49 protein-coding genes (1 of these 49 running past the window's edge) are annotated in these 57,671 nt (G+C 63.5%); 15 read left to right on the top strand and 34 right to left on the bottom strand.

Annotation, left to right across the window (positions count from 1 at the left end; genetic code table 11):
- Together GTP69_RS09760 and GTP69_RS09755 are read right to left on the bottom strand one after the other, a co-directional pair.
- Window positions 1-149, bottom strand: the beginning of a protein-coding gene (locus GTP69_RS09760; RefSeq protein ID WP_161054706.1) for an MFS transporter. Its footprint begins 1,240 nt before the window's first position; the window shows 149 of its 1,389 coding nt (coding positions 1-149); its start codon is at window positions 147-149; the stop codon falls past the left edge of the window.
- 70 nt (window positions 150-219) lie between these two features.
- Entirely contained in the window at window positions 220-3,030 is a 2,811-nt protein-coding gene (locus GTP69_RS09755) for a hybrid sensor histidine kinase/response regulator (RefSeq protein ID WP_161054705.1), read from the bottom strand.
- Window positions 3,031-3,132: 102 nt separating this feature from the next.
- Here GTP69_RS09755 and GTP69_RS09750 point away from each other — a divergent pair, with 102 nt between their 5' ends.
- Window positions 3,133-3,762, top strand: a complete 630-nt coding sequence (locus tag GTP69_RS09750; protein WP_161054704.1) for a LysE family translocator — start codon at window positions 3,133-3,135, stop codon at window positions 3,760-3,762.
- Window positions 3,763-3,891: 129 nt separating this feature from the next.
- Here the strand turns inward: GTP69_RS09750 and GTP69_RS09745 are convergent, their stop codons facing one another.
- On the bottom strand, window positions 3,892-4,575 hold the full coding sequence (locus tag GTP69_RS09745) for a YceI family protein (protein WP_161054703.1): 684 nt from the start codon (window positions 4,573-4,575) through the stop codon (window positions 3,892-3,894).
- A 365-nt stretch (window positions 4,576-4,940) separates the two neighbouring features.
- Window positions 4,941-7,595, bottom strand: coding sequence for a M1 family metallopeptidase (locus tag GTP69_RS09740; protein ID WP_161054702.1), 2,655 nt, complete (start codon window positions 7,593-7,595; stop codon window positions 4,941-4,943).
- 120 nt (window positions 7,596-7,715) lie between these two features.
- On the opposite strand from GTP69_RS09740, the gene GTP69_RS09735 reads away from it, so the two are divergent.
- Complete coding sequence (locus GTP69_RS09735; RefSeq protein ID WP_161054701.1) at window positions 7,716-8,384, top strand: glutathione S-transferase family protein; 669 nt, start codon at window positions 7,716-7,718, stop codon at window positions 8,382-8,384.
- Entirely contained in the window at window positions 8,381-9,007 is a 627-nt protein-coding gene (locus GTP69_RS09730; protein WP_161054700.1) for a glutathione S-transferase family protein, read from the top strand. The genes GTP69_RS09735 and GTP69_RS09730 overlap by 4 nt, the downstream gene beginning before the upstream one ends.
- Window positions 9,008-9,012: 5 nt before the next feature.
- On the opposite strand, the gene GTP69_RS09725 is transcribed toward GTP69_RS09730, so the two are convergent.
- From GTP69_RS09725 to GTP69_RS09710, 4 genes are all read right to left on the bottom strand, one after another.
- Complete coding sequence (locus GTP69_RS09725) at window positions 9,013-9,849, bottom strand: CheR family methyltransferase (RefSeq protein WP_229260879.1); 837 nt, start codon at window positions 9,847-9,849, stop codon at window positions 9,013-9,015.
- Entirely contained in the window at window positions 9,849-14,744 is a 4,896-nt protein-coding gene (locus GTP69_RS09720; RefSeq protein ID WP_161054698.1) for a hybrid sensor histidine kinase/response regulator, read from the bottom strand. The genes GTP69_RS09725 and GTP69_RS09720 overlap by 1 nt, the downstream gene beginning before the upstream one ends.
- A gap of 3 nt (window positions 14,745-14,747) precedes the next feature.
- Window positions 14,748-16,631 carry a putative bifunctional diguanylate cyclase/phosphodiesterase gene (locus tag GTP69_RS31825; protein ID WP_161054697.1) on the bottom strand — a complete coding sequence of 628 codons (1,884 nt, stop codon included), beginning with the start codon at window positions 16,629-16,631 and terminating at the stop codon, window positions 14,748-14,750.
- Window positions 16,632-16,826: 195 nt separating this feature from the next.
- Window positions 16,827-18,308, bottom strand: coding sequence for a CehA/McbA family metallohydrolase (locus GTP69_RS09710; RefSeq protein ID WP_371867878.1), 1,482 nt, complete (start codon window positions 18,306-18,308; stop codon window positions 16,827-16,829).
- Window positions 18,309-18,631: 323 nt separating this feature from the next.
- On the opposite strand from GTP69_RS09710, the gene GTP69_RS09705 reads away from it, so the two are divergent.
- From GTP69_RS09705 to recD, 4 genes are read left to right on the top strand one after another with little or no spacing between them, the layout of a single operon-like run.
- A complete protein-coding gene (locus GTP69_RS09705) occupies window positions 18,632-21,652 on the top strand; it encodes a CHASE domain-containing hybrid sensor histidine kinase/response regulator family protein (RefSeq protein WP_229260877.1) in 3,021 nt (1,006 codons plus the stop codon).
- A gap of 36 nt (window positions 21,653-21,688) precedes the next feature.
- A complete protein-coding gene (gene recC, locus GTP69_RS09700; RefSeq protein ID WP_161054696.1) occupies window positions 21,689-25,114 on the top strand; it encodes an exodeoxyribonuclease V subunit gamma in 3,426 nt (1,141 codons plus the stop codon).
- Window positions 25,111-28,812 carry an exodeoxyribonuclease V subunit beta gene (gene recB / locus GTP69_RS09695; RefSeq protein WP_161054695.1) on the top strand — a complete coding sequence of 1,234 codons (3,702 nt, stop codon included), beginning with the start codon at window positions 25,111-25,113 and terminating at the stop codon, window positions 28,810-28,812. Before recC ends, recB begins: the two co-directional genes overlap by 4 nt.
- Window positions 28,805-30,730, top strand: coding sequence for an exodeoxyribonuclease V subunit alpha (gene recD / locus GTP69_RS09690; protein ID WP_161054694.1), 1,926 nt, complete (start codon window positions 28,805-28,807; stop codon window positions 30,728-30,730). Before recB ends, recD begins: the two co-directional genes overlap by 8 nt.
- A 133-nt stretch (window positions 30,731-30,863) precedes the next feature.
- Here recD and GTP69_RS09685 read toward each other — a convergent pair whose 3' ends face one another.
- The 3 genes from GTP69_RS09685 to GTP69_RS09675 all read right to left on the bottom strand — a co-directional run bounded on the left by GTP69_RS09685 (window position 30,864) and on the right by GTP69_RS09675 (window position 33,340).
- Window positions 30,864-31,742, bottom strand: a complete 879-nt coding sequence (locus tag GTP69_RS09685) for a serine hydrolase (protein WP_161054693.1) — start codon at window positions 31,740-31,742, stop codon at window positions 30,864-30,866.
- Window positions 31,743-32,006: 264 nt separating this feature from the next.
- On the bottom strand, window positions 32,007-32,228 hold the full coding sequence (locus GTP69_RS09680) for a TOBE domain-containing protein (protein ID WP_110849517.1): 222 nt from the start codon (window positions 32,226-32,228) through the stop codon (window positions 32,007-32,009).
- Window positions 32,229-32,323: 95 nt separating this feature from the next.
- Window positions 32,324-33,340 carry a sulfate ABC transporter substrate-binding protein gene (locus tag GTP69_RS09675; RefSeq protein WP_161050791.1) on the bottom strand — a complete coding sequence of 339 codons (1,017 nt, stop codon included), beginning with the start codon at window positions 33,338-33,340 and terminating at the stop codon, window positions 32,324-32,326.
- Between the two features lie 281 nt (window positions 33,341-33,621).
- On the opposite strand from GTP69_RS09675, the gene GTP69_RS09670 reads away from it, so the two are divergent.
- Complete coding sequence (locus GTP69_RS09670) at window positions 33,622-34,095, top strand: GNAT family N-acetyltransferase (RefSeq protein WP_229260876.1); 474 nt, start codon at window positions 33,622-33,624, stop codon at window positions 34,093-34,095.
- 48 nt (window positions 34,096-34,143) lie between these two features.
- Here GTP69_RS09670 and GTP69_RS09665 read toward each other — a convergent pair whose 3' ends face one another.
- On the bottom strand, window positions 34,144-34,950 hold the full coding sequence (locus GTP69_RS09665) for a class II glutamine amidotransferase (RefSeq protein ID WP_161054691.1): 807 nt from the start codon (window positions 34,948-34,950) through the stop codon (window positions 34,144-34,146).
- A gap of 155 nt (window positions 34,951-35,105) precedes the next feature.
- Here GTP69_RS09665 and GTP69_RS09660 point away from each other — a divergent pair, with 155 nt between their 5' ends.
- Window positions 35,106-35,927: an EAL domain-containing protein gene (locus tag GTP69_RS09660; RefSeq protein ID WP_161054690.1), complete on the top strand. Its 822-nt coding sequence runs from the start codon at window positions 35,106-35,108 to the stop codon at window positions 35,925-35,927.
- A 7-nt stretch (window positions 35,928-35,934) separates the two neighbouring features.
- Here the strand turns inward: GTP69_RS09660 and GTP69_RS09655 are convergent, their stop codons facing one another.
- On the bottom strand, window positions 35,935-36,276 hold the full coding sequence (locus tag GTP69_RS09655) for an energy transducer TonB (RefSeq protein ID WP_161054689.1): 342 nt from the start codon (window positions 36,274-36,276) through the stop codon (window positions 35,935-35,937).
- Window positions 36,277-36,532: 256 nt separating this feature from the next.
- Between GTP69_RS09655 and GTP69_RS09650 the strand changes: the two genes are divergently transcribed.
- The 5 genes from GTP69_RS09650 (at window position 36,533) to GTP69_RS09630 (ending at window position 41,425) form a co-directional block, all read left to right on the top strand.
- Complete coding sequence (locus tag GTP69_RS09650) at window positions 36,533-37,288, top strand: YcbK family protein (protein WP_443093252.1); 756 nt, start codon at window positions 36,533-36,535, stop codon at window positions 37,286-37,288.
- 45 nt (window positions 37,289-37,333) lie between these two features.
- Window positions 37,334-37,744 carry a hypothetical protein gene (locus GTP69_RS09645; RefSeq protein WP_110849637.1) on the top strand — a complete coding sequence of 137 codons (411 nt, stop codon included), beginning with the start codon at window positions 37,334-37,336 and terminating at the stop codon, window positions 37,742-37,744.
- Between the two features lie 23 nt (window positions 37,745-37,767).
- Window positions 37,768-38,550: a transporter substrate-binding domain-containing protein gene (locus GTP69_RS09640; protein WP_161054688.1), complete on the top strand. Its 783-nt coding sequence runs from the start codon at window positions 37,768-37,770 to the stop codon at window positions 38,548-38,550.
- 3 nt (window positions 38,551-38,553) lie between these two features.
- Window positions 38,554-39,216, top strand: coding sequence for an amino acid ABC transporter permease (locus GTP69_RS09635; protein WP_161054687.1), 663 nt, complete (start codon window positions 38,554-38,556; stop codon window positions 39,214-39,216).
- A gap of 73 nt (window positions 39,217-39,289) precedes the next feature.
- Window positions 39,290-41,425 carry a putative bifunctional diguanylate cyclase/phosphodiesterase gene (locus GTP69_RS09630; protein WP_229260875.1) on the top strand — a complete coding sequence of 712 codons (2,136 nt, stop codon included), beginning with the start codon at window positions 39,290-39,292 and terminating at the stop codon, window positions 41,423-41,425.
- A gap of 4 nt (window positions 41,426-41,429) precedes the next feature.
- Here the strand turns inward: GTP69_RS09630 and GTP69_RS09625 are convergent, their stop codons facing one another.
- The 13 genes from GTP69_RS09625 to GTP69_RS31065 form a co-directional block, all read right to left on the bottom strand.
- A complete protein-coding gene (locus GTP69_RS09625) occupies window positions 41,430-42,479 on the bottom strand; it encodes a hypothetical protein (protein ID WP_161054685.1) in 1,050 nt (349 codons plus the stop codon).
- Between the two features lie 19 nt (window positions 42,480-42,498).
- The gene (flgL, locus tag GTP69_RS09620; RefSeq protein ID WP_161054684.1) at window positions 42,499-43,410 is read right to left on the bottom strand and encodes a flagellar hook-associated protein FlgL; all 912 of its coding nucleotides are present in this window, start codon (window positions 43,408-43,410) and stop codon (window positions 42,499-42,501) included.
- 10 nt (window positions 43,411-43,420) lie between these two features.
- The gene (gene flgK, locus GTP69_RS09615; protein ID WP_161054683.1) at window positions 43,421-44,791 is read right to left on the bottom strand and encodes a flagellar hook-associated protein FlgK; all 1,371 of its coding nucleotides are present in this window, start codon (window positions 44,789-44,791) and stop codon (window positions 43,421-43,423) included.
- 93 nt (window positions 44,792-44,884) lie between these two features.
- Complete coding sequence (locus tag GTP69_RS09610) at window positions 44,885-45,328, bottom strand: hypothetical protein (protein ID WP_161054682.1); 444 nt, start codon at window positions 45,326-45,328, stop codon at window positions 44,885-44,887.
- Window positions 45,329-45,337: 9 nt separating this feature from the next.
- Window positions 45,338-46,450 carry a flagellar basal body P-ring protein FlgI gene (locus tag GTP69_RS09605; RefSeq protein ID WP_161054681.1) on the bottom strand — a complete coding sequence of 371 codons (1,113 nt, stop codon included), beginning with the start codon at window positions 46,448-46,450 and terminating at the stop codon, window positions 45,338-45,340.
- A 25-nt stretch (window positions 46,451-46,475) separates the two neighbouring features.
- Window positions 46,476-47,147 carry a flagellar basal body L-ring protein FlgH gene (gene flgH / locus GTP69_RS09600; RefSeq protein ID WP_161054680.1) on the bottom strand — a complete coding sequence of 224 codons (672 nt, stop codon included), beginning with the start codon at window positions 47,145-47,147 and terminating at the stop codon, window positions 46,476-46,478.
- Window positions 47,147-47,938: a flagellar basal-body rod protein FlgG gene (flgG, locus tag GTP69_RS09595; protein WP_202424361.1), complete on the bottom strand. Its 792-nt coding sequence runs from the start codon at window positions 47,936-47,938 to the stop codon at window positions 47,147-47,149. The genes flgH and flgG overlap by 1 nt, the downstream gene beginning before the upstream one ends.
- Before the next feature lie 23 nt (window positions 47,939-47,961).
- Window positions 47,962-48,693 (bottom strand): flagellar basal body rod protein FlgF, encoded by a 732-nt coding sequence (locus GTP69_RS09590; protein ID WP_161054679.1) that lies wholly within the window; start codon window positions 48,691-48,693, stop codon window positions 47,962-47,964.
- 10 nt (window positions 48,694-48,703) lie between these two features.
- Window positions 48,704-49,969: a flagellar hook protein FlgE gene (locus tag GTP69_RS09585; protein ID WP_161054678.1), complete on the bottom strand. Its 1,266-nt coding sequence runs from the start codon at window positions 49,967-49,969 to the stop codon at window positions 48,704-48,706.
- A 27-nt stretch (window positions 49,970-49,996) separates the two neighbouring features.
- Window positions 49,997-50,665, bottom strand: a complete 669-nt coding sequence (locus GTP69_RS09580; RefSeq protein ID WP_161054677.1) for a flagellar hook capping FlgD N-terminal domain-containing protein — start codon at window positions 50,663-50,665, stop codon at window positions 49,997-49,999.
- Window positions 50,666-50,668: 3 nt separating this feature from the next.
- Entirely contained in the window at window positions 50,669-51,091 is a 423-nt protein-coding gene (flgC, locus tag GTP69_RS09575) for a flagellar basal body rod protein FlgC (protein WP_161054676.1), read from the bottom strand.
- A gap of 24 nt (window positions 51,092-51,115) precedes the next feature.
- The gene (gene flgB, locus GTP69_RS09570; RefSeq protein WP_161054675.1) at window positions 51,116-51,478 is read right to left on the bottom strand and encodes a flagellar basal body rod protein FlgB; all 363 of its coding nucleotides are present in this window, start codon (window positions 51,476-51,478) and stop codon (window positions 51,116-51,118) included.
- Window positions 51,468-51,659: a hypothetical protein gene (locus GTP69_RS31065; RefSeq protein ID WP_202424382.1), complete on the bottom strand. Its 192-nt coding sequence runs from the start codon at window positions 51,657-51,659 to the stop codon at window positions 51,468-51,470. The genes flgB and GTP69_RS31065 overlap by 11 nt, the downstream gene beginning before the upstream one ends.
- A 34-nt stretch (window positions 51,660-51,693) precedes the next feature.
- Here GTP69_RS31065 and flgA point away from each other — a divergent pair, with 34 nt between their 5' ends.
- Window positions 51,694-52,356: a flagellar basal body P-ring formation chaperone FlgA gene (gene flgA, locus GTP69_RS09565; protein ID WP_371867876.1), complete on the top strand. Its 663-nt coding sequence runs from the start codon at window positions 51,694-51,696 to the stop codon at window positions 52,354-52,356.
- Here flgA and GTP69_RS09560 read toward each other — a convergent pair.
- The 8 genes from GTP69_RS09560 to GTP69_RS09525 form a co-directional block, all read right to left on the bottom strand.
- A complete protein-coding gene (locus GTP69_RS09560; protein ID WP_229260874.1) occupies window positions 52,337-53,083 on the bottom strand; it encodes a glucosaminidase domain-containing protein in 747 nt (248 codons plus the stop codon). The two genes, flgA and GTP69_RS09560, sit on opposite strands and share 20 nt — an antisense overlap.
- Before the next feature lie 16 nt (window positions 53,084-53,099).
- Window positions 53,100-53,534, bottom strand: coding sequence for a flagellar export chaperone FlgN (gene flgN / locus GTP69_RS09555; protein WP_371867875.1), 435 nt, complete (start codon window positions 53,532-53,534; stop codon window positions 53,100-53,102).
- Window positions 53,531-53,806, bottom strand: coding sequence for a flagellar biosynthesis anti-sigma factor FlgM (locus GTP69_RS09550; RefSeq protein ID WP_161054673.1), 276 nt, complete (start codon window positions 53,804-53,806; stop codon window positions 53,531-53,533). The genes flgN and GTP69_RS09550 overlap by 4 nt, the downstream gene beginning before the upstream one ends.
- A gap of 39 nt (window positions 53,807-53,845) precedes the next feature.
- The gene (locus GTP69_RS09545; RefSeq protein WP_161054672.1) at window positions 53,846-54,856 is read right to left on the bottom strand and encodes a flagellar motor protein MotB; all 1,011 of its coding nucleotides are present in this window, start codon (window positions 54,854-54,856) and stop codon (window positions 53,846-53,848) included.
- Window positions 54,840-55,754, bottom strand: a complete 915-nt coding sequence (gene motA / locus GTP69_RS09540; protein WP_110849547.1) for a flagellar motor stator protein MotA — start codon at window positions 55,752-55,754, stop codon at window positions 54,840-54,842. Before motA ends, GTP69_RS09545 begins: the two co-directional genes overlap by 17 nt.
- Before the next feature lie 58 nt (window positions 55,755-55,812).
- Entirely contained in the window at window positions 55,813-56,550 is a 738-nt protein-coding gene (locus GTP69_RS09535; RefSeq protein WP_161045282.1) for a FliA/WhiG family RNA polymerase sigma factor, read from the bottom strand.
- Between the two features lie 32 nt (window positions 56,551-56,582).
- On the bottom strand, window positions 56,583-57,071 hold the full coding sequence (locus tag GTP69_RS09530) for a flagellar basal body-associated FliL family protein (RefSeq protein ID WP_161054671.1): 489 nt from the start codon (window positions 57,069-57,071) through the stop codon (window positions 56,583-56,585).
- Between the two features lie 8 nt (window positions 57,072-57,079).
- On the bottom strand, window positions 57,080-57,671 hold a 592-nt coding region (locus GTP69_RS09525), incomplete at its 5' end, for a flagellar hook-length control protein FliK (protein ID WP_161054670.1).

Below are 57,671 nucleotides of genomic sequence, written 5' to 3'. Positions count from 1 at the left end.
TGGTCGGCGATGGCGGGAAGAGCGGTGTTGGCGATTGCCGTATCGAGCGCGGACATGCCGACGCCGATGGCAACCGACAGCATGGCGAGCCAGCGCGCATCGGGCGGCAGGCCGTCGCGCGCAGCCAGCGCGCTATCTTGAGGGTTCATGGAAAATCCGATGCAAGGTGAACTAAGCCTCTCATTGTCGCGGAAAACGCGAAACTTTGCTGGACCCCGCTCAGGTGCTGGCGCAGGCACCGCGCAGATCGGCGCAGGCTTTGTCCAGCGCCGCTTCGACGTCCGGTAGCATGTCGATGACTTCTACCAGGTCGCCGGCGCTGGCGGCGGCTTCCATTTCGTGGCACAGCGAGTGCAGGTGCGTGGAGTTGAGGTAGCCGGCGCTGCCTTTCAGCGCGTGGATGGCCGCCGCCGCCGCGTTGCTGTTGCCGGCGACGACCGCCGCCCGCGCCGTTTCCAGCCGGCGCGGCGCTTCGTCCAGGAAGGCCTGGGTGATGCGCTGCATGTGCTTGTGCGACAGGCCGGCCAACGGCATGATCTGCACCGTGTCCGGCGGGGCCTCCGCTTGCTCGATGCCAAACTGCTCGTCCAGCGATGCGGTGCGATCGGCCGCCAGTTGCATCGCATCGGTGGGGCGCAATGGCCGGCCGCGGCTCAGGTGCTGGGCGATGACTTTTTCCACCTGGTCGTACAGCAGGCGTTCGTCGACCGGTTTGCTGAGGAAGCCGTCCATGCCGCCGGCCAGGTAGCGCGCGCGGTCATGGTCGCTGGCGTTGGCTGTCAGCGCGATGATCGGGATGGCCGGATCGAGTACGCGATAGTCTTCGCTGCCGCCGGCGCGGATCAGGCGCGTGGCCTGTTCGCCGTCCATCATCGGCATGCGGCCGTCCATCAGCACCAGGTCGTAGGCGGCGGTGCTCAGTGCGTGCAGCGCTTGCAGGCCGTTTTCCACAATGCGGATATCGTGCCCCATGCCCTCCAGCAGTGTGCTGACGATGATCTGGTTGGTGCGCACGTCTTCCGCGCACAGTACGCGCAGGCGGTAGGCGTGGTGCTCCTTGCGCGGCAGCGCGGTGGCGTCGACGGCCGGCGCCGTACCCAGTGCCAGCGGCAGCGTGACGGTGAAGGTGGAGCCGGCGCCGACCCGGCTCTGGGCCATGATCGAACCGCCCATCAGTTCTACCAGTTCCTTGCAGATCGCCAGGCCAAGGCCGGTGCCGCCGTAGCGGCGCGTGGTCGAATGGTCGGCCTGCTCGAATTTCTGGAACAGGCGTGGCAACGTATCCGGCGGGATGCCGGGACCGGTGTCGCTGACGTCGAAACAGACGCTGGCGCGGCCGTCGGCCAGTTGCAGCGACGCGGCGTCCAGCCGCACTTCGCCGCGATCGGTGAACTTGATGGCGTTGCCCAGCAGATTAAGCAGGATCTGGCGCAGGCGCGTCGGGTCGCCGCGCACATAGCGCGGCAGGTCCAGCGCCAGGTCGGAGCGCAGCAACAGGCTTTTGGCGTCGGCCTGCTGTTGCAGGATGCCGAGGGCGTCGTCGATCAGCGCGATCAGGTCGAAGTCCACGGTTTCGATGGACAGGCGGCCGGCATCGATCTTGGAGAAGTCGAGGATGTCGTTGAGGATCGCCAGCAGCGATTCGCTGTTCTGCAAGCCGATGCGCAGATACTCTTCGGTCCTGCCGCGCACCGACTGGTCGCGCATGGCGAATTTGATCATGCCGATCACGCCGGCCAGCGGCGTGCGGATGTCATGGCTCATCGCCGACAGGAAGTCGATGCGGTGGCGGCTGACCACTTCTGCATGCTCCTTGGCCTCGGTCAGCTGTGCCGTGCGTTCGTTGACGCGCTGTTCCAGGTTGTTGCGCAGCAGGCGGATCTGGTCGGCCAGCGCAAACGCCAGCAGCACGCCGTCCAGCGTGCCGCCGAGGAGCGTGAACAGCTGCGCATTGCTGACCAGCGCCGGGATCAGGCCGACGTTGGCCGGCAGGATGAACAGGCCCGGCACCATCAGCGCGACGAAGCCGAACACGAAGAAGCGCGCCGGGTAGTAGCCGCTGCGCCAGACGATGATGCCGGTGGTGAGCGCCATCGTCATCCAGATGGTGATGACGATGGTGGCGATGGTGTGGGCGTAGCTCAGCGCCAGGAAGCAGCTTGGCAGCGTCACCAGCGGCAGGATGATGTTGATGCGGCTCAGCGCATACAGGCGCGGCGCCGTTTCCTTCAGCCGCAGGAAGGTGGTGTAGAACAGCGTGCTCAGTACCGGCAGCAGGAAGAAGGGCACGTAATGCCAGTGCAGGTTATGCCAGCCGAACAAATCGGCCGACATATGGAAGGTCATGCCCCACGCCACCGCGTAGCACAGCACATACAGCGAGTAATACAGCGACGAGCGGTCGCGCGTGATCGAGTAGATGAAGAAGTTGAACACGGTGAGCGCCAGCAGCGCACCCACGGCGCCGATGATCAGCACATTTTCCTTGGCCACCAGCTGCTGGTAGTCGGTGCGCGGCAGCACCGAGAACACCGGCGTGCGCGCGTAGTAAGGGCTGGAGAAGCGGATCAGCACCTTGTAGCGCTGGCCCGGTTGCAGGTCGATGTCCTTGCCGTAGTGAAGCAGGTAGGCATGCGGCTGGCGGTAGCCGGTCATCATCTGGTGGATGCTGCCGTCTTCGTTATAGATCTGGATGTCGACCAGGTCGATCAGCGTGTCATTTGGATCGATGACCCAGTGCTGCTGGCGGCTGTCGTTGCGCAGCTCTGCATACAGCCAATAGCCGCCGCCCAGCAGATTGACCTTGGACGCCGGCGTGAGCTTGGCCAGCATGGCCGGCAGGCCGGCGGCGGTGACGGGATAAGGTTCGCCATTGTCGGCATACAGCTGACCGGCCTTGGCCAGGTCGATGTTGGTGCTGGTCAGTGCGATGGGAGCGGCGGCGGCATGCGCGCACATCGCCAGCAGCAGGAGCAGGGCATAGCGACGCAGGTATGCGGTGAAGCTGTATATCTTGCTCGCTTTGCTCATTCGTGGTCCGTGCGCCGGCTGTCCATGGGTAGGTGGTAGCCCATTTTAAACGAGAACTTAGCGCTTTGGTATGATGGCGGCTTTGCTCTTCAGGACGATATCTTGCTTATTTCACCAGAACAGTTCATCGGATTCCTCGGCGCGGCGCTGCTGATCACCATTTCGCCGGGTCCGGACAACCTGATGGTGCTCAGCGTCGGCATGACGCGCGGCCGTCGCCAGGGCATGATGTTTGGCCTTGGCTGCGCGCTGGGATGCCTGAGCCATACGGTATTGGCCGCACTGGGCGTGAGCGCCTTGATCAAGGCGTCGCCGCTGGCGTTTGGCGCCTTGAAGCTGCTGGGTGGCGGCTATCTGATCTGGCTCGGCTATGGCGCCTTGCGCAGCCGTGGCGGCGCGCGGGTGGAAGGTGTCGGATTGCCCGATGAAAGTCTGCGCAAGCTGTTTACCAAGGGATTGTTCGCCAATATGATCAATCCGAAGGTGGTGTTGTTCTTTCTGTCGTTTTTGCCGCAGTTTGTGGTGGCCTCGCGCGGCGACGCGGCGTGGCAGACGGCACAACTTGGGCTGCTGTTCACGGCGCAGGCGGTGGTGCTGTTCGGATTGCTCGGCTATTTTTCCGGCGCGGTGGGGGCGTGGATCAATCGCACGCCGAGTGCCGGCAAGTGGATGGACCGGGTGGCCGGCGCGATTTTCGTCGGCCTTGGTTTGCGCCTGATTATCGCCCGCTGAAAAACTTTGATCGGGAAGGTGTGATGTCATCAGGGCGTCATGCATGGCTGAGATACTGGCTTTGCTCTTTCAAGTCTCTCCCGATTTGAAACTTTGGGCCCGCGCCTCGCGAAGTGCGCGGGCTTTTTTTTATCTGGCTGTCAGGTCAAAGCGCAGCTCCATCGAATCCAGCACGGACATGGCGCCGCCCATGACGGAAAACGGCGTCAGGCCGAAATCGGTTTGCTTCAGCTGGACCGTGCCTTTGACGTTGATGACGCCATTTTCTTCGCGCAGTTCGACCGGAATCGCCAGCGTGCGCGTGACGCCGTGCAGTGTGATGGCGACTTGCAGCGGCTGGCCGGCGGCGCGGCGTTCCACGTGCACGGTGACCAGCGGATAGCGGTCCGCGTCCAGCACCTTGGTCAGCATGTTGTGGCGCGTGCCTTCGATGGCATCGGCGGATGGCTGCTTTTCCAGGCCGGCGATGCGGCGCAGGTCTGCTTCATCTATTTTCATCTCATCGAGACGAAACTGGAAATCCGCTACATTGCGCGATGGCGAAACCGTGCCAGTCACCGTATGGCTTGCGACCACATGGTCATGACCGAGCCGCGCCAATATGCCGCCGCGTCGCACGGTGACGGCGATCAGCGATTGTGCGGTGTCGATATGCAGTAGCGGGCCGGCGTCCGGCAGCGCCGGTATTGTGGGCGGTGTTTCGACGGCAGCAGGTGCGCCTGCGGGGGCGGTCGCCGGCGGCGGCAACTGCGTGCAAGCGCTCAGCGCACACAGTGCTGCTAATACTATGTAAGTTAATTTAGTGTGCGTCATTTGGCCGTCATATTGTCCAATTATTATCGCTCCCGCTGATGATAGCTTGTTCCATCCGACCCCGTGCCCAAGATGGCGCGGATGCTCACGGTGCATGGCTCAGCAGGCTGGCCGGTGGCCTCAAACACCGGCACCATCCCCCCATCCTTTGTACCTTAATGAAGTTCTAAGCCTGCGCTTTGCGATCGGTGGCAAAGTAGAACCCATAGCGCGAGGTTAAGCCCAGCGCCAGGTTGCCGGACCTATAACGCCCGGCACAATTTTAGTCCAGACGACACCATAGTCGGCGGACCACCGGACATCCCCACGCTTTCGAGCGTTTTGCGACCAGCACCGTCTAACGACGATGCTGGTTTTTTTTGCCTTTAGCCAGCGTGCTGCTTCAGCCACGCGTCAATCTGCGGCAGACGCTTGGTACGCACCTTGATGCGGTACTCGATTGCCGCAATCGCCTGCTTGGTATCGCCTTGCGCATCGGCCGGCAGGTACTGCCTGGCGTAAGCCTGCAGTTTGCCGATCATTGCCGGATCAGCCGAACGTCCGCCCAGGCCAGGGAAGTAGCGGCTGCGCGAGGCGCCATCAACGATCTTGTCGATCTGGTCGCGGTGCGAGATAGCGAAGTCGAACGCCAGGTCTGGGTGGTTGCCCGCGACATGGCCGATGATCGACGCACCGGCAGTGGCGCCCGGTTCATCGGTCAGCGCCAGGTCTAGCGCGCGTTGCGCCTGTGCCTTGTCGCTGGCGGAGCCCAGCAGGTCATACATCTGCGCCTTGATCATGTTCGACTGCTCGGCCTTGGCGGCGGCGCGCATCTGGTCCCAGGTGGCGGCGTCCGCACTGGCGGCGATCACACTCAGGACCGGACGACGCAGCGCCGCCGGCATGGCCGACGGATCGCTGGCCGATGCGGCATAGCGGCGGCGAGCTTCGGCGATCACGCTTTCATCGCCCACTTCGCCCAGCACGCGGATCAGCGTGTCGCGCAGGTTGGCTACAGGTGCTGCTTCATCCTTGGCGGCGGCCCAGCCGATGCGGGCAAACACTGGCGCCAGGCGCGCACGCGCAAAGCGGTCCAGCGCCGCGCGCTGTTCCGGCTTGCCTTCGTAGCTGTCGTGCAGGCCGGCCAGTACGCCGGCGATCTTCTGCCACACTTGCGGCGCAGCGTCCACCGGCGCGCTGTTGGCCAGGTCGAGGAAGCTGGATGCCGGCATCAGGCCTGCCATGCCCAGCGCCCAGCTATCCGACAGCAGGCCAAGTTGGTCGATGGTCGGGATGGTGGCGAAGTCTTTCGCCAGCGCGCTGAAGGCCTTGTCGGTATACAGCGTGCGGTAGTAGCCACTCTGGCCGGCATTCACCAGCACCACGCCGCAACCCGGCAGCGTCATGCTGGCTTTGCCGCCGCTGACTACGGTGCGCACCGTGGTTCCGCCGATGGTCTGGGCGATCACCGGCACGCGCCAGCTCAATGGCTTCTTGTTTTCCTTGTCCTTGCTGAATTCACCTTGCGTCAGCTGGATGGTGGTCTTGCCGTTCTTGCAGACTGCATCGGCCACGCGGATCAGCGGCACGCCGGGTTGCAGCGTGAAGTCGTGGGCGATCGCGGTCACCGGCTTGTGCGCGGCTTTTTCCACCTCGCGCCACAGGTCGTCGGACACCGTGTTGCCATAGGCATGCTTGGCGATGTAGCTGCGCACGCCGGCGCGCCAGCCTTCTTCGCCCACATAGTTTTCCAGCATGCGGATCACCGATTCGCCTTTGCTGTAGGTGATGTTGTCGAACGCCTGGCTGGCCTGTTCGACGGTGGCGATGCGCTGCACGATCGGGTGGGTGGTGGCCAGTGCGTCCTGCTCCATCGCGCCTTCGCGGGTGCCGACTGCGCGCAGTTCCCAGTTCCACTCAGGGTGCAGGCGGGTGGTGGTGCGCGATTCCATCCACGAGGCGAAACCCTCGTTCAGCCACAGGTCGTCCCACCATGCCATGGTCACCAGGTCGCCGAACCACTGGTGCGCCATTTCGTGCGCGGCCACCAGGAAGGAACCTTCCTTGTCCGATTGCGTGGCGACGCGTGGATCGAGCAGGATCGAATTTTCAAAGGTAAAGATGGCGCCCCAGTTTTCCATGGCGCTGAAGAACTGGCTGCGGCCCGGCGCGGCGATGTTGTCCAGCTTAGGCAGCGGATATTTGACGCCGAAGTAGTCGTTGTACTCTTTCAGCACGTTGCGCGACGAGTCCAGCGCAAACTGCGCCTGACCCAGCGAACCCTTTTGCGTAATCACGCCCAGCTCCACGCCTTGCTCCATGGCGGTGGCGCGCTCAAATTCGCCCAGGCCGAAGAACAGCAGGTAGGTCGACATTTTTGGCGTGGTGGCAAAGCGCACCAGCTCACGGCCATCGGCCAGCCTAGTGGTGGAAGTCGCCGGCATGTTGGACACGGCCATCTGGCCGGCAGGGACGGTGGCTTCCACCGCGAAGGTGGCTTTGTAGAACGGCTCATCCCACGACGGGATCATGCGGCGCGCGTCGGAGTTTTCAAACTGGGTGTACAAGGCGCGTTTCTTGGCGCCGCCGTTGTCGTAGTCGAGCGAGAACAGGCCCGAGGCCTGGGTGCCGATCACGCCGGTGTAGTCCAGTTTGAGCTGGTAGCTGCCCGGTTTCAGGGTGTCGGCGAAATGGAAGGTGACGGTCTGCTTGTCGGCGTCGATGTCGGTCTTGCTGGCTTGCTGCGATTTGCCTGGGCCGGCGCTGATGGCGGCGGCGCTGAATTTCAGGTCGGCGGCGTTCAGGGTCAGGCTGCTGGTGGCTTGTTTGACATCGAGCGCAATGGTCACGCTGGCGCTAAAGCTGCTGTTGGCGGCATCGGGCGTCAGCGACACGGCGTAGTGCGTCGGGACGGCGGTGCGGGGAAGCTGGGTGGTGACCTGCGTAACTTTGGCGGCAGGGGCAGCGGCGACCAGGGTAGGGGCGCCGGCGGACAATCCCAGCAGCGCCATGACGGCGAGCGAAATCAAACTGCGTTGCATGCTTTTCCTTTGTAATGTGAGCCTTTTGGGCAAGCAAGCAATCTACGGCGAAGCGCGGACGCTGTCAAATCCCAAATAGGATTATGATCTTGCTACGTTCACTTGGCAGAAGGCACAGACATGATCGATTTGTACACAGCCGCGACTCCCAACGGCCACAAAGTCTCCATCGCGCTGGAAGAGCTGGAACTGACCTACACGCTGCATGCGCTGGACCTGATGGCCGGCGAGCAGAAAGAACCGTGGTTCCTGGCGATTAATCCGAACGGCCGCATCCCGGCCATCGTCGACCGCGCCGAGGACAATTTTGCGGTGTTCGAGTCCGGCGCCATCCTGATTTATCTGGCCGAGAAAACCGGCGAATTGATGCCGACCGATTTCAAGGTTCGCTCGCAGGTGCTGCAATGGCTGATGTTCCAGATGGGCGGCGTCGGCCCGATGATGGGTCAGGCCAATGTGTTCCACCGCTACTTCCCGGAGAAGATCCAGCCGGCCATCGACCGCTATCAGGGCGAGAGCAAGCGCCTGTTCCGCGTGCTGGACGCGCACCTGGCGCAGCACGAATACCTGGCCGGCGATTATTCGATCGCCGATATCGCCAACTGGGCCTGGGTCCATACGCACAACTGGTCGGGCGTGACGGTGGATGATCTGCCGCACCTGCAACGCTGGCTGGCGGCGATTGCCGCGCGGCCGGCGGTGCAGCGCGGGATCATCATGCCGCCGCGCGTTGACCGTACCGATCCCACCACGGTGGGCACCATGCTGGAACGAGGACAATCGCGATGAAACTCTACACCTCATCCCGCGCGCCCAATCCGCGCCGCGTCGCCATGTTCATTGCCGAGAAAGGGCTGACCGGTATTGAATCGGTGCAGATCGACATCGGCGCCGGCCAGCATCGCAGTGCCGGATACCTGGCGCTCAATCCATTTGGCCGCGTGCCGGCGCTGGAACTGGACGACGGCCGCGTGCTGTGCGAAACGCGCGCCATCTGCTCCTGGCTGGAAGGCTATGCGCCCGAGCCTAATCTGATGGGCGAGGGCTTTGACGAACGGGCCTTCATCGAGATGACGGACCGCCGCGTCGAACTGCATCTGTTCCTTGGCGCCGCCAACTGCATTCGCCACACGCATCCCGGCCTGGCTGCATTGGAGCAGCCGCAGTTTCCAGAGTACGGCACAGCGCAGGCCGAGAAGATGCGCGAGACGGCGCGCTGGCTGGATGCAACCCTGGCTGGCCAGCCCTTTGTGGCCGGGCAGCGCTTCACCATCGCCGACATTACGGCGTTCTGTGCGCTGGAGTTTGCACGTGGGCTGATGAAATTCCGGCCGGGGCAGGAGGGACTGGCACACCTTCAGGCATGGCGCGACCGCATCGCCGAGCGTCCCAGCGCGGGCGCGCTCGGCTAAGTGATTTAAGCGACGCGTTTATACCAGGACTGGTTGGCCAGAAGCGGCTTGTAGTGGCGGGACAATGGATCGTGGTCGTCCAGCGGCCGGTCCAGCGCCAACGTGCCGAATGGCGCCAGGCTGCCGTCAAACAGCTGCAAGACGCGCTTGCGCAGCGCCGGCCCAAAGTCGGGCAGGGTACGGTGACCGAGGATCATCTGGAACTCGTTGAACGAAGCATCGGTCACCAGATTGTATTGCGCCCACGTGATGCGGCCGGCCAGCTGCGGCTTCAACGCTGCATGCAGTCCGTCCGCATTGACATCGAAATAGTCAATCAGCTTGCCGACGCCACCGCTGCGCGCGTAGTTCTCTTGCAGTTCATCCAGCCGCGCCATCGGCAAGCTGGCGTGCTGCGCGTCGGCCAGCATGGTGTCGCTGGCGACGGTGGCGTAGATTTCGGTGCGCGGCGCCAGCTGCTCCTGTTCCAGCAGGATGGCCAGCGTCCAGGCCTGCTGCGGGCTGGCGCAATCGGCCAGCCATACGCGCGGCAGCGCGGCGCCATGCAGGCTCACGCCCAGGGACCGCCGCAGCATCGACACTTCCAGCGCATCGTCAAACATCAGCGCCGGCGCCACGTACAGCGCGCGCAGCAGGGTGTTGTACGTTTCGCCATCGTGCAGCACGCGCGATTGCAGCGCCGAGATGGTGGCCAGGCCGAGACGCAGCCGCAGCGCCTGCACCTTGCCCGCCACCAGCGCGCGGTCGTAGCCGCGAAAGTCGTAGCCATGGCATTGGTACAGCGCTTGCAGCAGCAGCTCCAGTTCCAGCTCCTCCACCGAGGAAGGAAGCAGGGAAGACATTAGTGCAGCCATACACGCATCAGCGACAGCAGCTGTGCCACATCCACCGGCTTGGTGATGTAGTCCGACGCGCCGGCCGCGATACATTTATCGCGGTCGCCCTTCATCGCCTTGGCCGTCAGCGTGATGATCGGCAGCGATTTGAATTTAGGGATGCGGCGAATCGCGCGCATGGTGTCGTAGCCGTCCATCTCCGGCATCATGATGTCCATCAGGACGATCTCAATGGTCGGATCGCGCTCCAGCACCTCGATGCCATCGCGGCCGTTTTCGGCGAACAGCACATGCATCTGCTGGCGTTCCAGCAGCGATGACAGCGCGAAGATGTTGCGCAGGTCATCATCGACGATCAGTACCTTGCGTCCCGCCAGGCCGCCTTCCGCCGCGTGGATCTCTTCCAGCATCTTGCGCTGCGCTTCCGGCAGGCTGGCCTGCGAACGGTGCAGGAACAGCGCTGTTTCGTCCAGCAACCGCTCCGGCGAGCGCGCATCCTTAATCACGATGGTCTTGGCGTAGCGTTTAAGCTTGGCCACTTCCTTGCGGTTCAGGTCCTTGGCGGTGTTGATTACCACCGGCAGGTCGCGCAGCGATTCGTTCTTGCCGATGATGTCCAGCAGGTCGAAACCGCTGATGTCCGGCAGCGTCAGGTCCAGCACCATGCAGTCGAAGTGCTGCTCGCGAAGCGCGTCCAGCGCCGCCTGGCCGGTTTCCACCGCCATGATGTGGATGTCGGCGTCGCCGATCAGTGCCACGATGGAGTCGCGCTGCGCCGGTTCGTCATCCACCACCAGCAGGCTGCGCTTTCCGCCCAGCAGGAACTTCTGGATGCGGGTGAACTCTTCCTGCAAGGCTTCCTTGCTGACCGGTTTATTCAGGTAGGAGATGGCGCCCAGCCGCAGCGCGCGTTCGCGTTCGCGCAAACTGGACATCACATGCACCGGAATGTGGCGCGTGCTCGGATCACGTTTCAGGCGGTCCAGCACCGTGAAGCCATCGATGTCCGGCAGGTCCAGGTCCAGCAGGATGGCGGACGGCAGGTAGTCGCGCGCCAGGCTCAAGGCGGAATCGCCCTGCATGGTGACGATCCCCTTGAAGTTCTTCTCGCGCGCGAAGCCCAGCACAATCTGCGAGAAACGCTCGTCGTCCTCGATGATCAGCACCGATGGATCGCCTGGCGCCACCAGGCCGCGGTCATCGCTGCCGCTGTATTGGTCCAGTTCCGCATCCTGCTCGAACAGGTTGCTGTGGTCCGCCAGTGCCAGTTCGGTCTGCGCTTGCAGCGTGTAGACCACTTGCGGCGACGGCGTCGGCAGGCGTACCTGCGGCTGGCGGTTAATGTCGTAGTTGATGAAGCCCGCGCGGTTATATGGCAGGAACAGCGTGAAGGTGGAGCCGCTGCCGACCACCGACTCGACGCGGATCTCGCCGCCCAGCAGGCGCGCCAGCTCGCGCGAAATCGACAGGCCAAGGCCGGTGCCGCCGTACTTGCGGGCGGTGGAGCCGTCGGCCTGCTGGAATGCTTCGAAGATCAGCTGCAGTTTGTCTGAAGCGATGCCGACGCCGGTGTCGGTCACCGCGAACGACAGCACCGCATCCGCATGCAGCAGGTTCGGGTGGTCGCTGGTGAAGCCGCTGTTGACCAGACTGATTTCCAGCGACACTTGGCCATGCGTGGTGAACTTGAAGGCGTTCGACAGCAGGTTTTTCAGCACCTGCTGCAGGCGCGTGGTATCGGTCATCATGGCGGTCGGCAGGCTGTCTTTCAGTTCCACCGAGAAGCCGAGGTGCTTGGCTTCCGCCATGTGACGGAAGGTGCGGTCGACGTAGTTGCGCAGATTCTGGAAGCGGTACTCCGATACGTCCAGCGTCACCGTGCCCGACTCGATCTTCGACAAGTCCAGAATATCGTTGATCAGCGTCAGAAGGTCGGAGCCGGAGCCGTGGATGGTCTTGGCGAATTCCACCTGCTTGCCGGACAGGTTGCCGTCCGGGTTATCGCCCAGTTGCTGCGCCAGGATCAGCAGCGAATTCAATGGCGTGCGCAGCTCGTGCGACATATTCGCCAGGAACTCGGATTTGTACTTGGACGACAGCGCCAGCTGGGTGGCTTTCTCTTCCAGCGCCAGCTTGGCTTGCTCCACCTCGCGGTTTTTGCGTTCCACCTCGATATTCTGCTCGGACAGCAGGCGGGCTTTCTCGGCCAGTTCCTGGTTGGTCTGTTGCAGTTCCTGCGCCAGCGACTGCGACTGCGTCAACAGCGACTCGGTGCGGCTGTTCGCCTCGATGGTGTTCAGCACCACGCCAATCGATTCCATCAGCTGGTCGAGGAAAGACAGGTGGGTTTCGGTGAAGCGGTCCAGCGAGGCGATCTCGATCACCGCCTTGACCTGTTGTTCAAACAGGATAGGCAGCACGACAATATTATTCGGTGGCGCCGCGCCGAGGCCTGACGACACCACGATGTAATCACGCGGCACGTCGGTCAGCCAGATGCGCACTTTCTCCAGCGCGCACTGGCCGACCAGGCCTTCGCCCGGCAGGAAGGAGGTCGGCAGCTTGCGGCTGGAGCGGTAGCCGTAGCTGGCGATCATGCGCAGGCGCGCATCGCTGTCGCCGGCGTCCATCATGTAGAACACGCCGTGGTGGGCCGAGACCAGCGGCGCCAGCTCGGACAGAATCAGCTTGGTCACGGCCTGCAAGTCGCGCTGGCCTTGCAGCAGGCGGGTAAAGCGCGCCAGATTGGTCTTCAGCCAATCCTGCTGTGCGTTCTTCAGCGTGGTGTCTTTCAGGTTACGGATCATCTCATTGATGTTGTCCTTCAGGTAGGACACCTCGCCGCGCGCTTCCACCTGAATGGAACGCGACAAGTCGCCGCGCGTCACGGCGGTTGCCACCTCCGCAATCGCGCGCACCTGGTTGGTCAGATTCGCCGCCAACTGGTTGACGTTCTCGGTCAAGTCCTTCCAGGTGCCGGCCACGCCGGACACGTTGGCCTGGCCGCCCAGCTTACCTTCGGTACCCACTTCACGCGCCACGCGGGTCACCTCGGAAGCGAAGGAGGACAATTGGTCCACCATCACGTTGATGGTGTCTTTCAGTTCCAGGATCTCGCCTTTGACGTCCACCGTAATCTTTTTCGACAAGTCGCCACGCGCCACGGCGGTGGTCACCGCCGCGATGTTACGCACCTGGCCCGTCAAGTTGGACGCCATGAAGTTGACGTTATCGGTCAAGTCCTTCCAGGTGCCGCCGACGCCCGGCACATAGGCCTGGCCGCCCAGCTTACCCTCGGTACCCACCTCGCGCGCCACCCGCGTCACCTCGGAAGCGAAGGAGGACAATTGGTCCACCATCACGTTGATGGTGTTTTTCAGTTCGAGAATCTCGCCCTTGACGTCCACCGTGATTTTCTTCGACAAGTCGCCGTTGGCCACGGCGGTGGTCACGTCGGCGATGTTACGCACCTGGCCGGTCAAGTTACCCGCCATCGAGTTCACGCCGTCGGTCAAGTCCTTCCAGGTGCCGGCCACGCCGGGCACGTTGGCCTGGCCGCCCAGCTTACCTTCGGTACCCACCTCGCGCGCCACCCGCGTTACTTCCGATGCGAAGGAGTTTAACTGGTCGACCATCACGTTGATGGTGTTTTTCAGTTCGAGAATCTCGCCTTTGACGTCCACCGTAATTTTCTTGGACAAGTCGCCATTCGCCACGGCGGTGGTCACGTCCGCGATGTTACGCACCTGGCCCGTCAAGTTACCCGCCATCGAGTTCACCGAGTCGGTCAAGTCCTTCCAGGTGCCGGCCACGCCTTTCACCTGCGCCTGGCCGCCCAGCTTACCTTCCGTACCCACCTCGCGCGCCACCCGCGTTACCTCGGAAGCGAAGGAGGACAATTGGTCCACCATCACGTTGATGGTGTTTTTCAATTCGAGAATCTCGCCCTTGACGTCCACCGTAATCTTTTTCGACAAGTCGCCATTCGCCACCGCCGTCGTCACCGCCGCAATGTTACGCACCTGGCCTGTCAGATTGGACGCCATGAAGTTGACGTTATCGGTCAAGTCCTTCCAGGTGCCGCCGACGCCCGGCACGTACGCCTGGCCGCCCAGCTTACCCTCGGTACCCACCTCGCGCGCCACCCGCGTTACTTCGGAAGCGAAGGAGCGCAGCTGGTCCACCATCACGTTGATGGTGTCCTTCAGTTGCAGGATCTCGCCGCGCACGTCCACCGTGATTTTTTTCGACAAGTCGCCGTTGGCCACTGCGGTGGTCACCTCGGCGATGTTGCGCACCTGCGAGGTCAGATTACCCGCCATCGAGTTCACCGAGTCGGTCAAGTCCTTCCAGGTGCCGGCCACGCCTTTTACCTGCGCCTGGCCGCCCAGCTTACCTTCCGTACCCACCTCGCGCGCCACGCGCGTCACTTCGGACGAGAAGGACGACAGCTGCTCCACCATCGTATTCGCGGTCATCGCCGCGCGCAGGTACTGGCCTTTCAGCGGATGGCCGTCAACCTCCAGCGCCATGGTCTGCGACAGGTCGCCCTTGGCCACCGCGCCGATCACGCGCGCCATTTCGGAGGTCGGCCGCACCAGGTCATCAATCAGCGTATTGACGGAGCTGAGAATGGTGGCCCAGCCGCCGGTGGTGTTGGTCATCTCGGCCCGTTGCGTCAAGCGGCCTTCGCGGCCCACCACGCGGCTCACTTCCGTCACTTCGCGCACCATGCGCGACTTGGTGTCGATGATGTCGTTCAGCGTATCGGCGATCTTGCCAGCCATGCCGATCCAGTCGGATGGCATGCGCACTGAAAAGTCTCCTTTTTTCAGTGCCATCAGCGTGGAGAGCAAAACCTTTGCGTCCAGCTGTTCGCCCAAGTCGGTCATATTATTCATGTCTTATTCCTCGTTGCTTAGGAGGGTAGGTGAGTTGAGATTAAAATTGATATCGCTGGTTTGTTCCAGTAGTCCGGATGCCGTCAACGGCGGATAAAACAGATCGCCCTGGCATAGATGGCAGCCCAGTTCCTGTAGTACTTCCATTTGCAGGCGAGTCTCGACGCCCAGTGCGATCACGCGCATCGACAGCGCTTTCGCCAGATGCACCACGGCGGCCACGATGTCGGTGCCGCCTTCGTCATTGCCGATGCCGTGTACGAAGCTGCGGTCGATCTTCAGCGCGTTGAGCTGCCATCGCTTGCACGCGGCCAGCGACGAGCGCGCGCTGCCGAAATCGTCCAGCGCCGTGCGCACGCCGGCGCTTTGCAGTTGCATCAGCAATTGCGCCAGCGGCTCGGTGGGACCGAGCAGCAGTTTTTCATTCAGTTCGATGCCCATGCTGCCCGGCGTCAGGCCGTGCTTGCGCATCGCCGGCAGCAGCGCGTGCAGCAGGTCCGCATGCAGCTGCGGTGTCGCCAGATTAAGCCAGATGCACAGGGGCGGACCTTGCACGCCGTGGGCGCTGCCGCTCAGGCTTTGCCACAACGACGCCTGCGAACAGCCTTGCGCGATGACCCACGCGTCGATGCGGTCGAGCAGTGTGCGCTCTTGCACCTGCGGCAGGAACTGCGCCGCTTCCAGCGGCCCATGCACCGGATGGCGCCAGGTCAGCAGCGCTTCTGCGGCGATCACGCGGCCGCTTCGCAGGTCGACCTGCGGCTGGTAGCGCAGCTCCAGCTGGTTGGCCGCCAGCGCCTTGCGCAGGTCGAGCGTCCATTGTTCCCGTTCGCGTTCGCGCACATTCAGCTGCTCGTGGAAGAACTGCACCGGCGCGGCAGTATTCTGCTTGGCGTGGTACATCGCGGTGTCCGCGTTCTTCATCAGCGCTTGGGCGTTGGCGCCGTCTTCGGGATACAGCGCGATGCCGATGCTGGCTGCCGTTTTCAAACGATGGCTGCCGATGTCGAAGGGCAGGGCGCAGGCCTGCTCGATCTTGCGGCCGACGCGCGCGGCGTTGGAGGAGGCGGATTTGCCTTCGATGAGCACCACGAATTCGTCGCCGCCCAGGCGGGCGACGATGTCGGCCACCCGTACCGCAGCCGACAGCCGCGCCGCCACCTGGCGCAGCAATTCGTCGCCGGCTTCGTGGCCGTAGTTGTCGTTGATCTGCTTGAATTTGTCGAGGTCGAGGAATAGCAACGCGAAGCCGACGCCGCTGCGGTCGCAGGTGGCGACGGCGTGTTCCAGCTGCTGGATCAGCGCGCGGCGGTTGAGCAGGTTGGTGAGCGCGTCGCGCGTGGACAGGTCATGCGCGCGTTGCTCCGCCTGTTTGCGTTCCTTGATTTCCAGTTCCAGTTCGGCGTTGATGCGCTCCAGGTCTTGCAGGCGCTGCACACGCAAGTCCTGGTTGAGGCGCGCCAGTTCGTCGCTCTTGATGCGCAGTTGCAGATTCTTGGCCGCCATCTCGACAAACACCGCCACCTTGGCTTGCAGGATTTGCGGGATAACCGGCGTGAACAGGTAATCGGCCGCGCCTTTCTGGTACGCCTTCAGGCGGTTCATCTCATCCGCGTAGTGGGCGGTGATGAAGATAATCGGCGTGCCGGCCGAGCGCGGATGCGAGTGGATCGCTTCGGCGGTCTCAAAGCCGTCCATGTTCGGCATGCTGACGTCCAGCAGGATCACGGCAAACTCTTGCAGCAGCACGTGGCGCAGCGCTTCCTTGCCCGAGCTGGCAGTGATCAGTTCGTACAAATGCTGATCGGCCGCATCCAGCAGCAGGCTCTCCAGCGCGTACAAGCTGGCCGGATCGTCGTTGACGAGAAGGACTTTAGGAATATGCACGGCTGGGCTAGTTTTGGACTATCGATTTGGAAGGTAAAAGATACTCTTGTATGGTGTGGAGTCAAGCAATTTTGTGCGCTGCCGCACTATGACGTCAGGCACTATTTTATCGTTTTAATAACTGTGATTCCAGCTTTTCTAGCAAGAAAAATATTAATGGAATTAAATTTTCTACTGCGCACGATTGGCGGGCTATCAACGCGGCAATTGCGTCACCCAGACAGGCGCGCTCCACAGCATTTTGCCGTCGTCTTGCGTGACTCTTGCGTAATAAAAGTGTTCGCCTGGTAACGGCGTGAGGGTGCGTTTGCTCGTTGTACTGATCGCGGCGACTGTCCCGTTGCGGCCGGGCACGCCGTGAAAGATGCTGATCGCGGCGATGCTGCGGCCGGCGCCGTTCGCGTAGTCCGCTTTCAGCGTTAATTTGCCGCGATTCTGGAAGCGTTCGCCCATCATGTGGCCGTTGGCGGTGAAGATCAGCTGGCTACGTTTGTCCATCGTCGCGTAGATGCGGCGGGCTTGCAGGGCATCCAGCAGGCTGGCTGGCGTGAGCGGTGTGCTGCGGGGCAGCAGAACGGCCGTTCGGTTTGAGTACGCCGCGCCCCAGTTGGCGCAGTGATTGTCCTGGTTGCTGCTGAAGGCGAGGTGGTAGCCGGCCTCCAGCAGCGCGTTGCAGCCGGCTTCGAAATTGCTGCGGCGTGGCTCGTTTTCGTCGGTGCTGGTGGAATAGGCGCTGCTGTTCATCACTTCGCACAGCAGCATGCTGGCGTCGCCGTCGGCGCTCCAGGCCAGCGGCTGGCCGTTGATGGCGAACTGGTCGCGCTGCGGATGGTTGAATTGGCCGAACCAGTGATGTTGGCGCAGATGCTGGTACAGCGTCTGGTAGTCGCTCTTGGGCGTTTCCTCGTCGGCCAGCAGTTCGCCCTGGGCGTTGCGCTCCCAGCCGAGCAGGGCGTCGGCGTTGAGGATGTTGATGTGACCGCCTTGGCTGATCACGCCCCATTCCTGGCCGTACAGCGCGAGGAATGGAGGGTGGTCGGTGCGCCATTGCGCGGCCTGGCGCAAACCGTCCTGGAACAGGGCGCGGACCGCACTGGCGTCGGCGGCGCGGTTGGTACCGTCGGAGCCGTCGAACATGTGGTTGTGCTCGGAGGTCATCAGGAAGTCGAGGCCGTGTTGCTGGGCGTAAGCGTAGGCGTCGGACGGGCCGAAGGCGCCGTGCTGCGGCTCCTGCGCGCCGGTGCACTGGTCGAGCACGCCGCCGCCGTCGCTGTGGTTGGTCTGACTGTGCAGGTTGCCGAGGTAGATGTCGTACAACGCTGTCGCTGCCGTTGCAGGCGGGACTGCCGCCGCGAACGAGGCGATCGCACGCCGATTCGTTGTCGCTGCGCCGACCGCAACCGGCCAGCTTTGCTCAATCTCGCCGCCGCCGTCCAGGCTCGCCCAAAGCTTCATCCTGTAGACGCCTTTCGGCACGTCCTCACGCCAGTGCACTGTCACCTCCACCGGCTCACCAGCGACCGTGCGCATGCCTTGCCAGCTGCGCACCGCCGTTTCATCATGCCGGGGCAGCAGGGCCAACCGCCAGCGCAGTGAGTTCGCTGCGGGCGCCACCGTGAAGCGCAGCGTAATCACCCGCTCGCCCCACGTATCTGCATGAAATGGAACTTGTAACACAGCATCAAACTCATGCCGTTCCTCATCCGCATGAAGCGAACTCATTATCGTCGCTAGCACGATGCATGTCATGAATTTCCGCAGCATAATTGCCTCCATGAGACAGCCTCATCTCTTAGAGCGCGCCTTAGTGCATATGGTTCCGTTTAAAATCTATAGATTCTCACCAATTCTTTCTCTGGTCCCAATTCAGCATTGATAGTATGCTGCTGTGATGCAAATAATTTTCTACCAGATGCATGCTTAAATCGGCCAACAACAGCAAAGCAGTGCGCAGCTCGCGTCTCATGTTCTGGGGCGTGGGGCTCGTCTTGGCCGCCGCCATGGGAACCATCCTGTATGGCGCCGCGACCCGCACAGTTGACGATGACGCAGCGCAGAATTTCGAGCATCTCGCGCGCAGCACCCAGTACAGCATCTCCGCCCGCATCAAATCCTATGCCGACCTGACGCGCGGCCTGGCTGCGCTGTTCCAGACCTCGGACAACATCAGCCGTACCCAGTTCCGCCAGTACGTCACCAGCCTCGATATCCCGCGCAATTTCCCCGCCATCGAAGTGCTGACCTGGGCGCCACAGGTGGTCGACGCGCAGCGCGAGCAATTCGTCGCCAGCGTGCGCGCCGACGGTTATCCGGATTTCGATATCAGCCCACCCGGACGCCGCCCGAACTACGAGGTGTTGAACTACTTCGAACCGGCCTTCCTGCCGCAGCGCTTTGGCCTCGACATCGGTGCCATCCCGATCATCGCCAAGGCGCTGGCGGCAGCCCGCGACAGCGGCGACATCGCCGCGACCCGCTATCCCATCCCGCTCAATACACCGAAGCCGCAATTCGTCCAGGGCGTGCGGCTGCCGGTGTATCGCCGCGACCTGCCGCTGGCGACGGTCGACCAGCGCCGCGCCGCTTATCTGGGATCGGTCGGCGCGGGCTTCAGCATTGCCCGTCTGGTGCAGGGCGCCATCGATGAAATGACGGTGCGCCAGGTGCATCTGACCTTGTACGCCGATGGCAGTCCTAACGTCGAACATCGCCGGCTGGTCATCGAGCAGGGCGACCGCCTGCTGTATAGCGACACCGGCGCCACCATGCCCATGCCACTGCCGCCCGGCCTGCGCGAGGAATACCTGGAAACCGTGCTGCCGATCGATTTCAATGGCAGCTTGTGGAAGGCGCAGTTCCGGGTCCGAAAGGACGCACTGCTGACCGGCTTTGACCTTTACTTCCCATGGACCGCCGCGCTGACCGGCTTTGCCGGCATGATGCTGTTGTATAGTTATTTGTTCGTGCTGTATGCGTCGCGGCGGCGCGCCATTAAGCAGGGCGTATTGCTGGATACGGTGCTGAACCATGTCGACGCCCACGTCTACATGAAGGACCAGAGCCGCCGTTATATCTACGTCAATGCGCGCATGGCCGAGTGCATGGGCATGGAGGTGCGCGACATCGTCGGCAAGCTGGATCGGGAGCTGAAGCCGGCTGCCGACGCGGATGCCGAATGGGCACTGGAACGGCCGGTGTTCGCGGATGGCGTCAAGCGTTCGGGTGAGGTGCAGTTTGTCGGCCGTGACGGCGTGGTGCAGCATCTGTGGACGGTCAAGGTGCCGGTGGAGCTGGGGCGCTCGTATTCGGCGGTGATCGGCTTGTCGACCGACGTCACGGCGCTGCACCAGTTGAAGGAAGAAGCGGATATCGCCAACCAGGCCAAGAGCGACTTCCTGTCCAATATGAGCCACGAGATTCGCACGCCGATGAACTCCATCATCGGCATGGCGCACCTGGCGCTGAAGTCGGTCACGCATCCCAAGCAACGCGATTATCTGCAGAAGATTTACCACTCTGGCCAGCACCTGCTGGGCATCATCAACGACATCCTCGACTTCTCCAAGATCGAAGCCGGCAAAATGGATCTGGAGGTGCTGGACTTTACGCTGGATGCCCTGCTGGCCAATATCTCCAGCCAGCTGGGCGAAAGCGCGCAGTCGCGCGGGCTGGAGCTGGTGTATGAAATCTGGCCTGGCCTGTCGCACCAGCTTCGCGGCGATCCGCTGCGGCTGGAGCAGGTGCTGCTGAATTTCACCAGCAACGCCATCAAGTTCTCCGAAAACGGCAAGGTGATCGTGCGCGCGCGGCCGGTGGAGGAGCGTGACAATCACATCATGGTGCGCTTCGAGGTGGTGGATCATGGCATCGGCATGTCGCCGGAGCAGGTGGAGCAGCTGTTCCAGTCATTCCACCAGGGCGATACTTCCACCACGCGGCGCTACGGCGGCACCGGACTGGGTCTGGTGATCAGCAAACAACTGGCGGAGCTGATGGGCGGCGGCGTTGGCGTCGACAGCACGCCGGGCGAGGGCAGCACCTTCTGGTTCACGGCGCGGCTGGCCAAGGGCGTGCGCTTCCTGGCCCCGAGCGACGAATCGGTGCAGCCGGATGTGCTAGACAATATACGCGGCGCCTCGATCCTGCTGGTGGAGGACAATATCTTTAGCCAGCAAGTGGGGCAGGAACTGCTGGAGGATGCCGGCGCCACGGTCTGCGTCGCCAACAACGGCAAGGAGGCGATCGACCTGCTGCTAAAGGAACGCTTCGATTGCGTGCTGATGGACGTGCAGATGCCGGTGATGGATGGCTATGAAGCCACGCGCCTGATCCGCGCGCATCCCAAGCTGGCCGCCACGCTGATTATCGCGATGACGGCCAACGCCGGCCGCGACGACCAGCAGCGCTGCCTGGATGCCGGCATGGACGAATTTGTGACCAAGCCGATCGCGCCCAAGCTGCTGTTCAACATGCTGTCCAAGTGGATGAGTCAACGTGCCAGGCTGGCCGCCAGTGCGATGCGCAAACCGGCGCCACCGCCGCCGTCGTACTTCTCGATGCCGGAGGGTTCGCCGGTACTGGCGCCACCGCTGTTCGTGCCGCGCCAGATGGCGCCTGCGTCGGCATCGCCGCCGCCCGCCGCGGCGCCGGCCCCGGAAGCCGAGCCGCTGGCCGAACTGTTTGACATGGACGCGCTGGCCCAGACCTTTGGCGGCAAACCGGACATGATGCGCAAGTACGCGCTGCTGTTCCTGACCTCGGCCCGCGACGGCCTGCAGGAGATGGACGATGCGCTGGCGATGGAAGACCTGGCGCATCTGGCGGAGCTGGGACATCGCATCAAATCGTCGGCGCGCGCGGTGGGCGCCATGCAGTTCGGGAACCTGTGCTATGCGCTGGAACAGCTGCGCCACGACAGCGACATGGACAAGGCCCGGCGCCTGGTGCAGGAGCTGTACGCCATGCTGACTGTGCTCGATCAGCATATCGAGCAGGAGCTGCTGGCATACGATCCGGGATAGAGCGATAATAGCGGGTCAACCCCACTAAAGAGCCCTATGCACCCTGGCATCACCCCCGGCCTGCTGATTTTGCACGGCAATCAGATGGAACAGTTGCGCGCCGCCGTCTTCCAATGGCTGCGTAACCACCCGCTCGGGGCGCTGGAGTCGGAAATCTTCCTGGTGCAGTCCAACGGCGTGGCCGAATGGCTGAAGATCGCGCTGGCCGAGGAAATCGGCATCTGCGCCGCCTCGCGCGTGGCACTGCCGGCGCGCTTCCTGTGGGACGCGTATCGTGGCATGCTGGGACGCGACCGCGTGCCGCCCATCTCCGCCTTCGACAAAGGTCCATTGACGTGGCGCTTGATGCGTCTCCTGCCTACGCTGCTGGCCGATCCTGTATTCGCGCCGCTGCGCCACTTCCTGTCCGATGGCGAGGCCGAACGCCGGCTGCAACTGGCCGAACGGCTGGCCGACTTGTTCGACCAATACCAGGTGTATCGGGCTGACTGGCTGGATGACTGGGCCGCGGGCCGCGACCAGCTGCGCAGCGCGCGCGGCGACGTCACGCCGCTGCCGGAAGACCAGCGCTGGCAAGGCCAGTTGTGGCGCGCCGTGATCGCCGACGTCGAACCACATGAGCGCGACCTTGGCCGCGCCACGGTCCACACCGAATTCGTGCGCGCCAGCGCCGCTGGCGAAGAACCGCTGGGCCGACTGCCGCGCCGCGTGGTCATCTTCGGCGTCTCGGCGCTGCCGTTCCAGACCTTGCAGGCGCTGGCCTCCATCGCCCGCTACACGCAGGTGCTGCTGGCTGTGCCCAACCCGTGCCAGTACTACTGGGGTGACATCATCGAAGGCCGCGACCTGCTGCGCAGCGCACATCGCCGCCAGCAACTGCGCAACGGCCAGGACCTGGGCCAGATTCCGCTGGAAGAACTGCATGCGCACAGCCATCCGCTGCTGGCCAGCTGGGGGCGTCAAGGCCGCGACTTCGTGCGCATGCTGGACGAATTCGACGAAGCCGCGCAAGCCAATGCCGCTGAAAATGACGACGTGGCCCCAATGCGGGTCGACCTGTTCAACGAAGGTGACGGCGATACCTTGCTGACGCAGGTGCAGGCCGCCGTGCGCGAACTGCTGCCGCTGTCCGAGCATCCCCACGTGCCGCCGGCGGACGATGACCGCTCGATTGAATTCCATGTCACCCACAGCGTGCAGCGGGAAGTGGAAGTGCTGCACGACCAGCTGTTGCAGATGTTCGCCGACGCGGAACACAGCGGCCGGCCGCTGCGCCCACGCGACGTGGTGGTCATGGTGCCGGACATCGACACCTTCTCGGCCGCCATCCACGCCGTCTTCGCCCAGCACCGCCGCAGCGATGCGCGCTACATCCCGTTCGAGATCGGCGACGTGAACGACCGCAGCGTCAATCCGCTGCTGGTGGCGCTGGAATGGCTGCTGCGATTGCCGCAACAGCGCTGCCGCCAGAGCGAAGTGCGCGACCTGCTGGACGTGCCGGCGCTGGCCGGGCGTTTCGGCCTGCACGACGACGACCTGCCGACGTTGGGCCGCTGGATCGAAGGTTCCGGCGTGCGCTGGGGCCTGGATCAGCAGCACCGCAATGGTTTGGGACTCGGCCCGGCCGGCGAGCAGAATGCCTGGATCTTCGGCGTGCGCCGCATGCTGCTGGGTTACGCCAGCGGCGCCGGTGACAGCTTCGCCGGTATCGAACCATACGGCGAAATCGGCGGCCTGGATGCCGCACTGGCCGGATCGCTGGCGCAACTGGTGGAAGCGCTGCTGCACTGGCGCGCCGTGCTGGCCGAGTCGCGTTCGCCGGTCGAGTGGGGTGTGCAGGCGCGCGCGCTGCTGGCCACCTTCTTCAACGCCAGGGAAGAAACCGATCGCCTGACGCTGGCGCAGCTGGACGACGCCCTGAAAAAATGGCTGGACACCTGCGAAGGCGCGTCCTACGACGAAGCCGTGCCGCTGGCCGTGCTGCGCGAAGCCTGGCTGGGATTGATGGACGAGCCAACGCTGAACCACCAATTCGTCTCCGGCGGCGTGACCTTCTGTACGCTGATGCCGATGCGCGCGGTGCCGTTCCGCGTGGTGTGCCTGCTCGGCATGAACGACGGCGACTTCCCGCGCCGCGCGCCCAAGGCCGACTTCGACCTGCTGGCGCAGCCGGGCATGGCGCGTCCCGGCGACCGCTCGCGCCGCGACGATGACCGCTACCTGATGCTGGAAGCGGTGCTGGCCGCGCGCGACAAACTGTATATCAGCTGGGTCGGACGCAATGTGCGCGACAACAGCGAACAGCCGCCGTCAGTGCTGGTGTCGCAGCTGCGCGATTACCTGGTCAACGGCTGGGATATGAGCAAGGACGACATGCACGCGCGGACCACGGAGCACGCCTTGCAGCCGTTCAGCCGCCGCTACTTTGAAGCCGGCGGCCTGCTGACCTACGCGCGCGAGTGGCGCGAGGCGCACGGTGAGGAAATCGCGGAAGACGAGGCGGCCGAACTGCCTCCGTTCGATATCGACGACAAATTCCGCCTCAAACTGGGCAGCCTGCACAACTTCCTGCGACAGCCGGTGCGCTTCTTCTTCCGTCAGCGGCTGGGCGTGATGTTCGGCGAAACGGCGTTAGTGGGCGAAGATGAAGAACCGTTCTCGCTCAACGCGCTGGAACGCTACCTGCTCGAAGACACGCTGCTCGACGACGCCGAAACGCCGGAAGAAATCGACCAGGTTTACGACAAGCTGACGCAGCGCGCCGAAAGGCTGGCGCGCGAAGGCGTGCTGCCGATTGGCCTGATCGGCCAGCAGTATCAGCATCAACTGGTGCAGGCGCTGGTGCCGGTGCGCTGCGCGTGGCTGACGCTGCGCCAGCATTACGAACTCGCCGCGCCGAAGGTGGCGTTGAATCTGGCGCTGGCCGGCGTGCCGCTGGACGACTGGATCGACCAGCTGCGCAGCAACGGCAGCGAAACTGTGTGGCTGGCGCAGATGTCGTCGCGCGTGGCCGACAAGCAGGGCAAGCCGCGCGGCGACAAGCTGATTGCGATGTGGCTGCGCCAGCTGGCGATATCGGCGGCCGGCATGCAGGTCACCGGTCACCTGGTGGCGCGCGACGCCATCGTCACCATGCAGCCATTGGACCCGCAGCAGGCGCTGGACGCCTTGCGGGAACTGGTCTGCCTGTGGCGCGACGGCATGAACCGTCCGCTGCCCACCGCCTGCAAGACGGCGCTGGCACTGGTGCAGGATGGCGATCCGCGCGCGGTCTACGACGGTGGTTTCGACATCGGCGGCGAGAACGAGGACTTGTGCCTCAAGCGCATGTGGCCCGACTTTACGGCGCTGAGCGCGCAGCCGGATTTCGACGACGTCTCGCGCGCGCTGTATGGCCCGCTGGCCGACTGGATGGAACAATGCATCACCATAGAAAAGATTGAAGGCGAGGACGCAGCATGAGTAACATCGCCAACCAACTCGCGCCGCTGACTTTCCCGCTGCACGGCTCGCGCCTGATCGAGGCCAGCGCCGGCACCGGCAAGACCTGGACCATCGCCGCGCTGTACGTGCGGCTGGTGCTGGGCCACGGCGGCGAGAATGCTTTCCCGCGTCCGCTGCTGCCGGCCGATATCCTGGTGATGACCTTCACCCGCGCTGCCACGCGCGAGCTGTCCAACCGCGTGCGCGAACGGCTGGTTGAAGCGGCGGCGTATTTCCGCGAACCGGCGCCACGTCAAAAGCCAGACGACTACCTGGAACAGATTCTCGAATCCTATCCCGACCACGGCGCGCAGCAGCAGGCCGCGCACCGCCTGCAACTGGCGGCGGAAACCATGGACGAAGCGGCCATCTTCACCATCGATGCCTGGTGCCAGCGCATGCTGCGCGAACACGCGTTCGACAGCGGCAGCCTGTTTGACGAAGAACTGGTCAGCGACGAGCAAGCGCTGTTCGAGGACGCGGCGCACGATTACTGGCGCCAGCAGGTCTATCCGCTCAACGAAGTCTCGCTGGAAGCGCTGCTGTCCTGCTGGGGCGACGTTGGCGCGTTGAAGAAATCGATCCGTGAACTGGTCAAGCGCGCCGACATCATCGGCGACGCGGCGGGCCGTGGCGAATCGCTGGGTGTGTTGATCGCCACCGTGCAGCGCGCGCAGCAGGCGCAACTCGCGCAACTGAAGGCCGGCTGGTACGAACGCGCCAACCGCATGGAACAGTGGATCGCATCGCACCGCGCGGCCGATCCCAAATGCTTCAATGGCAACAAGATGCGGCCCGACTCGCTGGTCAGCTGGTTCAACGGTCTGCGCGAGTGGGCGCAGAATCCGGCCAGCGTCAAACCGGATATTTCGGACACCGCCTGGAACCGCCTCACGCCGGAAGGCCTGGAGGACGCTTTCGCCAAGAACTTCAGCACCGCCATCCCGGACGATTTCGACGCCACGCAGCCGCTGAAAATCGCGCTGGCCGAGATCGAGGCGCTGTCGCACGCGCTGTACCGCCACGCGGCGGCGGCGGTGGCCGACCGCATGGCCGAGCTGAAAAAACGTAGCCGCCAGTTCGGCTTTGCCGACATGCTGGACCGTCTGAACGCCGCGCTGCAAGGCGAAAATGGCGCCGCACTGCGCAAGCGCATCACCGACCAGTACCCGGTGGCGATGGTGGATGAATTCCAGGATACGGCGCCGAACCAGTACCAGATCTTCAACGAGCTGTATCGCGTGGCCGACAACGATCCGCAAACAGGCCTGTTCCTGATCGGCGATCCGAAACAGTCGATTTACGGCTTCCGTGGCGCCGACATCCACAGCTACCTGTCGGCGCGGCTGGCCACCACTGGGCGGCACTACCAGCTGATGACCAACTTCCGCTCGACCAAGCCAGTGGTGGATGCGGTCAACCACCTGTTCCTGCATGCCGAAGGCCGCGCAAAAGAAGAGGGCTTCGCGCGCGGCGCGTTCCGCTTCCGCGACCCGGTCACGCGCGAAAATCCGCTGCCGTTCGATGCGGTCGGCGCCAAGGGCCGCAAGGAGCGCCTGGTGGATGCCGACGGCGATGTGCCCGCGCTGGTGATCGCATGCAGCGCCACGCAGGATCTGAAGGCAGAACGTTACCGTGAGTTCTTCTCCAACCACTGCGCGGAAGATATCGTCGCCAAGCTGAATGACGTGCGCGCGGAATTCGTCGATGGCGACGATGGCCCGCAACGGCTCAAGCCCGCCGATATCGCGGTGCTGGTGCGCGACCGCAAGGAGGCCGGCGCTATCCGGCGCGCCTTGCAGCGGCGTGGTGTGCCAAGCGTCTACCTATCGGACAAGGATTCGGTGACTGACAGCGAAGAGGCGGCCGACGTGTTGCGCTGGCTGTCGGCGGTCGCCAATCCGCTGGATGGTGCGCTGGCGCGCGCCGCTTTCGCCACCCGCACCGCCGGCCTGCCGCTGGCCGAACTGGCGCGCCTGTCGTCGGACGAACTGGCGTGGGAAGAACGCGTCGAACAACTGAAGGCGCTGCATATCATCTGGCAGCGGCAAGGCGTGCTGGCCATGCTGCGCCGCTTCATCCACGAACTGCAACTGCCGGCGGCCTTGCTGCAGCAGGTGGGCGGCGAGCGGCGCCTGACCAATCTGCTGCATCTGGCCGAGTTGCTGCAATCGGCCAGCCGCCAGCTGGATGGCGAGCAGGCGCTGATCCGCTGGCTGGCGGAGCAGATCGAAGGCGGCGAGGGCGCCGGCGACGAGCGCGTGCTGCGTCTAGAGAGCGACGCGGAACTGGTCAAGGTGGTCACGGTGCACAAGTCGAAAGGCCTGGAGTATCCGCTGGTGTACCTGCCGTTCGCCGTCACCGCGCGCAAGGTCGAGCGCCGCAATCGGAGTTTCTTTGAATTCAGCGACGATGACGGTATCCGTCGCATCGACATGGCGCTGACCGAGACCGCGCTGGAACTGGTGGAGCGCGCGCGTTTGCAAGAAGACCTGCGCCTGATGTACGTGGCGCTGACGCGCGCGCGCCACTTCCTGTGGCTGGGCGTGACCGCGCTGTCGGCGCGCAAGGCCGGCGACAACACGCTGCACGACTCCGCGCTGGGCTACCTGCTGACGGGCGGCGCGCCGCTGCCGTCGGACCTGATGATGGAGCGCTGGGAGCATGCCTGCAAGGGCTGCAACGACATCAGCATCGCCACGCTGGCGATGGATGACAAACAGCTCACGCGCCTGACCCGCGTCGAGCATCGCCAGCCCTTGCTGGAGCCGCAGCATTACGGCGGCCATTTCGAGCGCGATTGGTCGGTCGGCAGTTTCAGTTCGCTGGCGCGGCGCACCGGCCCAACCGGCACAATCAGCGCAGACGGCCCAGTGCCGCGCGACGCCTTGCAGGAAAAGCTGCTGGAAGACGGCGACCAGCCGGCCATGGCGCAGTCCACTCGCGTGGAAGACACGCCATGGCATCGCTTCCCGCGCGGCTCCGTGCCGGGTAACTTCCTGCACGAGCAACTGGAGTGGATGGGGCAGGAGGGCTTTGCCGTTGTCGAACAGGAGACGTTTGAGTCGCGCCTGACACGCCGCGTGGAGCGCGCCGGCTGGGGTAATCGGCTGGAAGACACGCTGGCCTGGCTGCGCGAAATCGCCGTCACGCCGCTGCCGTATCTGGATGTGCAGCTGAGCGCCATCGTCGCGCCGCTGCCGGAGATGGAGTTCTGGTTCCCGAGCGAGCGCCTGGCCACCGGTGCGCTGGACCGGCTGTGCGCCACGCATTTGCTGGGCGGCGCAGTGCGACCCGCATTGCCGGAGCGCGAGCTGCACGGCATGCTGAAAGGCTTCTGTGACCTGGTATTCGAGCATGAAGGCCGTTACTGGATCCTCGATTACAAATCGAATGCGCTGGGCGGCAACGACGCCAGCTACCACGAGCCGGCACTGATCAACGCCATGGCCGATCACCGTTACGACATTCAGGGCGCGATCTACATGCTGGCGCTGCACCGGCTGCTGCAAAGCCGCCTGGGCGACGCTTACGATCCGGCCGAGCAGCTGGGCGGCGCGATCTTTATGTTCTTGCGCGGCATAGGCAACCCGCAGACGCGTGGTTGCTACTGGATCGCGCCGGATGCCGAATTGTTGGACGGACTGGATAATCTGCTGGGTGCAAGTCATGAATGATGAATTTTTCGCGCAGGTCGACGCGCTGACCGAAGCCGGCCAGCTGCGTCGCCTGAGTGGCGCGTTTGCGCGCTTTATCGCCTCGGTCGGCGACAGTTCGCCGCAGCTGATGGCGGCTTGCGTACTGCTGTCCGAGCTGGAAGGCCGTGGCCACAGCTGTTTGATGCTGGATGAGCTGAACGACGATCCGGCCGCGCTGCTGGGCTGGAGCGACGACGAGTGGAGCGCGCTGCAAGGCGCAGCCGGCGTCTGGCCGGCCGACACCGACGCCTGGTGCGACCTGCTGGCGCGCTGCACGCAGGTGTGGCCGGTGGGCGGCGACCAATGGAATCAACCCTTGGTGCTGGACGGCGAGCGCCTGTACCTGCGCCGTTATTGGCTGGACGAGCGGCACGTGGCCGAATCGGTGCGCAGCCGCGCGCTGGGCGGCGTGCTGGCGGCCGACGACGACGCGCGCACCGATGACATCCGCCGCTGGCTGGATAACCTGTTCCCGCACGCGCCGCGCGGAGGTGTGGACTGGCAGAAGATCGCCTGCGCGGTGGCCATGCGTGGCAAGTTGGGCATCATTACCGGCGGGCCGGGCACCGGCAAGACTTACACGGTGGCGCGGTTGCTGGCGTTGTTGTTTGCGACAGCCGGCGAGCGTCAGGCCGGCTTGCGCGTGGCGTTGGCGGCGCCGACCGGCAAGGCGGCGGCGCGATTGAAGCAATCGATCGATACGGCGCTGGATGAACTGGCGGTCAAGGTCGGCGACGAGTTGCCGCTGCGCGAACTGGCGGCCCGCATGGGAGCCGCGCGCACGCTGCACAGCCTGCTCGGGGCGCGGCCGGATACGCGGGCTTTCCAGCATCATGCCGGCAATCAGCTGGAAGTGGATGTGCTGATTGTGGATGAGGCGTCCATGATTCACCTGGAAATGATGTCGGCTTTGCTGGCGGCGTTGCCGGAGACAGCTACCTTGATTCTGCTGGGCGACAAGGATCAGCTGGCGTCGGTGGAGGCGGGGGCGGTGCTGGGCGACTTGTGCCACAACGCCGAGGCCGGCGAGTATCTGCCGGAAACCCTGTCGTATGTGCATGCCGCGACCGGACAGCAGGTGCCGGCCCGCTTCGAAGGTCATGGCGGGCCGATTGCGCAGCAGACCGTGATGTTGCGCGAGAGCCGTCGTTTCGGCGGGCCGATCGGCGCGCTGGCGCTGGCGGTGAATGCCGGCGACGCAGCGGTGGCTGTCAATGTGCTGCGGCAGAGCGAGGACGGCAAGGTGAAGTGGACCGATTCAGCGCAGTCGGCGGATCTGCTTCAGCTGGCGTTGGATGGCTATCGGCCGTATTTGCAGCTCATTAAAAACGCACCAGCCGGCGCGGAGGGCTGGGAGATCTCGGTCCTGAAGAGCTTTGAGCGCTTCCGGATTTTGTGCGCGGTGCGCGAGGGCGAGTGGGGTGTATCCGGTTTGAACGATAGCATCGAGCAACGATTACAGTCAGCTAGCTTGCTCAAGCGGACTGGCGAATGGTACGTCGGCCGGCCGGTGATGGTGACGCGCAATGATTATGCGACGGGTGTTTTCAACGGCGATATTGGTTTGACGTTGCCCGATCCGGCACGACCGGGAGCATTGCGGGTGTACTTCTCGGAAGGCGAAACGGTACGCAGTGTGCTGGCCACCAGGCTAAGAAATGTGGAGACGGCGTTTGCGATGACGGTGCACAAATCGCAGGGATCGGAGTTCGCGCACACGGCGATGGTACTGCCGAAGGACGGCGGCGGCATGCTGGCGCGGGAGCTGATTTACACCGGCATCACGCGGGCGCGTGACTACTTTACGTTACTGACTCCGAACGGTCAGGTGCTGCTGGATGCGATTGCTCAGCGCACCCAAAGGGCGAGCGGCTTGCGCTTGCAGCTGGCGGGTTAAGTCAAGGCTTGGCGCGTTGGCGCCAGATTTTAGCGTTACCCCGTGTGCGTTTGCCTCTACGCCAGCCTAACCGCTTAGGGGTCTGACCCCGTACGGGGTCAGACCCAGCATGGCCTTGCGGGTCAAACGGCAATTACATCGCGCGGCGGTTGCGCTTGCTGCGTTTGACTGCTTTCTTCTTGGTCGTGACCGACGCTTTCATGACTTTTGGTCGCGGCTCATCCGGTCCGGCGATCAGGCGGCGAATCTTGATCGCATCCATATTGCGCACCGAGTTGGCGCCGGCGTTCAGCAGCACCAGGGTGTTGTTCTTGCCACCCGATTTGAAGCGCATGATCAGGCAACGGCCTGCTTCTTCGGTGTAGCCGGTCTTCGACAGACCTACATCCCAACCCTTGGCGCCGACCAGGCGGTTGGTGTTGTGATACTCCACCTTGCGGCCCTTGATGTTGATGATGTCCTTGGTATCGGTGGTAATCCGGCGAATGTCCGGATAGGCCGACGCCGCCGTCGCAATCTTCACCAGATCGCTTGCGGTCGACATATTGTGCGGCGACAAACCAGTCGGCTCTTCGATCACGGTCTGGCTCAAACCCAGCGCCTTGATCTTGGCGCGCACCGCCATGCGGAAGGCCGGCAGGCCGCCCGGATAGGTGCGACCCAGCGATGCGGCGGCGCGGTTGTCTGATGACATCAGCGCCAATTGCAGTACATCCGAGCGCGACAGCTCGGCGCCGACCGGCACCCGCGAGGCGCTATGCTTGAGCATATCGACGTCGGCGCGGTCGATTTCAATCTTCTCGTCCATGTTGGGTTTGGAATCCAGCACCACCATGGCGGTCATCAGCTTGGTCAGCGACGCGATCGGCACCTGGGTGTCGGCGTTCTTTTCCAGCAGGACTTTACCGGTGCCGTCTTCAACGACCAGCACCGACTGCGAGCCGAGCGGTACGGCGGCAAAGCTTGCCGCAGTAAACGAACTCAGCAATACAGCAACAATTTTCTTGAGCATATAAGTATTCGGGAATAGGGAGTCTATCGGACACGTCTGGGCGACGCGGCGCGCGTAAAAGGTATGGCTATACGGCAATATTCTCTAGGGATAGACAATATCATTAAAGTGGCTTCTCGTCTATTGTGTCTAAGTCCCGGATTCTTATATTTTTTTTAGGCTTTAAGACAGTTAAGCCAGCTTTAAGCAAAAAAGCCCTGAGACGGGAGCGCTCAGGGCTTTTTTCCGATTTCCGGCCACGGCGGCGGCCGGGACGGGGTGTTGCTAATTGCCGATCTTGGCGATGGAAACCTCGGTGGATTTCACCAGGGCGATGACTTCGCTGCCGACCTTCAGGTCCAGGTCGTGGATCGAGCGCGAAGTGATCACCGAGGTGACGATGCCGTGCTGGGTTTCCACATCGACTTCCGAAACGACGGGGCCAAAGATGATTTCCTTGATCTTGCCCCGGAATTGATTGCGTACATTAATTTCAGAAATGGCCATCGCGCTTCCTTTGTCTGGTTGATTTACTACGCTTCCAGATTACGGGGCGGACGGCCATTTGCAAACGAATCTATCCGAATAATCTTATTTGCTGATTATTTGTTATAGATTTTGTCGAACTCGCCGCCGTCGTCAAAGTGCTTCTTCTGGGCTGCTTTCCAGCCGCCGAAGACGTCGTCGATGGTGAACAGCGTGACCTGGCGGAAGTTGGCGTTGTACTTCTTGAAGGCTTTCTCCGAGCGCGGACGCAGCGAGTGCCTGGCGATGATTTCCTGGCCTTCTTCGCTGTACAGGAAGTTGATGTAGCCGGTGGCCTGCTTACGCAGGTTGCGCTTGTCGACCACGCGATCGACCACCGCCACCGGCGATTCAGCCAGTATGGAGATCGACGGATAGACCACATCGAACTTGTCGCCGAATTCTTCGCGCACCAGGTTCACTTCGTTTTCAAAGGTGACCAGCACGTCGCCGATTTCACGCTGGGTGAAGGTGGTGGTGGCGCCACGGCCGCCGGCGTCCAGTACCGGCACGTTGTGGAAGATCTTGCCGACCAGGTCGCGCGCCTGCGCTTCAGTGCCGCCTTTCTTGATCACGGCGCCCCAGGCCGCCAGATAGGTGTAGCGGCCGTTGCCCGAGGTCTTAGGATGCGGAATGATCACCTTCACGCCCGGCTTGGCCAGGTCGGCCCAGTCCTTGATCTGCTTCGGATTGCCCTTGCGTACCAGGTACACCATGGTGGAATAGAACGGCGAGGCGTTATTCGGGAATTTCTTGGCCCAGTCAGGCGCCACGGCGCCGCGCTCGACCAGGATATCGATATCGTTGGCCTGGTTCATGGTGACGACCGAGGCTTCCAGTCCGTCCGCGACCGAGCGCGCCTGCTTGGACGAGCCGCCGTGCGACTGGTTGACGCTGACGGTTTCGCCGGTGGTTTTCTTCCAGTCGGCGCTGAAGGCCGGGTTGATCTCTTTAAACAGCTCGCGGGTGACGTCGTAAGCGGCGTTCAGTATCACAGTATCAGCGGCTTGAGCTTGAGGCAGGCCAAACAAGGTGGCGGAAGCGGCCAGGAATGAGCTTAGAACGAAGCGGCGCGTGGTTTTTTTAGTAGTCATAATGAGCTTTCGTAATATAGAACGTCCATGGTGTAAAATTTCGCCGCGAAAAGATACGAATTTTTCGTTATATGCTTATCATGCGGCTATAAAACGCATATGGATTTTTGAAATCATTCGTGGGCAAAGGCCGGTTCACCCTCTAGTCTGGCAGTGTCCGACGGCCTTACTCAGCTTGGTGTATAGTCGTTACCAGCACTAAAAGTAATGTTTTGTGAGCGTACATGATTCTTGAAATTCGTATTGCTGCTTCGTCAGATGCGGAGGCAGCGTGCAATGTATTGCGCCGTTCTATCAGGGAATGCTGCGAACTGGATCATAAAAACGATCCCGCCATCCTTGATGCCTGGCTAGGCAATAAAACTCCGCAGATGGTGGCGAACTGGTTCAGTTCGCCCACGAATTTTTCGCTGGTGGCTGTCAGCGAAGGCGCCGTCGTCGGCGTCGCCTTGCTGACCGGGGCCGGCAAGCTGGCCTTGTGTTATCTGCTGCCGGAGGCGCGTGGCCAGGGCGCCGGCAAGGCGCTGCTCAAGCGCATGGAAGAGCAGGCCTGCGACTGGGGCGTCAAAGCCCTCCAGCTGCACAGCACGGCGACCGGCCAGCAGTTCTTCGCCCAGCGCGGCTATACTGACGCCGGCAAGGTGCGTTCGCCGTATGGCGTTGAAACCATCTTCTTCTGGAAACAGCTGGATGAGGAAGCGACCTGCCCGAACGCCCCCAAGCGCAAGCGCTTCTGCAACTGCAATACGGCTTAGTAACGCTGCTTAATAAACAAGCCTGATAAGCAAGCCTGATAAGCAAGCCTAATAAGCGACTTCCAGCTTCCATTCCTCGTGCCGCTCCGGTACGGCTCCCACTTCGACGCCACCGGCGAACAGTTTCAGCTCGCCGGTGGCGAAACGCGTCCAGTGTTCGTTGGAGGTCAGCGGCTGGGTGGCGATCACGGCGATGCGGTCGTCCAGGTGGTTGTGGCGGCTGAAGTCGATGCTGAGGTCGCAATCGATCAGGTGCGCCACCGAGAACGGGTATTCGCGCATCACCACGTGCAGGTCGGTGCTGCAATGGGCAAACACCAGGTCGCCATTCGACAGGATGAAGTTGAACGTGCCGTAGTCGGCGATCTCACCGGCCAGCGTTTCCAGCGCCGCGTATAGCTGGTGCCGTTCCGGCTGGCTGTCGAAGCGCAGCGCCAGGCCGGACAGCAGGTGGCAGAAGGCGCGTTCGCTGTCGGTGTCGCCCCACGGCGCGTACAGGCTGGGATTCGGATCGAACAGCTTCAGGTCGCCGTTGTGGGCGAACGACCAGGTCTGGCCCCACAGCTCGCGCGTGAACGGGTGGCTGTTTTCCAGCGACACGCGGCCCTGCGTGGCCTTGCGGATATGCGCCACCACGCTGCGCGCCTTGATCGGGCTGCGCTTGAACTGCGCCGCCAGCGGCGAGTGGATCGACGGCAGGTAATCGGTGTACAGGCGGCAGCCGGTCGGCGTATGCAGGGCGATGCCCCAGCCGTCCTTGTGTTCGCCGGTACGGCCGCCGCGCTCGGAAAAGCCGGCAAAGGAGAAATCTACCGCAGCCGGTTTATGGCTGCTCATCGCGAGGAGTTGGCACATGGTGTACGACCTGGTTAAACGATGACCTCACGATAGCGGTCGCACTGCCGGGGCGGAACGAATGTTTTGGCATATCCATAGGCGAAAGCATTCGTTCTGCTTTCCTGTACGCGGGCATACGCTGTCGACATTCTCAGTACCCGTAGAGGAGTTCCATGTCATTCCCCATCCTGCAAAAGTATCTGGCGCGTCTATCCGACGCCACCGGCGCTGCTTCCAGCATCTGGCTCGATCACGAGGGCAAGGCGCAAGGGCGGTTTTTCAATTGCACCATGAGCAGCGCGTTCCAGCCGATCCGCCAGCTGTACGGCGGCACGGCGCAGGCCTACGAAGGCCTGGCGCGCAGCGTGTCGGCGCAGGACCAGGGGTTATCGCTGTGGAAGCTGCTCGACCATGCCGCCAGCGACGACGAGTCGATCGAACTCGACCGGCTGTGCCGCATGCTGCATGCGATTAATTTCTTCCGCCAGGCGGGCGAGTCGTCGGCCGACCTGTACCTGAACGTGCATGACCGCCTGCTGAGCGCGGTCAGCAGTAATCACGGCCATGCCTTCCGCCGCATCCTCGATGCGCTGGAATTGCCGCTGGGCCGGGTGGTGCTGCAATTGCCGGCGGCCACGCCGCAGCAGGGCTGGCTGTTGAATTATGTCTCGGACAACTATCGCCGCAACGGTTTCCGTTTTGCGGTCAATGTGAACAGTGCGCGCGATGGACTGGGTGTGCTGGATCGCCTGCGGCCGGACGTGTTCAAGCTCGATGCGCGCGAGTTACAGGATCAGAAGGGATTGCTGGAGCTATTGCAGCGCAGTGCTGCGTCCAATGTGGCGGTGGTGTTCAAGCGGGTAGAGACTGAGCAGCACCTGACGGCGTTGCGCGAACTTGGCGCGGCCGCAGGTGTGTCATTGCTGGTGCAGGGTTACTTGCTGGATGAACCGCGCTCGGTGTTACTTGGGGAACCGGCGCGGCGCGCAGCATGAACATTGATTAGTTCAGTACCCATTTGTATTGCACTTGAGCCCAGACTGGCTCGGCGCCGTTGCTGGCTGGCTTGAATTTGCAAGCGGTGCTGGCGCGCAGCGATGCTTTGTCCAGGGCGACGTGGCCGCTCGACGAGATCACTTTGCTGTCTTTGACATTGCCGTTAGCATCCACCAGTACGGCCAGTTTGACGTTGCCTTGCAGTTCGTCGTCTTGCCACGAGTTGCGGTAGGCTGGTGCGTCGCATTCTGCATCGGCCAGGCGTGGTGCGGTGGTGGCGGCGCTAGCTTGGTTCGACAGGGTCGACAGGGCGATCAGGGACAGGGCGGCGATAGAACGGATAATCATGGTAGGCTCCAGTAGTGAGTTCAACGGGAAAACTTAATTCGATGAATGAACTATACTGCGTCGCACCATATATGAATACTTTATTGTTGGAATGCCTGCCATTAGTCAGTCGTATAACTCTACGGTAAATTCTGTTTCCGATACACAATATTCGTATCACTCACGCAGCCGTATCATTTCTTAAGCGTAAGTTAGGAGCATTTGTGTTTCCCTCTGCATAGGCTATAGTAACAACATTGCTTTTCACGGATAGACTATGGCATCGCGCAGAGCTTTCATACAGCAGGGGTTAGGGCTGACCGCTGCGAGTTTTTTGTCTGTGCCCTTGATCGGCTGTGCCACCAGCACGCCGGTGCGGCATAGCAGCACGACGGCTTCCAGCAAGCCAGTCGTCAAACCGGCTTCTCCAGTTCAGGCGCAGGCGCAAAGCATGCCGCGCGCCGCCGACCAGCTGGCCCCGTCCGGCACCGGCATGAACGGCATGGAGCCGCCACCCGATATTTTCGACGCCCAGGCGCTCGACCTGGAATTCTGGCTGCGTCCGCGCACCATTGAAGTGGTGCGTCCGGCCAGCAAGGAGCGCGCCAAGCTGCTGTACTGGAAAGACGGCGAGATCATCGAATCGGCTTACCAGGACTTGTGCCATTTGCTGCGCGACGTCAACGGCGGCAACGAGACCCGCACCATCGATCCCAAATTGTTCGAAACGCTGTGGGGCACGCAAGCCTTCGTGCAGCGTTACGGCATCGACGCGCCGCTGGAAATCCTGTCCGGCTACCGCACGCCAGCCTCCAACCAAAAGCTGCGCGAAGCCGGCGTGCCGGCCGCGCGTCAGTCGTTGCACATGGTTGGCCGCGCCGCCGACATCCGCATCGCCGCGCTCAATTCCGAGGTGCTGGGCGGGCTGGTGAAGAGCTTCCGCCAGGGCGGCGTCGGCTTCTATTACCGCGCCGGTCCGCGCGGCGGCTGGATCCACGCCGACACCGGCCTTCAGCGCACTTGGAAGGGTTGAGCGCGATCGGCTACACTGGCGTCTTGGCAACGCAACAGGATGAGCATGCAAGACAACAATGAGCCGCCGCGCTTCCGCCCGGTGACGTGGAGCGGGCTGGAAACGCCCGCCGACGTGGAACTGTGGATCGAAGAGCATAACCAGGCTTTGCAGCAGCATATCGGCAAGAACGAGACCGGCTACGGCGTGTGCTTCACGCTGGCCGAGGGCGGTGAAATCTATCTGCAGACCACGCAGGATGGCCACCTGGTGCTGGACGTGACCGACGAAGCGTCCTGGGTGGCGCCGCTGATCATGGCGGCCGCGCGCGTTTCTGAAGCGCCGGCCGGTTCGCTGTGGGTGCTGCCGGACGATAAGCTGGTGCAGTTGATGATAGGCTTGAGCGGCTTGATCGCCAGTTCTATCCTGGTCGTAGGCCATAACTTTGGCCTGCGTCGTCGCATGGGCGCCTGGTAGGCGTCCGCCCTGAAAGGAATTCCATGTTCACACGTAGATTGCTCCTGGCGCTGACGGCGCTCAGCCTGGCATTGCCAGCCTCGGCCTCGGCGGCCGACCTGCTGGCCACCGTCAAGGCGCGCGGCACGCTGAAGGTCGCCACCGAAGGCACCTATCCGCCGTTTAACTACCGCGAGAAGAATGGCGAACTGGCCGGCTACGATGTCGATGTCGCCCGCTTGGTCGCCAGTAAGCTGGGCTTGAAAGTGGAATTCGTCACCAGCGAGTGGGCCAGCATCCTGGCCGGGCTGGCGGCCGGCAAGTATGACGTGATCGTCGCCCAGGTCGGCATCAATCCCAAGCGCGAGCAGGCTTTCGACTTTTCCGCACCGTACATCTACTCGATGCCGCAGCTGATCGTCCGCAACAACGAGACGGCCGGCTACAAGTCGCTGGCCGACCTCAAGGGTAAGAAGCTCGGCGTGGGGCAGGGCAGCGTCTACGAGCAGCAGGCCAAGGCCGCGACCGGCATCGAGGTACGCAGCTATGCGGCGGCGCCGGACACGATGGCGGACCTGGCGGCCGGCCGCATCGACGCCGCGCTCAACGATAGCTTGATGTCGGCGTATTTATTGAAGATTTCCAAACTGCCGATCAAGGCCGGCGCGCAAGTCGGCGCGGTCGAGCGCATGGGCATTCCGTTCAAGAAGGGCAATCCCGAATTCAAGCAGGCGCTGAACAAGGTGCTGGCGGACGCGGCGGCAGACGGCAGCCTCAAGGCCATCTCGCTGAAGTGGTTCGGCGTCGACGTCAGCAAGGCGCCTTAAGCGATGGAGTTGCTGGACCTGCTGCGCGAAGCCGCGCCGGTGATGCTGCGTGGCGCCGGCTATACGGTGCTGTTCGCGCTGGCGGCGATGGTGGGCGGGCTGCTGATCGGTTTCCCGGTGGCGGTGCTGCGCATGCTGCCGTATCGCCTGCTGGCGTGGCCGGCCGGCGTGTATGTCAGCCTGATGCGCGGCACGCCGCTGCTGGTGCAGATGTTCGTCATCTACTACGGCCTGCCCAGCGTCGGCATTGAATTTACGCCGGTCACGGCCGGCATCCTGGCGCTGAGTTTGAACTCGGGCGCTTTCCTGTCCGAGAGCCTGCGCGGCGCGATCGGCGCGATCAGTCCGGGCCAGTGGGCGGCCAGCTACAGCCTCGGCCTGGGCTACTGGCGCACGCTGTATTATGTGGTGCTGCCGCAGGCGTTGCGGGTAGCGGTGCCGGCCATGAGCAATACCCTGATCAGCCTGATCAAGGATACTTCGCTGGTGTCGGTCATCACGCTGACCGAGCTGATGCTGTCGACCAAGGAAGTGATCGCCACCACCTTCCAGCCGCTGCCGCTCTACCTGACCGCGGCAGCTATCTATTGGCTACTCAGCCTGCTGTTCGAGGCGCTGCAACGGCGCGCGGAACAACGCTTGAACCGCGCGCACCGCAGCAGATAAGCGGTACGCTCGACATCCCCGTTGCGAGATGTTAGTCTTAAAACATCAACCAAGGGGGTGTATGGATAAGACTATGCACGCTGAGATTGCAGGCTTGTCGGTATTGCCGGGGCAGGCTGCGATTGAGCCTTATGCTATCAACGCAAACGCCGATGAAGGCGCCGCCGGTGCCGCCGAGCCATCGTGGTTCAACGACATCTACCTGCTGGCGCCGGTCGGCTATTTCGTGTTGTCGTTCGATACCACCATCTTGCAGATGAATGTGGTCGGCGCCGATCAGCTCGGCATACCGCGCACCAATCCCGAACGCGCCACGCTGCGCCAGTTCGTGGCGCCGCGCTTCCACGACGACTTCGACCGCTTCCTGCGGCGCGCCGTCAACAGCGCCCAGCCCGAACAATGCAATCTGCAGATGTTGCGCGGCCGCGACCGCCAGGGTTTCCCGGTGTCGCTGCGTGCCAGCGCCGACAGCAGCGGCCAGGCCGTGCGGGTGGTGCTGGAGCCGGCTGAAGGCAAGCTGCCGGCGCTGGAGCACAGCGAGGAGCGCTTTCGCCGCATCGTCCACAATGCCGAGGAAGGCATCTGGGAAATCGACGCCGCCGCCCGCACCAGCTTCGTCAATCCCAAGATGGCGCAGATGCTCGGCTACAGCATCGAGGAGATGCTGGAACAGCCGCTGGTGGCCTTTATGGACGAGGAGGGCCGCACCATCCTCGAACGCAATATCGCGCGCCGCCAGCAGGGCCAGGCCGCGCGCCACGAGTTCAAATTCATCCGCAAGGACGGCGCCGAACTGTGGGCCACGCTGGCCACCAATCCGATCTTCGACGGCGAGGGCGGCTACCGTGGCGCGCTGGCGCTGGTCAGCGACATCACCGACAGCCGCGCCTCCGCCGAGCTGATCTGGCAGCAAGCCAACTTCGACACGCTGACCGCGCTGCCCAACCGCCACATGTTCCAGGATCGCCTCAGCCAGGAGCTAAAGAAGGCGCGCCGCGAAGGTTTGCTGCTGGGCCTGCTGTTCGTCGACCTGGACGGTTTCAAGGCCGTCAACGACACGCTCGGCCATGCGCAGGGCGACGCCCTGCTGGTGGAGGCGGCGCGCCGCATCGGCCGCTGCGTGCGCAATTCGGACACGGTGGCGCGGCTGGGCGGCGACGAGTTCATCGTCATCCTGCCGGGGCTGGAGCAGGTCGACGGCATCGACCGGATTGTGCAGAGCATGCTGACATTGCTGAACCGGCCGTTTGCACTGGACGGCGCGCAGCCGTCGATCTCGGCCAGCGTCGGCATCGCGCTGTACCCGGCCGATGCCGGCGGGGCCGATGAGTTGCTGCGCGCCGCAGACCAGGCCATGTACGCCGCCAAGCAGAGCGGCCGCAACCGCTACAGCTATTACACGCAGGACCTGCAACTGGCGGCGCAAGCGCGCCAGCAGGCCACGCTGGACTTGCGCACGGCGCTGGCGCAGCAGCAGTTCGAGCTGCATTACCAGCCCATCGTCAACCTGCGCAGCGGCAAGATCGAGCGCGCCGAAGCGCTGCTGCGCTGGCGCCATCCGCAGCGCGGACTGCTGGCGCCGGCCGAATTCCTGCCGTTCGCGGAAGCCGGCGGCATGATGCTGGAGATCGGCGACTGGGTGTTCCGCCAGGCCGCGCAGCAGGCGCGCCAGTGGCAGGATGAGCTGGGCAAGGGTTTCCAGGTCAGCGTCAATCAGTCGTCGGCGCAGTTGCGTGGCGATACCGCGCTGTATGTCGACTGGCTGCGCCACGCTGCGGAGCTGGGCCTGCCGCCGCGCAGCATCGTGCTGGAGATTACCGAAGGCGTGCTGATGGACGCCAGCCGCGCCGCCGAACGCCTGCGCGACCTGCGCGAGATGGGCTTGCAGGTGGCGCTGGATAATTTCGGCACCGGCTATTCCTCGCTGTCGCACCTCAAGCATTTCGGCATCGACCTGCTCAAGCTGGACCGCAGCTTCATCCAGCACCTGGCCAACGACAGCGGCGACCTGGCGATGTGCGAGGCGCTGATCGTGATGGCGCACAAGCTGGGGCTGCGGGTGGTGGCGGAGGGCGTGGAGACGGCGGCGCAAAGCGGCTTGCTGGCCATGGCCGGCTGCGATTATGCCCAGGGGTATGCGTTTGCCGGCGCGTTGCCGGCGGCGGAACTGGCCGCACTGGCCAAGCGCGGCCTGCAGTTACTGCACTAGCGGTTCAAGAACGCAGGCGCAGCAGCGACATCACGCGCTCGCGGCTGATGCCGGCCAGCGCCGAGGTGATCGACAGCAGCGACTGGTAGCCGGGCTGCTTGGTGGTGGAGACGAAATTCTGCGCCACCTGGTCCATGCCGCCCTTGGTGGCGGTCGGATCGGCGGTCTGCGCGCGGGCCGCGACTTGGGCCAGCGCCTGGCGCACCGAGGCGATCGACTGCTCGACCTTGGACAGCGATTGCACCACCTGGGCCAGCGTGGTGCGGATCGATTCGAGGTCGGTGGTTTGCCAGGTGTCCGGATCGACTTGCGGCGCTTCCGCATCGGCCTTGACGCGGGTCAGCTGGCCGCCGGGGAAGCGGATGCCGCCGCCCTGCAGGGAAATCGTGTCGCGCACGTTGGCCCACTGCGATTCTGCGGTGGAGAAGGTCAGCTGGCCGTCGTCGCTGATCTCGGCGCGCACGCCGGCCGGCGCCAGCGCGTCATTGAAACGCTGGGCAATCTGGTCGTCGCTCAGGCCCGGCTCGAGCACCACCGAACGCACATTCTGGCCGCCGCCGATGGAGACGGCCAGCACCTCACGGGCGCCGCCGCGCAGGTTGCTCAGGTTCAGGCCGCGCACGGTGAAGTTGGTGTTGCTGCCTTTGGTGCTGAAATTCAGCTGGCTGTCGAGCGTGCCGCCCGAGGCGCTGGTGCGGCTGCGCCAGCTGTTGCTGAACTGGCGCACGCGCGCTTCCAGCGCGCCGTCGGAACGCTGGCGGGTCGCCAGCCGGGTGCTGAGCTCGGACTTCAGGCTGCGCAGCTGGGCCGCGCTCTGTTCCAGGAAGTCGAGCGCCTGCTGGGCGCCGGAGATATCGCCTTGCAGCGGCTGGTCCCAATTGCTCAGGCCGCGCCGCAGCGGCGCCGCCGCATTATTCGCCGGTGTGACCGGCGTGGCGGTGGCGGCGTTTTCGCCGTTCAGGCCGAGCGCGGTGCCGTCCACCGCGCTGGCATTGCTGCCGGCATTGGCGCCGGGAACAATCACCGGGGGCGTGGAGGCGGACGAAATCTGCATACGTGGCGGCGCTTAGAAATTACAGAATGTTGAACAGCGACAGCCCGCTGATCTTGGCGTAGGCCTTGTACGATGCTTGCAGCGCCGTGTTGTAGCCGTTCAGCTCGACGGTGGCCTGGCCGTAGTCCAGCGAATTCAATTCGAAAATCGCGTTCTGGTTCGACAGGCTGACGTTGGCGTGATTGCCGTTCAGCGTGTCCATGATGTTTTGCGCGCCGCCGAACGTGGCGATCTTGCCGGCCACCAGTTCCAGCGTCGCGCTGGAGCTGTCCATGCTGCCGGTGATGGCGGCCTGTACTGCTGGGTCGGACGGATTGACGTTCGGTTGCGACAGGGCGTCGATGGTGGTGTCGAGCTTGTTGAGCAGCGATTCCAGGCCGGAGACGTCAACGTTGACGGCCTGGGTGATGCCGTTGCCGATCACCGACTTCTGCTGATTGGTGTTGCCGCTGAACGTGTAGCGCGCACCGACCGCCGCGCCGGCGTCGTAGGTGATGGCCGGGGTGTTGGTGGCGGTGCCGGAGAACACATAATTGCCCTCCTGGTCTTTTTCGTTGGCGCTGTACAGCAGGCTGTCGCGTATCGCGCTCAGCGTGGTCACCATGGACTTCAGGTCGTCGCCGGTGTTGCTGCCGTCGGCCGCCAGCACCAGCTGGTCGTGGGCCTGAGTGATGTCGTTGACCATGCTTTGCAGATAGGTCTCGTTGGACGACAGGCGGATCTTGATGGCGCCGATATTGTCCTGGTACTGGCCCAGGATGGCTTCCTCGCGCGCCAGGCGCGACAGGCGCACGGCGGTGACCGGGTCGTCGGACGGCACCTGGATCTTGTTGCCGCTGGACATTTGGGCGCTCAGCGAGGACAACTGGCCCTGGTTGTATTGCAGGCTGCGCGTCATGGTGGCCTGGAATTGACTGGTGGCGATACGCATGAAGCTCTCCTTAACCGAACATTTGCAACGTTGCATCAAACAAGGTGTTGGCCACGGCAATCACCTTCATATTGGCTTGGTACATATTCTGGAATTCCACCAGATTGATGCCTTCCTCGTCGCTGTTGACGGCACTGGTGGATTTCCAGTCGTCCTCAGCCTGCGAGCGGACAGTGGTGGCGGTCGCCAGCAGCGACTGGTTTTGCTGGCTCTGGATGCCCAGCTTGCCGACCAGCTGGGTGTCGGCGTCGCTCAGCACCACGGGGGTGTTGCCGAGTGAGGTCAGTGTCACGCTCTGGCCCTTGACCGCAATCAGGTTCTGCAGGTTGCTGCTGTCGCCCGGCGTGCCGTCGCCCGAAAAGGCCAGATCGCCGCTAGTAAAACCGGCGCTCACTTGCATGATGCCGGTGGAGGCGGGAACTTCGAACATCGGTCCGCCGGCGGCGCCGGCGGAGGTGTAGCCGCCGGCCAGCGCGTCGTTGATCTTCTGCGCGACCTGGTCAGCCAGTTCCTTGACCGAGGTTTGCAGCGGGATCAGCGTGTTTTTCTTGAAGTCGCCCAAGCCGCCCAGTTGGCCGCCGACCTGGGAATCGTCCAGGTTGAACTTGACGCCGGCGTAAGTCAGCTGCAGCACCGGGGAGCCGCTCTCGGTACTATAGGCTACGTTGGCGGCGGCATCACTCATCACCAGCGGCTCGCCGTTCTTCAGCGAGACGTTGACGCTGCCATTCGGGTTGTAGACCACATCCACCCCGACTTGCGAGGAGACGCTGTCGATCAGCTGTTCGCGCTTGTCCATCAGCGCCGAGGTGTTGGTGCCAGTGCCGCCGACGGAGACGATCTGCTTGTTCAGCAAGGCAATGCCGGCCAGCGACTCGTTCAGCGACGGCAAGATCGCCTGCTGCTGCTGGTTGACCGACACCACCTGGTTGGCAGCCACGTTGTAGATCGAGTTGAACTGCTGGGCCATGGAGCTGGCGGTGGTGACCACCTGCTGGCGCAGCGGGCTGGAGGTAGGATCGACACCGGCGGCATTGAGCGCCTTGAAGAAGTTGTCGACGCCATAGCTGATGCTGGACTGGTCGTCGCTCATAACCTTTTCCAGCGCCGACAGGTAAGGCTGGGTCTGTGCGTGGGCGCCCAGATCCGAATTCGCGCGCCACATCTGTTGCAGCTGGTAGGTATTGCTGAAACGCAGCAGGGAACCAATTTGCACGCCATTGCCGGCCGACAGCGTGCCAGGATCGGACGCGGTCGCCTTCAGCAGCACACCCTGCCGGGTGTAGCCAGGGGTCTGCACGTTGGCCAGATTCTGGCTGACGGTGTTCAGTGCAGCCTGGGCGGCCAGGGCGCCCGACAGTGCGTTATAAGTAATGGTCATGGTGCGGGTCTTTTCCTGGTGAAGTCCGAGGAACCCGTGGCGCGCTGCACAGCGCCGGCGCCCACAGGTCCGATAGTAATAAGGGGCGACCGTTTATTGCTGCTGATTAAGCGATTTCGCCAAATTTTGCGATTCGGAAACTTTCGCAGGGGAATTATTGAGCGCGACTGTAGTGGGGGCGGCAGCGGGGGCGGCCGGCAGCAGCTGGCGCAGGATGGCGTCGGCGACGCCGAAGGCGCGCTTGCCGGCCAGCTGGTCGGCCACCAGGTTGTCGGCCATGTCCAGCATGTCCTGGTTGATGCGGTCCTTGCCCGGGCTGTCGTCGGCGGCCAGCGCGCGGGTGCCGTCGCGCATCTGGTGCAGCATGTGGCCGATAAAGAAACTTTCAAACTTGACCGCAGCCTCGGTGGCCTTGGCGCGGTAGGCCGGATCGACGGTGTCGCCCGGCGCGGCCGCCTGCGGCGCCACGGCGGTGCTGCTCAGCTGGCCGGCGACGCCGTTGGCCAGGTTGCGGTCGAGCGGAGTGTCAAAGTTCATGCGGAATCCTTAAATGACGACCAGTTCGCCTTCGATGGCGCCGGCCTGATCGAGCGCCTGCAGGATCGCCATGATGTCGTCGGGGGTGGCGCCGAGGCTGTTGACCACGTCGATAATCGATTGCAGCTTGGCGCCGGCCGGCCATTTGAACATCTGCGCCGGGCCCTGGTCGGCCGTGACCTGCGACTGCGGCGACGCTACCGTGCTGCCGCCGGCCAGCGCGTTCGGCTGGCTGACCTTGGTCGATTCGGAAATTACCACCTTCAGCGAACCGTGGGTGACGGCGGCGGCGCGCACGCGCAGGCCTTCGGCGATCACCACGGTGCCGGTGCGGGAATTGAACACCACTTTCGGCGCATCCTCGCCGACTTCCACATTCATCGATTCCAGCTTGGCCATGAAGGCCACGCGCTGGGTCGGATTGGCCGGCGCCACCACGTCGACGCTGGTGGCGTCGCTGGCGGTGGCGATGTCGCCGAAGCGCTTGTTGATCGAGTTGACGATGTTGATCGCGGTTTCAAAGTGCGGATGGCGCAGCGACAGGCGCACCGACGGCTTGGTGTTGAAGTCGCTCGGGATTTCCCGTTCGATGTTGGCGCCGCTGGGAATGCGGCCGGAAGTCGGCGTGTTGACGGTGATCGACGAACCCGACTTGCCCTGGGCGCTGAAACCGCCCACCACCACATTGCCTTGCGCCAGCGCATAGGTTTCGCCGTCGGCCGCGCGCAGCGGGGTCAGCAGCAGGGCGCCGCCGCGCAGGCTCTTGGCGTCGCCCATCGAGGACACCACGACGTCGATCGACTGGCCCTTGCGGTAGCCGGGCGGGAACACCGCCGACACCATCACGGTGGCGACGTTTTTCGATTTGGCGTCAGTGCCGTCCGGCACCTTGACGCCGAACTGCTTGAGCATATTGATCACGGACTGGCTGGAGAACTTGACCTGGGTCGAGTCGCCGCTGCCGTTCAGGCCGACCACCAGGCCGTAGCCGACCAGCGGATTGTCGCGCACGCCTTCGATGGCGACCAGGTTGCGCAGCGCCTGCGCGGCTTGCACCGGCAGGGTAGCGCCCAGCGTCATGCTGAGAGCCAGGGACAAGGCGATAAACTTGCGGAAATTCATGGAGTCACCCGTCTTTCAGTAAAACTCAGAACGGCATCAATGGGCCGTTGAAGAAGCGCGTCAGCCAACCCGGCTGCTGGGTTTCGGCCAGCGTGCCTTGCGCCGAGTAGGCGATGCGGGCGTTGGCGATGCGTTGCGACGACACCTGGTTGTCGGCGTCGATATCGGCCGCGCGCAGGTAGCCGCGCAGGCGCACATATTCTTCGCCGTTGTTCAGGGTCAGGGTTTTTTCGCCGGAGATGCGCAGCAGGCCGTTCGGCAGCACTTCCTGCACGATCACGGTGATGGCGCCGGTCAGGGCGTTCTGCTGGGTGCTGGTGGCGTCGCCGGCAAAGGTGTTGGAGGCGCCCAGGCCGATCGCGGCCTTGCCGAAGGTCTTGCCCAGCAAATTAGGGGCGTTGATGTTGTCGGCCGACTGCTTGGAATAGCTGGTGCCGGCCTTCTTGCTGGCCTGCGTGGTTTCCAGCAGGTTGACGGTGACCACGTCGCCGACGCGGAAAGCGCGGCTGTCCGAGGTCAGCGACAGGCCGACATCGGTGCTGAACACGCCGCCCGAGACGCCGCGCGGACCGCTGTTGCGGGCCGCCGGTGGCGGTTCGTCGGACGGACCGGGCCGCACCGCCGGCGGCTGCAACTGGGCGCAGCCGGCCAGGGCCAGTGTCGCCAGCAGCAGCGTGGAGCGCAGTGCGGTGTGCATCAGCGTGCCGCCGCCGACAGGTACTGCAGCATATTGTCGGCCGCCGACAGCACCTTGGTGTTCATCTCGTAGGTGCGCTGGGCTGCAATCATGTCGACCATTTCTTCGACCACCTGGACGTTGGAGCCTTCCAGCGTGCCTTGCTTGATCTTGCCCCACTGGGCGGTGCCCGGCTGGCCATCGGTCGGCGTGCCCGACGACGGCGTTTCAGCAAACAGGTTCTCGCCCAGGGCCAGCAGGCCGGTCGGGTTGATGAACGAGGTCAGCGTCAGCTGGCCCAGCACCTGCGGCGTGACGTTGTCGGCGATCTTGGCCGACACGGTGCCATCTTCGCCGATGCTCAGCGCGGTGGCGTTGGCCGGCACGGTGATTTGCGGAATCAGCGGCAGGCCGCTGGCGTTGACCAGGATGCCGTTGGCGTCGACCTGCAACTGGCCGGCGCGGGTGTAGGCGGTCTCGCCGTCCGGCTGGCGCACCGACAGGAAGCCGTTGCCCATCACCGAGATATCGAGGTCGCGGCTGGTGGTTTGCAGGATGCCCTGGGTGAACACCTTCTGGGTGCCGACCAGGTGCACGCCGTTACCCAGCTGCACGCCGGACGGCGCCAGCGTGTTGTTGTTGGCGCGCTGCGCGCCCGGCTGCGCTTCGACCGAATAGAACAGGTCTTCGAACACCGCGCGGTCACGCTTGAAGCCGATCGTGTTGGCGTTGGCCAGGTTATTGGCGATGGTTTGCAGCTTCATGTCCTGCGCTTGCACGCCGGTTTTGCTGATCCACATTGCTGGATTCATGGTTACTCCCTGGAGGTGTGGGGTTAGCTGCCGCTAATCAGGCGGTTGCCGGCTTGGGTCATCGAGTCGGTCGACGTAAACAACTTCATCTGGATTTCAAACGAGCGGTTCAGGCTCATGGTGGCGACCATTTCCTCCACCGCCGATACATTGCTGCCTTCGAGGTGGCCGGGCCGCACCAGGACCGCCGGGTCGGTGGCCAGCGGGGCGCCATCGCGCGCCACCAGCAGGCCGGCTTCGTTCTTGGTCAGTTCCGAACCTTCGGCATTGACCAGACGCAGCTTGTCGATGGTTTGCATGATGGTGGTGCCGGGCGCCTGGATCGAAATGGTACCGTCGTTGCCGATGTCGATGCGGCTGTACTGGGGCAGCGTGATCGGACCGCCTTCACCCAGCACCACGTTGCCGTTAATGCGCAGCGTGCCGTTTTCATCGAGCACCATGTTGCCGGCGCGGGTATAGGCTTCGCCGCCGTCGGCGGTCTGCACCGTCAGAAAGCCGGTGCCGGCCACCGCCACGTCGAGGTCGCGGCCGGTGCTCCTCATGGTGCCCGGCTTGGTCGACACACTGTTGGCCTGCAACTGCGCCATGTGGCGGTCGTCGTAGCCGTAGCCGTTGACGGTTTGCGCGGTGGTCAGCTCCATGTTGGCGCGGAAACCACCGGTGTCGACGTTGGCCAGGTTGTTGGCGTGTACCTGTTGCCCGCGCAGGGCCCGTTCGGCCCCGCTCATGGCGGTGTAAATCAGCGCATCCATCGATTAGTCCTTAGATCGCCTGCATCAGCGATTGCAGCATGGTGCTCTCGGTCTGGATCACTTTGGAGTTGGCCTGGTAGTTACGCTGCGAGGTCATCAGGCCGACCAGTTCCGAGGTGATGTCGACGTTCGACTGTTCCAGCGTGGCGACGTTCAGGGTGCCGTTGACGCCGACACCGGCGACGTCGGTATTGGCGACGCCGGAGGCGGTCGAGGCTTCCCAGCTGGTGTCGCTGACCTGGGTCAGGCCCTGTTCATTGGCGAAGGTGGCCAGCACCACGCGGCCGACGGTCTGGCTCTGGCCGTTGGTGTACTTGGCAATCACCGAACCGTCGGTGCCCAGCGAGACGCCGGAGAAGGCGCCGGCGCTGTAGCCGTCCACCGGGGCGTTGGAGGCGGTCGAGGTTTCGCCGGCGAAGTAGGTGGTGCCGGTGTAGTCGATGTCGATGGTGGCGTTCATGTTGGCGCCGCTGGTGAACTTCGGCCACAGGGTCGGGTCGGTGCCCGGCACATCGCTCATGTCCAGCGTGGACACGGTCTTGCCGGTGGCGGCGTCGGCCGGGGTCAGCTGGCCGGTGGTGGTGTCGAACGCCAGCGCGGTGGTGGCGGCGATGCCGTTGCCGTCCACTGCATAGTTGACGGTGACGGCGCCGGTGCCGGTCAGGCTGAAGTACTGGGTCAGCACGTGCTTGGTGCCGAGACTGTCGTACAGGTCGGTCGACTTGCTGGTGTTGTAGGTGGACGGGTCAGGCGGCGTGGTCGGGGTCACGGTGCTTGGGTCGACGCCGGTCTTGATGGTCCAGTCGGCCGACAGGTTGCCGACATAGGTGGCCTTGGTGGTGATCTGGGCCGGGATCGATTTGTTCGGGATGGCCAGGTCGCCTTCGGCGCCCAGTTCGGTGCTTGGCGGCGTGATCGCCATGCCTTGCACGCGGCGGCCGGACGAATCCACCAGGTAGCCGTCCAGCGAGGTGTCGAAGATGCCGACGCGGGTGTACTGCATGCTGTTGTTGGCGGTGCGGGTGACAAAGAAGCCGCGGCCGCTGATCGACGCGTCCAGGTTGTTGCCGGTGTTCAGGATGCCGCCCGACAGGCCGATGCTCTGCGTGGTCGAACCGACCTGCACGCCGTTCAGCTGGCTACCTGCCACCAGCGTGGCGAAGTTGGCGCGGTTCGACTTGTAGCCGTAGGTGCCGGCATTGGCGATGTTGTGGCTGGTAACGTCCAGCGATTCGTTGATGGCCTGGATGCCGGACAGTGCGATATCGAAACTCATGGTGGACCTTCCTGAAGAATGGGCAGATTAAATGGTGGTGGCGGCTTTGCCGTTGAAGGCGGACAGCGTGTCGGAACCGGTATCGCCGACGTTCGAGACGTTCAGCTGCACGCTGCCGTTGGACAGCAGGCGCACATTGTTCAGGCGGCCCTGGATATTGATGGCCGGAGTTTCCTTGCTGCTGGTTTCCAGCGCGACCGAATAGCTGCCGGCCGGCAGGCCGAGGTTGGTCGGATTGATGCTGAAGTCGACGATGCCCGGCGCTTGCGTGCCCAGCGCCACTTCGTGCCGCACGCCGTCGGCGCCGGTCAGCACCAGCGTGGTGTTGCTGCTGGCCGAAGTCAGCGTGGCCTGGCCGGTGACCTTGGTGCTGCCGTCCAGCTTGACTGAACCGGTGGTGATCATGACATCGGAACCGACCTGGCCGCCCAGCGCCATGACTTGCAGGCTCGACAGCGCGCTGGCGCTGGCGGAGGTGATGCTGGCCATGTTCTGCAGCGATTCGGTCTGCGACAGCTGGGTCAGCTGCTGGACGAACTGCGCCGGATCGGTCGGCGACAGCGGGTCCTGATTCTGGATCTGCGCCACCAGCAGCTTGGTGAACATATCCGACGTTTCACTGGCGGTATTACCGGTGATGCTGGTACCCGTAGTGGTGCCGGTGCTGCTGTTGTTATTGAGGAGACTGACGGTCATGACTTAGCCTTCACCGAGTTTAAGGAGGGATTGCTGCATCGTGCGGATGCGGCCGAGAACTTCAACATTGGTTTCAAAGGCGCGCGAGGCCGACATCATGTCGGTCATCTCGGCCACCTGGTTGACGTTGGGGTAGAACACCATGCCGTCGCCGTTGGCCATCGGGTTGCCCGGTTCGTAGACTTGGCGCAGCGGCTCGGACGATTGCACCACGTCCAGCACCTGGACTTTGCCGCCGGCGCTGGCCATGCCGTCCTGGCTGTCGCCCATGACGGTGCCAAACACCGGCTTGCGGGCGCGGTAGGTGTCGGCTTCGGTGCCAGCCACGGAATCGGCATTGGCCAGGTTACTGGCGATGGTATTGAGGCGCACAGTCTGGGCCGCCATGGCCGAACCGGCAATCTCGGAAATATTCTTGAACGACATCTGCTACTCCTGTGACGGCCGGGCTTATTGACCGCTGATGGCCTTGGCCAGACCCTTGAACCGCATATTCGCGAAGGTCAGGCTGGTCTGGAAATCGGTGGCGTTCTGCGAGAAGGCGGCTTGTTCGACGCCGATCTCGACGGTGTTGCCGTCGCGCGTAGGGTGGAACGGCACGCGGTACAGGTTGGCGCTGTCGCCGCCGTCGCCGATGTCGCCATTGCCTTCGGCCTGGACATTGGCCAGGGTGGCGCCGAAGTCCATGTCGCGGGCCTGGAAGCCCGGCGTATTCTCATTGGCGATATTGGCCGCCAGGATGCGGGTGCGGTCGGCGCGCAAGGCCAGTGCATCGGCGTGGACGCCAGCCGCATCTTTGAAGTTAATGCCCATCTTCTTCCCCTGTGGTGACGTTGCAGTAAAACGCATCGGCATGAGTATCAAGCGCTACTTGCCATGTAGAATGGCGGCCTGGCCCCCAGAGGGCGACCGCTTCCGGCATCATAGTAGAGGTATTGCTCATGTTCAACAAACCTATTGTAACTGTTTCGGCCCATTTATTGCTGGTTTGCATTTCATTTTCTTTGCCGACGGTCGCCTTCTCTGCGGTGCCTGCCGAACAGGTGCCGACACTGGTGGAAAAAGCCGCGCACGACCATGTCGCGCGCTGGACCGCAGCAAGCGGTTTGGTCGAACCGCAATTCAGCGTCACGGTGGTGCCCGGCGCGCGGCCGCTGGCGGCCTGTTCGCAAGGCGTCACGGTGCAGGGCGCCGATACCCGGCAGCCGGCGCGCATGCGTTTCATCGCCGTCTGCGGCGGCGCCGGCGGCTGGCGGTACGAGTTCATCGTGCGCGCGCAGATCAGCGCGCGCATTGCTGTCATGGCAAATGACTTGGCGATTGGTAAAGTTCTGGCAGACGAAGATGTGTTGCTGGAGCGCCACGAAATTGGGGCCCTGACCGACGCCATCAGCGATCCGCAAGAGGTGGTCGGCATGAGCGGCAAGCGGGCCCTGCGCGCTGGCGAAGTGGTGCGCAAGACGCTGCTGATGGCGCCGACGGTGGTCAAGCGCGGCGACCCGGTGCGGATCGTCGCGCGCCGCGAGGAAATCGAGGTCAGCATGGCGGGCGAGGCGATGGACGCCGGCGCGCGCGGCGACACGGTGCGGGTGCGCAATGCCAATGGCACGGTGATCCGCGCCCGGGTAACCGGCGCCGCCACGGTGGAACCCATGTCGATGCCGGTCACGGCTAGTTCTCCGTCGGAGTAGGACTGAGTTTGCCGCCGCGCTGCAATTGCGTGGCGACCTTGCTCAGTTTGTCTGCATAGTTGGGATCGGTGGCATAGCCGGCCTTGGCCAGTCCGCTGGCAAAGGCGCGCGCATCGCTGCCGGTGTTGAGGGCGGCCGCGTAGCGCGGATTGCTGGTCAGCAGATCGGCGTAGTCGCGGAAGGCGCTACGGGTGTCCGGATAGCTGCGGAAGCGCTCGGTCTTCTTCAGCAGTGCGCCATGTTCGAATTCGGTGGTGCTGGCGACGGCGACCTCGCCCTGCCAGCTGCCGCCGGCCTTGACGCCGAACAGGTTGTTGGCGTTGGCGGCGCCGTTCTTCAGCGGCTGCTTGCCCCAGCCCGATTCCAGCGCCGCGTGGGCGGCCACCAGTTCCGGCGCCACGCCCAGCTTGTCGGCGGTTTCCTTGGCCCATGGCTGGATGGCGGCCAGGAATTGCTGCTGGCTGTCGCTGTCGACGCCGTTCTCTTCATCGATGGCGCCGCTGGCGCGGTTGCGCAGCGCCATGGCTTGCAGGCTCATGGCCTGGGACGGCGCGACGTCGCTGGGAAAGCCGCCGTCGCCCTTGGCGATGTAGGTGGCGACGTCCGTCTGGACCTGCTGAAAGGCGCTGCTGAAGCTGCCGGCAGACGCCAAACCGCCAGTGGCCGCGGTCGGGCGGCTGGCGCTCATATTGGATACGGTGGCGGCAGTGGGGGCGGTGGCTTGCATCCCCGTGGTTATCCCACTAGGCTGGCGCATAAATCTGCTCCTCGCCATGCAGCACGCGCTGCATGATGGTGTATTGCTCGGCCAGCAAATCGCCGTTGCGTTTGCTGAGGCGCTTGCACTCGAGCACCGCAGTTTCCAGCGATGCCCAGTCAGCTTCCATTTTCTCCCGTGCCGCATTTTTCAGCAAGGCAAAAGCCTGAGCCATATTGCCAGTTTCACCAACTAAACGTTGTACCAGCGCCACGCGATCGCTGCGGCGTTGCTGCATGGCGTCAACTAGCGTGCCGATAGCTTCGGCGACGGCCTGCAGTTCGCTGGCCTTGTGGCGCAGCGCGGCGCGGAATTGATCGTGCAACAGTTCCTGCAGTTGCGCATAGGCTTGCAGGTCGTCGGCGATGCCGGCCAGCAGGGCGCGCATGGCGTCCTGGCGGCTCATTGCGCTGACGGTCACTGTTCGCTCCCGTGGAAGCGCTGGATCAGCCCGGCCAGCTTGGCCGGGTCGAACGGCAGTTCGCCCTTGGCCAGCGCATCGCGCAGCATGTCGATTTTTTCCTGGTCCATTTCCGGCATGGCGCGCATCGCCTGCAGTGCCGGCTGCATGACCGACGATTGCAACGGTGCGGCGGGCGGGGCGGGCGCCAGTGCCTCGGCGGCGTCGGCCGGGGCGCTGTCGGCGACGCGCTGGACGGCCAGGCCGTCCGGAGTCGATGTAGAGATTCTCATGCGGGTGCCTCTTGTTGGCTTGGTTTCCATACGTCTGTCTTATTTGTTGCGTCGCGGATCACGCAACGGACTGTCGCCCTGGCCGGTGAGCTGGTTGCGCAGCTTCTGCAACACGGTAGCGTCCGGCACTGCGGTGTCGACATCGTGGATCAGGGCGCTGCTGTTTTCCGGCATGCCGAACATCGCGGCAATGGTCTTGGCCTGGGCGGTGGTCAGGATCAGCAATTCGATGCGGCGGTTGACGCCGGCGTCGACACGCTTGGTGTCGAGCGGCGCGCGGTCGGCCATGCCGACCACCTGCAGCACCGATTCCGGATTCATCGAGCCGGCCAACAGCTGGGCGCGGGCCGACATGGCGCGGTTGGCCGACAAGGTCCAGTTGGAGAAGGCGGCATAGCTGGTGTCGGCGTATTGCAGCGAATCGGTGTGGCCGACGATCAGCATCTGGTTTTCCATCTGCTTGAACAGCGGGCCCATCTTGCGCAGCAGCGCGCGGAACTTGTCGGTCGGCACCGCGCTGCCGCGCACGAACATGCCCTGGCGGTCGGTGTCGTGCATCATCACGCGCAGGCCGTAGGGCGTGATCACGGCTTCCAGGTTCGAGGTCAGGCCGTAGTCGGCGCTCATCTTGGTCAGCGCCTTGGACAGCGCGGCCAGGTCGTCCGGGCTGTCATAGCGCACCTTGGACGACGGCTCGGCCGGGGTGTCGGTCTGCTCGGCCTGGGCTTTCTTGGTGCCTTCGGTTTCGGTGCTGCCGAAGTGCGGCATCGGGAAGCGGTCGATCAGGCTGCCGCGCGGGCCGCCCACCTGCTCGGGCATCACGCCCTTGCCCTGGTCGGTCTTGGCCCCGTCGGCTTCGGTCAGGATCTGCTGCAGCGACTCGGTATTGCGCGCCGCCATCAGCCACAGCACCAGGAACAAGCACATCAGCGCGAGACAAAAGTCGGCGAACGCTACTTTCCAGGCGCCGCCGTGGTCGTCGTGCTTGTGCTTGCCGCCACCACGCTTGATGATGGTCTGGTCATGCGCTTTATCATGCGGCTTTAGCACCACGTCCTCCGCGACCAGAGTTGTCGGACGAACCGCTGTCGCGGCCTTCCAGATCGTTGATCCAGCGTTCCAGCTGGGCGAAGCTTGGCTTGATGTTCAGCTGCACCAGGCGGCGGCCGGCGTCGATCGCCAGCAGCGGCGGTTTGCCGGCCACGTGGGTGACCAGCACCACCTTGACGGTTTCCTTGTTGGCCGCTTCCGAGTTGACCAGCTGTTTCAGCATATTGCACAGTGGATCGATCAGGCCGTAGCACAGGAAAATACCGATGAAGGTACCGACCATGGCGGCGCCGACGTGCTCGGCGATCTCGCCCGAGGTCGCGCCTTCGCTCACCGTGTTCATGGTGATCACGATGCCCAGCACCGCCGCCAGAATGCCGAAGCCCGGCATCGCCTCGCCGATCTTGTTGAGCGACTTGGCCGGCTGTTCCTGCTCGGTGTGGATGGCTTCCAGTTCCTGGTCCAGCACGCCTTCTAGTTCGTGCGCATTGATTTTGCCCATGGCCATCAGACGGAAGTTGTCGACGATGAAGGCCAGCAGTTTCGGTTCTTCCAGGATGCGCGGATAGCGCTGGAACAGCGGGCTGTCCTTCGGCGCTTCGACGTGGGCGTCCAGCGCTTTCAGGCCGCCGGCGGCCAGTTGCAGCAGCTCGTACATCAGCAGCAGCAACTGGCGCTGGAATTCCGAGTCATACTTCTTCTTCATGATCTTCTTGATCTGCGTCATCAGCTCCTTCAGCACGTGGGTCGGGTTACCGATCACTAGCGCGCCAATGCCCGAGCCGGCAATCACGATCAGCTCGATCGGTTGCCAGATCTGATGGAATGCTCCGCCCATCATGAAGAAGCCGCCGAAGACGCTGCCTAAAACGATGATAATGCCGACTATTTGCTGCATGATGATTCGCCTTTCCGCGTCATTTTTCTAATCCCTGCTGCGCCGCGCCCGATGGGTATCAGGCGCTTTGCAGAACTGCTTTCATTTTGTTCAGCGCCGCCTTGTTCAGCTGACAGACGCGGGCGTCGGTCAGGTCCAGCACGGCGGCGATTTCCTTGTAGCTCAATTCGAACTCGTAATACATTTGCACCACCCGCTGCTCGCGCTCGTCGAGGCCGCGCAGCGCCTGCTCCAGGCTGCGTCGTACCACCAGCTGGTCTTCCGGGCTGGGCGCGCTGTCGTTGCTCAGGCTTTCGTGCAGGATGTCGTCGAAGCTGGCGATCAGTTCGGCGTTTTCATCCAGCAGGTAAGCCTGGTAGGCGTCCGCCGTCAGGTTCAGTCCGCTCATGATTTCCTGCTCGCTGGGTTCATGGCCCAGCTTGCGGGTGAGGGCGCGCACGGCGTCGCGCAGCTTGTGGCTTTGCTGGCGCACCGCGCGCGGCCGCCAGTCCTGGCGGCGCAGCTCATCGAGGATGGCGCCGCGGATGCGCAGGCTGGCATAGCTGCCGAAGGCGCCGTCCGGCTCGCCGTAGCGGCGCAATGCTTCCAGCAGACCCATCAGGCCGATCTGCTCCATGTCGTCGCGGTCGATGGCGCCGGCGATCTGCGAGTTGAGCTGGCGCACGATGCGCTTGACCAGCGGCGCATACGCCATCAGATGCTTTTGCTCGTCGGCCACGCTGTGCGTCAGCGGCGCGGCGCCGTGCTCGCCATAACTTTCGGCATAAGTATCTGCAAATTCTTCCACGTATCCCATGCCCGCTCCACTGGTGTTCATGCTGCTATGGCTTACTCGACGATGAGTTTGCCAATCATGACTTCGTCAAAGGGCTTCTCGCGGCCTTCTTCCTCGAACTCGTGGTCGAAGGCCTTGTTCAATTCTGCGGCAAACTGGTCGATGGTCATCACGCGCGCGGTTGCCATCGGCAGGTTGGACAGGGTTTTCACGGCAACGCTGCGCAGCATCGGCAGGGTTTCCTTGGCTTCTTTCTCGCGTTTGGCGCTGGTCGAGACCACCAGGTCGGCCGACAGGTAGTGCGTGACGGTTTCCTCCGGCTGGTGCTTGAGCATCACCACCACCTTGTCGACGGTCAGATACTTGGGCGGTTCGCCGGGTTTCTTCTCTTCCTTCTTGGCCGGCTTCTTCTTGGCATCCTTGCCGTCCGCCGCCGCTGCTTCCTCACCGCCTTTAGACATATACCAGACCGCGCCACCGGCCACTGCGCCGCCCACAACCACAGCCAGGACGATAGCGATGATGACTTTCATGTTCTTCATTGTGCAGATTACTCCCCGGTCATGGCAAAGGTGGCGGTGCTGTCATCGTCAGACAGGGCGCGGCCCGGCGTGCGGCCGGACTCATCGCGCTGCTGGCCGTTGCGCCCGCCCTGGCCGCCCTGATCGCTCTGCGACTGCGCGCGCGACGACGACACGGTGACGGCGACATCGGTGAACTGCTTGGTCGACAGGTCCTGGCGCACGCTGTCGCCGATGGTGTTGAGCTGGCGCACCACTTCGCTGTTGCTGGCGCTCAGGTTGACCTGCAGCGCGCCCGCGCTGTGGCGGATCGAGATTTCGATGCTGCCCATGTTCGGCGGTTCCAGGCGGATCACGGCGTGGTCGTTATTGCGTTGCAGCTGCAATTGCAGGCGGTCGCCCAGCGCGTCGCGCAGCGGCTGCTGCCACTGTTCCGGCGAACCGGCCAGGGTCACGGTACTGCTGGCCGGGGTGCTGGCCGGGGCCGCGCCCTGGCTGATGTTCAGACTGTTGACCGAGGTGGTGGCGCCGGTCAGGCTGCGGTTGCCATCGTCGGCGCCGGCCGTGCTGGCGGCGGCGGTGTTGGCGGCCGTGGCGGCATAGCTGAGGTTGCTGTCGGCG

The organism is Duganella levis (assembly GCF_009857605.1).
Taxonomy (GTDB): Bacteria; Pseudomonadota; Gammaproteobacteria; order Burkholderiales; family Burkholderiaceae_D; genus Rugamonas; species Rugamonas levis.
Note: the sequence above shows the minus strand (reverse complement) of the source record. Positions and strands in the feature narration are given on the sequence as shown.

Excerpts from the sequence above, each read along its gene's own strand:
- GTP69_RS09650 (WP_443093252.1), top strand. The coding sequence starts at position 36,533 with ATGGCATCGCGCAGAGCTTTCATACAGCAGGGGTTAGGGCTGACCGCT.
- recD (WP_161054694.1), top strand. The coding sequence starts at position 28,805 with ATGAATGATGAATTTTTCGCGCAGGTCGACGCGCTGACCGAAGCCGGC.
- GTP69_RS09675 (WP_161050791.1), bottom strand. The coding sequence starts at position 33,340 with ATGACTACTAAAAAAACCACGCGCCGCTTCGTTCTAAGCTCATTCCTG.
- GTP69_RS09550 (WP_161054673.1), bottom strand. The coding sequence starts at position 53,806 with ATGAGAATCTCTACATCGACTCCGGACGGCCTGGCCGTCCAGCGCGTC.
- flgL (WP_161054684.1), bottom strand. The coding sequence starts at position 43,410 with ATGCGTATCGCCACCAGTCAATTCCAGGCCACCATGACGCGCAGCCTG.
- GTP69_RS09685 (WP_161054693.1), bottom strand. The coding sequence starts at position 31,742 with ATGCTCAAGAAAATTGTTGCTGTATTGCTGAGTTCGTTTACTGCGGCA.
- GTP69_RS09655 (WP_161054689.1), bottom strand. The coding sequence starts at position 36,276 with ATGATTATCCGTTCTATCGCCGCCCTGTCCCTGATCGCCCTGTCGACC.
- GTP69_RS09720 (WP_161054698.1), bottom strand. The coding sequence starts at position 14,744 with ATGAATAATATGACCGACTTGGGCGAACAGCTGGACGCAAAGGTTTTG.
- GTP69_RS09560 (WP_229260874.1), bottom strand. The coding sequence starts at position 53,083 with ATGCAAGCCACCGCCCCCACTGCCGCCACCGTATCCAATATGAGCGCC.
- GTP69_RS09605 (WP_161054681.1), bottom strand. The coding sequence starts at position 46,450 with ATGAATTTCCGCAAGTTTATCGCCTTGTCCCTGGCTCTCAGCATGACG.
- GTP69_RS09585 (WP_161054678.1), bottom strand. The coding sequence starts at position 49,969 with ATGAGTTTCGATATCGCACTGTCCGGCATCCAGGCCATCAACGAATCG.
- flgG (WP_202424361.1), bottom strand. The coding sequence starts at position 47,938 with ATGAATCCAGCAATGTGGATCAGCAAAACCGGCGTGCAAGCGCAGGAC.
- GTP69_RS09665 (WP_161054691.1), bottom strand. The coding sequence starts at position 34,950 with ATGTGCCAACTCCTCGCGATGAGCAGCCATAAACCGGCTGCGGTAGAT.
- recB (WP_161054695.1), top strand. The coding sequence starts at position 25,111 with ATGAGTAACATCGCCAACCAACTCGCGCCGCTGACTTTCCCGCTGCAC.
- GTP69_RS09530 (WP_161054671.1), bottom strand. The coding sequence starts at position 57,071 with ATGAAGAACATGAAAGTCATCATCGCTATCGTCCTGGCTGTGGTTGTG.
- flgH (WP_161054680.1), bottom strand. The coding sequence starts at position 47,147 with ATGCACACCGCACTGCGCTCCACGCTGCTGCTGGCGACACTGGCCCTG.
- GTP69_RS09680 (WP_110849517.1), bottom strand. The coding sequence starts at position 32,228 with ATGGCCATTTCTGAAATTAATGTACGCAATCAATTCCGGGGCAAGATC.
- flgB (WP_161054675.1), bottom strand. The coding sequence starts at position 51,478 with ATGGGCATTAACTTCAAAGATGCGGCTGGCGTCCACGCCGATGCACTG.
- GTP69_RS09705 (WP_229260877.1), top strand. The coding sequence starts at position 18,632 with ATGGGAACCATCCTGTATGGCGCCGCGACCCGCACAGTTGACGATGAC.
- motA (WP_110849547.1), bottom strand. The coding sequence starts at position 55,754 with ATGCAGCAAATAGTCGGCATTATCATCGTTTTAGGCAGCGTCTTCGGC.
- GTP69_RS09640 (WP_161054688.1), top strand. The coding sequence starts at position 37,768 with ATGTTCACACGTAGATTGCTCCTGGCGCTGACGGCGCTCAGCCTGGCA.
- GTP69_RS09630 (WP_229260875.1), top strand. The coding sequence starts at position 39,290 with ATGCACGCTGAGATTGCAGGCTTGTCGGTATTGCCGGGGCAGGCTGCG.
- recC (WP_161054696.1), top strand. The coding sequence starts at position 21,689 with ATGCACCCTGGCATCACCCCCGGCCTGCTGATTTTGCACGGCAATCAG.
- GTP69_RS31065 (WP_202424382.1), bottom strand. The coding sequence starts at position 51,659 with ATGCAAACCAGCAATAAATGGGCCGAAACAGTTACAATAGGTTTGTTG.
- GTP69_RS09735 (WP_161054701.1), top strand. The coding sequence starts at position 7,716 with ATGATCGATTTGTACACAGCCGCGACTCCCAACGGCCACAAAGTCTCC.
- GTP69_RS09755 (WP_161054705.1), bottom strand. The coding sequence starts at position 3,030 with ATGAGCAAAGCGAGCAAGATATACAGCTTCACCGCATACCTGCGTCGC.
- GTP69_RS09660 (WP_161054690.1), top strand. The coding sequence starts at position 35,106 with ATGTCATTCCCCATCCTGCAAAAGTATCTGGCGCGTCTATCCGACGCC.
- GTP69_RS09625 (WP_161054685.1), bottom strand. The coding sequence starts at position 42,479 with ATGCAGATTTCGTCCGCCTCCACGCCCCCGGTGATTGTTCCCGGCGCC.
- GTP69_RS09590 (WP_161054679.1), bottom strand. The coding sequence starts at position 48,693 with ATGGATGCGCTGATTTACACCGCCATGAGCGGGGCCGAACGGGCCCTG.
- GTP69_RS09730 (WP_161054700.1), top strand. The coding sequence starts at position 8,381 with ATGAAACTCTACACCTCATCCCGCGCGCCCAATCCGCGCCGCGTCGCC.
- GTP69_RS09645 (WP_110849637.1), top strand. The coding sequence starts at position 37,334 with ATGCAAGACAACAATGAGCCGCCGCGCTTCCGCCCGGTGACGTGGAGC.
- GTP69_RS09635 (WP_161054687.1), top strand. The coding sequence starts at position 38,554 with ATGGAGTTGCTGGACCTGCTGCGCGAAGCCGCGCCGGTGATGCTGCGT.
- GTP69_RS09580 (WP_161054677.1), bottom strand. The coding sequence starts at position 50,665 with ATGACCGTCAGTCTCCTCAATAACAACAGCAGCACCGGCACCACTACG.
- GTP69_RS09610 (WP_161054682.1), bottom strand. The coding sequence starts at position 45,328 with ATGAACTTTGACACTCCGCTCGACCGCAACCTGGCCAACGGCGTCGCC.
- GTP69_RS09725 (WP_229260879.1), bottom strand. The coding sequence starts at position 9,849 with ATGTCTTCCCTGCTTCCTTCCTCGGTGGAGGAGCTGGAACTGGAGCTG.
- GTP69_RS09535 (WP_161045282.1), bottom strand. The coding sequence starts at position 56,550 with ATGGGATACGTGGAAGAATTTGCAGATACTTATGCCGAAAGTTATGGC.
- flgC (WP_161054676.1), bottom strand. The coding sequence starts at position 51,091 with ATGTCGTTCAAGAATATTTCCGAGATTGCCGGTTCGGCCATGGCGGCC.
- flgK (WP_161054683.1), bottom strand. The coding sequence starts at position 44,791 with ATGACCATTACTTATAACGCACTGTCGGGCGCCCTGGCCGCCCAGGCT.
- GTP69_RS09740 (WP_161054702.1), bottom strand. The coding sequence starts at position 7,595 with ATGCAACGCAGTTTGATTTCGCTCGCCGTCATGGCGCTGCTGGGATTG.
- GTP69_RS09745 (WP_161054703.1), bottom strand. The coding sequence starts at position 4,575 with ATGACGCACACTAAATTAACTTACATAGTATTAGCAGCACTGTGTGCG.